At 47.2% G+C, this 57,671-nt stretch carries 35 protein-coding genes and 1 tRNA gene (2 of these 36 cut by a window edge); 15 read left to right on the top strand and 21 right to left on the bottom strand.

The features are described from left to right. From flgE to AWH61_RS02285, 6 genes are all read right to left on the bottom strand, one after another. Positions 1-985: the 5' portion of a flagellar hook protein FlgE gene (gene flgE, locus AWH61_RS02310; protein WP_075176126.1), read on the bottom strand. Its footprint begins 395 nt before the window's first position; 985 of the gene's 1,380 nt are visible here — the first part of the coding sequence; it begins with the start codon at positions 983-985; the stop codon falls past the left edge of the window. A gap of 14 nt (positions 986-999) precedes the next feature. After that, positions 1,000-1,686, bottom strand: a complete 687-nt coding sequence (flgD, locus tag AWH61_RS02305) for a flagellar hook assembly protein FlgD (RefSeq protein WP_012517628.1) — start codon at positions 1,684-1,686, stop codon at positions 1,000-1,002. A 31-nt stretch (positions 1,687-1,717) separates the two neighbouring features. Then, entirely contained in the window at positions 1,718-2,140 is a 423-nt protein-coding gene (gene flgC, locus AWH61_RS02300; protein ID WP_012517627.1) for a flagellar basal body rod protein FlgC, read from the bottom strand. A gap of 2 nt (positions 2,141-2,142) precedes the next feature. Then, positions 2,143-2,577, bottom strand: a complete 435-nt coding sequence (flgB, locus tag AWH61_RS02295; protein ID WP_014948594.1) for a flagellar basal body rod protein FlgB — start codon at positions 2,575-2,577, stop codon at positions 2,143-2,145. 201 nt (positions 2,578-2,778) lie between these two features. After that, positions 2,779-3,609, bottom strand: coding sequence for a CheR family methyltransferase (locus AWH61_RS02290; RefSeq protein ID WP_014975874.1), 831 nt, complete (start codon positions 3,607-3,609; stop codon positions 2,779-2,781). Between the two features lie 15 nt (positions 3,610-3,624). Further along, positions 3,625-4,554: a chemotaxis protein CheV gene (locus AWH61_RS02285; protein ID WP_014948591.1), complete on the bottom strand. Its 930-nt coding sequence runs from the start codon at positions 4,552-4,554 to the stop codon at positions 3,625-3,627. A 278-nt stretch (positions 4,555-4,832) separates the two neighbouring features. Here AWH61_RS02285 and flgA point away from each other — a divergent pair, with 278 nt between their 5' ends. The 3 genes from flgA to flgN all read left to right on the top strand — a co-directional run bounded on the left by flgA (position 4,833) and on the right by flgN (position 6,452). Continuing rightward, positions 4,833-5,549 carry a flagellar basal body P-ring formation chaperone FlgA gene (gene flgA / locus AWH61_RS02280; protein WP_014948590.1) on the top strand — a complete coding sequence of 239 codons (717 nt, stop codon included), beginning with the start codon at positions 4,833-4,835 and terminating at the stop codon, positions 5,547-5,549. A gap of 102 nt (positions 5,550-5,651) precedes the next feature. Further along, positions 5,652-5,981: a flagellar biosynthesis anti-sigma factor FlgM gene (gene flgM, locus AWH61_RS02275; RefSeq protein ID WP_014948589.1), complete on the top strand. Its 330-nt coding sequence runs from the start codon at positions 5,652-5,654 to the stop codon at positions 5,979-5,981. Positions 5,982-6,020: 39 nt separating this feature from the next. Further along, positions 6,021-6,452, top strand: coding sequence for a flagellar export chaperone FlgN (flgN, locus tag AWH61_RS02270; protein WP_039234146.1), 432 nt, complete (start codon positions 6,021-6,023; stop codon positions 6,450-6,452). A 146-nt stretch (positions 6,453-6,598) separates the two neighbouring features. On the opposite strand, the gene AWH61_RS02265 is transcribed toward flgN, so the two are convergent. Next, positions 6,599-7,084, bottom strand: coding sequence for an LPP20 family lipoprotein (locus AWH61_RS02265; protein WP_075176646.1), 486 nt, complete (start codon positions 7,082-7,084; stop codon positions 6,599-6,601). Positions 7,085-7,384: 300 nt separating this feature from the next. On the opposite strand from AWH61_RS02265, the gene AWH61_RS02260 reads away from it, so the two are divergent. The 3 genes from AWH61_RS02260 (at position 7,385) to AWH61_RS02250 (ending at position 11,342) form a co-directional block, all read left to right on the top strand. Beyond that, positions 7,385-8,566: a flagellar assembly protein T N-terminal domain-containing protein gene (locus tag AWH61_RS02260; protein WP_075176125.1), complete on the top strand. Its 1,182-nt coding sequence runs from the start codon at positions 7,385-7,387 to the stop codon at positions 8,564-8,566. A 220-nt stretch (positions 8,567-8,786) separates the two neighbouring features. Beyond that, complete coding sequence (locus AWH61_RS02255) at positions 8,787-9,401, top strand: transglutaminase-like cysteine peptidase (RefSeq protein WP_249922589.1); 615 nt, start codon at positions 8,787-8,789, stop codon at positions 9,399-9,401. Between the two features lie 6 nt (positions 9,402-9,407). Further along, positions 9,408-11,342: a bifunctional diguanylate cyclase/phosphodiesterase gene (locus AWH61_RS02250; protein ID WP_075176123.1), complete on the top strand. Its 1,935-nt coding sequence runs from the start codon at positions 9,408-9,410 to the stop codon at positions 11,340-11,342. Here the strand turns inward: AWH61_RS02250 and AWH61_RS02245 are convergent. The 4 genes from AWH61_RS02245 to AWH61_RS02230 form a co-directional block, all read right to left on the bottom strand. After that, on the bottom strand, positions 11,317-11,913 hold the full coding sequence (locus AWH61_RS02245) for a helix-turn-helix transcriptional regulator (RefSeq protein WP_014948583.1): 597 nt from the start codon (positions 11,911-11,913) through the stop codon (positions 11,317-11,319). The two genes, AWH61_RS02250 and AWH61_RS02245, sit on opposite strands and share 26 nt — an antisense overlap. Beyond that, positions 11,914-13,281, bottom strand: coding sequence for an HlyD family type I secretion periplasmic adaptor subunit (locus tag AWH61_RS02240; protein ID WP_039224798.1), 1,368 nt, complete (start codon positions 13,279-13,281; stop codon positions 11,914-11,916). After that, a complete protein-coding gene (locus AWH61_RS02235) occupies positions 13,278-15,377 on the bottom strand; it encodes a type I secretion system permease/ATPase (RefSeq protein WP_075176122.1) in 2,100 nt (699 codons plus the stop codon). The genes AWH61_RS02240 and AWH61_RS02235 overlap by 4 nt, the downstream gene beginning before the upstream one ends. Before the next feature lie 76 nt (positions 15,378-15,453). Beyond that, positions 15,454-17,400 carry a TolC family outer membrane protein gene (locus AWH61_RS02230; RefSeq protein ID WP_075176121.1) on the bottom strand — a complete coding sequence of 649 codons (1,947 nt, stop codon included), beginning with the start codon at positions 17,398-17,400 and terminating at the stop codon, positions 15,454-15,456. A gap of 247 nt (positions 17,401-17,647) precedes the next feature. Between AWH61_RS02230 and AWH61_RS02225 the strand changes: the two genes are divergently transcribed. From AWH61_RS02225 to smrA, 4 genes are all read left to right on the top strand, one after another. After that, the gene (locus AWH61_RS02225) at positions 17,648-36,814 is read left to right on the top strand and encodes a BapA/Bap/LapF family large adhesin (protein WP_075176120.1); all 19,167 of its coding nucleotides are present in this window, start codon (positions 17,648-17,650) and stop codon (positions 36,812-36,814) included. Positions 36,815-36,999: 185 nt separating this feature from the next. Next, a tRNA-Arg gene (locus tag AWH61_RS02220) sits at positions 37,000-37,074 on the top strand. Positions 37,075-37,206: 132 nt separating this feature from the next. After that, positions 37,207-37,332 carry a hypothetical protein gene (locus tag AWH61_RS20275; protein WP_014948577.1) on the top strand — a complete coding sequence of 42 codons (126 nt, stop codon included), beginning with the start codon at positions 37,207-37,209 and terminating at the stop codon, positions 37,330-37,332. Positions 37,333-37,493: 161 nt separating this feature from the next. Further along, positions 37,494-38,081: a DNA endonuclease SmrA gene (gene smrA / locus AWH61_RS02215; RefSeq protein ID WP_014948576.1), complete on the top strand. Its 588-nt coding sequence runs from the start codon at positions 37,494-37,496 to the stop codon at positions 38,079-38,081. Between the two features lie 170 nt (positions 38,082-38,251). Here the strand turns inward: smrA and AWH61_RS20075 are convergent, their stop codons facing one another. Both AWH61_RS20075 and purL read right to left on the bottom strand, forming a co-directional pair. Next, the gene (locus AWH61_RS20075) at positions 38,252-38,392 is read right to left on the bottom strand and encodes a hypothetical protein (RefSeq protein WP_162889815.1); all 141 of its coding nucleotides are present in this window, start codon (positions 38,390-38,392) and stop codon (positions 38,252-38,254) included. Positions 38,393-38,651: 259 nt separating this feature from the next. Continuing rightward, positions 38,652-42,539 (bottom strand): phosphoribosylformylglycinamidine synthase, encoded by a 3,888-nt coding sequence (gene purL, locus AWH61_RS02210; RefSeq protein ID WP_075176119.1) that lies wholly within the window; start codon positions 42,537-42,539, stop codon positions 38,652-38,654. A gap of 176 nt (positions 42,540-42,715) precedes the next feature. On the opposite strand from purL, the gene mltF reads away from it, so the two are divergent. Continuing rightward, entirely contained in the window at positions 42,716-44,119 is a 1,404-nt protein-coding gene (gene mltF / locus AWH61_RS02205; RefSeq protein WP_069943872.1) for a membrane-bound lytic murein transglycosylase MltF, read from the top strand. A gap of 267 nt (positions 44,120-44,386) precedes the next feature. Next, positions 44,387-44,542 carry a hypothetical protein gene (locus AWH61_RS20070; RefSeq protein ID WP_014975860.1) on the top strand — a complete coding sequence of 52 codons (156 nt, stop codon included), beginning with the start codon at positions 44,387-44,389 and terminating at the stop codon, positions 44,540-44,542. Positions 44,543-44,643: 101 nt separating this feature from the next. On the opposite strand, the gene tadA is transcribed toward AWH61_RS20070, so the two are convergent. Beyond that, positions 44,644-45,267, bottom strand: a complete 624-nt coding sequence (gene tadA, locus AWH61_RS02195) for a tRNA adenosine(34) deaminase TadA (protein WP_014948572.1) — start codon at positions 45,265-45,267, stop codon at positions 44,644-44,646. Positions 45,268-45,590: 323 nt separating this feature from the next. Between tadA and AWH61_RS02190 the strand changes: the two genes are divergently transcribed. Further along, positions 45,591-45,818, top strand: coding sequence for a hypothetical protein (locus AWH61_RS02190; protein ID WP_014975858.1), 228 nt, complete (start codon positions 45,591-45,593; stop codon positions 45,816-45,818). A 75-nt stretch (positions 45,819-45,893) separates the two neighbouring features. On the opposite strand, the gene AWH61_RS02185 is transcribed toward AWH61_RS02190, so the two are convergent. Further along, positions 45,894-47,861: a monovalent cation:proton antiporter family protein gene (locus tag AWH61_RS02185; protein ID WP_083605845.1), complete on the bottom strand. Its 1,968-nt coding sequence runs from the start codon at positions 47,859-47,861 to the stop codon at positions 45,894-45,896. A 263-nt stretch (positions 47,862-48,124) separates the two neighbouring features. Here AWH61_RS02185 and AWH61_RS02180 point away from each other — a divergent pair, with 263 nt between their 5' ends. Further along, the gene (locus tag AWH61_RS02180; protein ID WP_075176116.1) at positions 48,125-49,024 is read left to right on the top strand and encodes a GGDEF domain-containing protein; all 900 of its coding nucleotides are present in this window, start codon (positions 48,125-48,127) and stop codon (positions 49,022-49,024) included. Between the two features lie 125 nt (positions 49,025-49,149). Here the strand turns inward: AWH61_RS02180 and tilS are convergent, their stop codons facing one another. Next, positions 49,150-50,475 carry a tRNA lysidine(34) synthetase TilS gene (gene tilS / locus AWH61_RS02175; RefSeq protein WP_075176115.1) on the bottom strand — a complete coding sequence of 442 codons (1,326 nt, stop codon included), beginning with the start codon at positions 50,473-50,475 and terminating at the stop codon, positions 49,150-49,152. Between the two features lie 51 nt (positions 50,476-50,526). On the opposite strand from tilS, the gene AWH61_RS20345 reads away from it, so the two are divergent. Further along, positions 50,527-50,697 carry a hypothetical protein gene (locus AWH61_RS20345; protein WP_139308971.1) on the top strand — a complete coding sequence of 57 codons (171 nt, stop codon included), beginning with the start codon at positions 50,527-50,529 and terminating at the stop codon, positions 50,695-50,697. Positions 50,698-50,772: 75 nt separating this feature from the next. Here AWH61_RS20345 and accA read toward each other — a convergent pair whose 3' ends face one another. The 5 genes from accA to lpxA all read right to left on the bottom strand — a co-directional run. Beyond that, entirely contained in the window at positions 50,773-51,729 is a 957-nt protein-coding gene (accA, locus tag AWH61_RS02170) for an acetyl-CoA carboxylase carboxyl transferase subunit alpha (RefSeq protein ID WP_014948567.1), read from the bottom strand. A 68-nt stretch (positions 51,730-51,797) separates the two neighbouring features. Beyond that, on the bottom strand, positions 51,798-55,262 hold the full coding sequence (gene dnaE, locus AWH61_RS02165; protein WP_075176114.1) for a DNA polymerase III subunit alpha: 3,465 nt from the start codon (positions 55,260-55,262) through the stop codon (positions 51,798-51,800). A gap of 4 nt (positions 55,263-55,266) precedes the next feature. Beyond that, complete coding sequence (gene rnhB / locus AWH61_RS02160) at positions 55,267-55,839, bottom strand: ribonuclease HII (protein ID WP_014948565.1); 573 nt, start codon at positions 55,837-55,839, stop codon at positions 55,267-55,269. Then, entirely contained in the window at positions 55,832-56,980 is a 1,149-nt protein-coding gene (gene lpxB, locus AWH61_RS02155; protein WP_075176112.1) for a lipid-A-disaccharide synthase, read from the bottom strand. Before lpxB ends, rnhB begins: the two co-directional genes overlap by 8 nt. Before the next feature lie 2 nt (positions 56,981-56,982). Continuing rightward, a protein-coding gene (gene lpxA / locus AWH61_RS02150) for an acyl-ACP--UDP-N-acetylglucosamine O-acyltransferase (RefSeq protein ID WP_075176111.1) crosses the window boundary here: on the bottom strand, positions 56,983-57,671 show its 3' portion. The gene runs 82 nt beyond the window's last position; the window shows 689 of its 771 coding nt (coding positions 83-771); its start codon lies off the right edge, out of view; its stop codon occupies positions 56,983-56,985.

Here is a 57,671-nt window from a genome sequence, read left to right as displayed (position 1 = left end):
CAGAGGCGAACTGCGACGGTTCATTCGGTGTTGCGCTGGTAGGGTCTAAATTAAAATCGATGCTGATCTGCTGAGATGCGTCTGACCCATTAGCCAAAATCCCCGCACCCAGTGCCTCGGTCTGCATTTTAAAGTCTAAGGTAGGGTTACCGCTTGGCGTTTCCATACCAACGAAATCACCACCAGAAGAAAAGATAAGTTTCGATGCCGTTACCGTGTTCCCCGTGTTTCCACCGACCGAATTTACAGGCGTTCCAGGTACGGTACCGGTTTCGTCAACCATGTCCACCAATTGGTCATCTACTGCAGTAGCAACATACCACTCATTATCAACACCCGGTGTCGCATCCTTTATGAAGTAATAGGTCATTACGTGACTATCACCTAACGAATCGTAAACGGTTACCGATGTTGCTGCGTTGTAGGTAAGCGGATCTTCAGGGTCAAAATCTTGTGGATCTAGGGCTGCATCACCAGCAGGCAAGTTCATTCGAATGTCAACTTCTGTGGTTTGTGCGGGAGAACCCGAAGAATCTGGGATACGTACTGGCTCTGTAGTACTAAGTGCTACCGAGGCACTTGTACCATCAGAGTTAACGGGGAAACCCAATAAGTTATCGCCGTTACTGTTAACCACGAAATTGTCGCTATCTAACTTGAACTGACCCGCACGTGTGAACGAGAAGTCGCGAGACGTAATTTCAGGTACTGTCGCAAAGAAACCATTACCTGTGATCGCCAAATCAAGCGAGGTATTGGTAAACTGAAGGCTACCTTGAGAAAATTGCTGAGCAACTTCTTGAGTGAGTACACCGTCACCTACTTTAGTTTTGCCACCTGAAAGCAGTGATGCCGCATAAACATCGCCAAATTCAGCGCGAGATTCTTTAAAGCCAACTGTATTTACGTTTGCGATGTTGTTGGCGGTTACATCCAAATCTTTTTGTGCGGCTGATACGCCACTCAGTGCAATATTAAAAGACATTATTGATTCTCCTACTAACTGCCGATTTGAATGACGTCATCAAGATTGATACTGACATCACCATCCAAATTCAAAATTACGCCTTGACCACTACCAGCCAAGCTTACACTTCCAACATGGCGATTAACGGCGGTATTCAGCTGAACACCTTCTCCATTCAACTCGCCAGTGGCACTGATAACATATTCACCCGGTGCCATCTGGTTGCCATGCTTATCTTTGCCATCCCATTCAAACTCAATGTTGCCAGCGCTTTGTGTGCCTGCATCAATGGTTTTTATGACTTCACCAAACTGATTCTCAATAGTGATCGTCATATTCTGAACTGTTTTTTCATTCACGATGACACCCGAAATGCCATCGCCTTCATTGGCCATATAACCCACGTTACCTTGAACCAGCACGTTTTGCCCGATAAGACTAGAAGCTTGTAACGCTTGATTCGATGTCATTGAAGCTGCAAACGACTCAAACTTTTCGTTAAGCTGGGAAATACCGTCGGCCATCGTAAATGATGTCATCTGCGCTACCATTTGATCGTTATCAACGGGTGCAGTGGGATCCTGATTGGCTAACTGCTCAGTTAACATTGAGAAGAAATCTTCCTGGGTTAACTGCTGCTCGGTGCCGTCAGCTATTTTGACGGTTTCCTCTTGCCAATACAGATCAGTATTTAAGCCAGTATTGTTTATGGTATTCACTGAGTAATCCTCACATTATTCAAGCGGCAAGTTACTGCCCTTGACCTAGCTGCAGTACGCGACGGAAAATACGCTTTGTGGTGTCCGCAACCTGCACGTTAGTTTCATACGCTTTGGACGCTGACATCATATTCGCCATCTCTTCCACAATGTTCACGTTGGGTTTATAGATGTAGCCATTTTCATCTGCCATCGGGTTGTTAGGTGAATACTCCACTTGCAAAGGAGCATCACTTTCTACAATACCCTTTACTTGAACACCTGCACCTTTCGACTGGTCGCGCATTGCATCTTGCAACGCCGTAGCGAAAACTGGATGGCGAGCTCGGTATGTTTCGTCATAGCTGCTGCTAACCGAGTTAGCGTTGGCAATATTACTTGCCGTAGTATTAAGACGTACATTCTCCGCCTCCATACCCGTACTCGAAATTTGCATTACATTAAATAAACTCATGACTACTGACCTCCTGAGCTAAGCGCTTTTTTCATGCCTTTAATTTTTCCGTTCAAAAATTCTAGGCTGGCTTGGTAGCGCAATCCATTGTCTAAAAACCGATTTCTTTCCGCTTGAACTTCAACCGTGTTACCGTCGCCAGTGTCTGGTTGTGTTGGGATGCGGTATTGCATGTCAAAGTTTGCCGCTACTGACGTAGAATTGCCGCTTAAGTGGCGATCATTTGTCCGCACCATTCCTGAAGAAGCGTGATTGGCTGTACCACCAGATGCTTCTCGCATAGCCGACTGCATTGCTTTATTAAAATCAATGTCCCGCGCTTTATAACCAGGCGTGTTTGCGTTCGCTAGATTTCCAGAAATCACTTCCATACGCTCTGTGCGTATAGTGAGTGCTGACTCATGAAAGCCAACCAGCTTATCTAGGTTAATAGCCATAACATGACCTCTGACATACTAAAAATTTGTTCGTGGTGACAATGTAAGCGGACAATTAAATATCGAATCTTGCCGTTTTACTGTCGTTTGTAGAAATAGTTAGCAAGGCAAATGCCATAATGAGATTTTGACGGAGGGTGTAAGTCAAAAGTGTCGACCTGATCGTAAAAAAAGTATTATTTATCAGGCCGATAAGTTAGATCATTTTTTTTGATAGTAAAGGCCAGGGTGGCACTTAACCATACTGTAGGTATCACTTGCAGCGCTGATTGATTCTGAGGCGCCAAGGAAAAGCACACCCTGAGGCTGCAGCTGTCCGGCAATTTGTTGCAGGATGCGTTGTTTTACTTCGGCCGAGAAATAAATCAAAACATTACGGCAAAAAACGATATCAAAGCGGCCAAGTGCTGCATAGCTCGAAAGTAAATTTAGACTTCTAAAGCTTACCATCCGACGAACGTCGGGTTTTACCTGCATAAGCCCGCTATCATTTTGCTGGAAAAAGGCCTGTCTCCTTTGCGGGGACAATCCCCTTGCAAGGGACAGTTCGTCATAAATACCTAACTCACACTTTTGCAGCATTTCTGACGATAAATCTGTAGCAACAATTTCAACACCCGCTCTTAATGCACCTGGCCTTTGGCGCTGATATTCAAGTACAGACATCGCAATAGAATAAGGCTCTTGTCCAGACGAACAAGCGGCACTCCATATGCGAAGCTTCTGATTTTTTGCCGATAGTGTTGGTAGTAACTCTTTTACAAGTAAATCGAAGGGATAGTTGTCTCGAAACCACAACGTTTCGTTTGTGGTCATTGCGTCAATAACGTTCTGTAGTAAAGTTCTGTCGAACCCTTTCACAACCACGTCAATCAGTTCGTCAGCAGACTCATACTTATGCTTATAGAGTAATGAAGCTAAACGGCTGCGCACCAGGTATTGTTTATTATCACCTAATACTATGCCGCATTGCTTTTCCAAAAACTCTCTAAATTTGAGGTAACTTGCTGGCGAAACGTCTTTATTAGCCAATCCAATCTTGCTCCGTTATTCGCACTCAGTCATTAGCCACTTTTGTACCGCGGTAGCAAGTTCATCGGGGTGGAATTTCGCGATAAAGTCATCAGCCCCTACCTTCTGCACCATAGCTTGGTTGAAGACACCACTGAGCGACGTATGCAATACAACATGAAGCTTTTGAAGTTCAGGCGTATTCTTAATTTCGGCGGTTAGTGTATAGCCGTCCATTTCTGGCATCTCGATATCTGAGACCAGCACGCCTACACGGTTCGTTACATCGCCATACTCTTCCGCAATTTCTTTAAGCCTGTTTAATGCTTCAAGACCGTTTTTAGCTAGCTCAATTTCTAAGCCTAGTGAAGTTAGGGCCTTTTTAACTTGGTTTCTCGCTACCGCAGAGTCATCTGCAATAAAGATAATTTTGTTTTCTTGGCCTTCGGTTGTCAGACCTTCTGCCACCTCTGAACTTACTTCGGCATTCAACGGAGAAATTTCATTTAAAATTTTCTCAACGTCTAGAATTTCAATAAGTTCATTTTCAACTTCAGTCACCGCCGTTAAATAGCTTGCTCTGCCGGTACCTTGAGGTGGCGGCATGATCGCATCCCAATTGGTGTTGATAATACGCTCTACGGCACCCACCAAAAAGCCCTGAACTGAACGGTTATATTCCGCAATGACAATAAAGGCATTAGAGAGATCTTCAATTTTACGGCCGCGTGTTGCCATACTTAAATCAATGACCGATATGGTTTGACCACGGATGTGCGCCACACCACGAACCAACGGGTTTAATTTCGGCATTGCTGTTAGCGGAGGACACTGAAGCACTTCCCGCACTTTAAAAACGTTAATTCCAAAGCGTTGGCGGCCGTTCAGTCTAAACAGCAGCAACTCTAAGCGATTCTGCCCAACAAGCTGCGTGCGCTGGTTTACTGAATCTAAAATCCCCGACATAGGTCACCTCTAAGTAATACTGGGCATGATCATTGCCTCTTATGATAAAGATAGACAATATCACTAAATTTTTGCAGGTCAAACGACAGAAAAATGACACTAAATAGCATTTTTCAGTCTTTAGTAAGGGTTTATACCTTAACTTAATCAATGATCCTGCGTTGACGCTCGTGCTTGTAAACCTTATGGATTTACTTTGGCTGTTATTTATTTGCACTAAGCAAACCGGCCGTATTAAGCATAGTCAATAACTTGTAAACTGAACACGAAAAGTCATGATGAAAAATATGAACGCTAAAACGCGCCTTACATTCACACGATTACTGTCATTGACCGTTTTCAGTGTGCTTTCTATGAACTGCTTGGCGACACAAACCAATCACAAACAGGTTGAAGAAGGCGCAAAACAATACCTAATAACTCAACTTGCTGATAATACGCAGGATACTAGCATTGATGTGTCTATTGTGAAGATAGACGATAGGATAAATATTCCTGACTGCCCAACTGGGTTCGAATACAATGCGTCGCAAGAAGCGCTGAGCCAATCGTATATATCAGTTAGAGTGAGCTGTAGAAATAATGAATGGTACCTTTTTACCAGCGGGCAAGTAACGCGTACCAAAGAAATTGTTGTCACCCAAGGCGCAATAAGTCCAGGAACCGTACTAACATCATCGAATCTCTCTCTGGCAAAAGTTGATGTAAGACGATTGCGCCATACCGCATTTACTGAGCTAGAAGCGCTTATTGGGGCTAGAATAAAACGCCGAGTGACTGACGGACAAGCTATACAGTCAAATATGCTATGCTTTGTGTGCAAAGGCGACAGAATTACCATAACTGCTGAGGTAGCAGGTATGGAAGTGAAAACAGCCGGAATCGCTCAGCAAGACGGTGTTGTTGGTGACAATATTAAGGTAATTAATGCCAGTAGCCAAAAGGCGGTGATAGCAAGAGTCGCAAGCCCTGAAGAAGTCGTGATACACTTATAAACGAGGCAGCGAATATCTACTTTTTTGTTCACAATTTAGCTAAAGAAATTAGCCAAAAGGCCGATACACTTTACAGAGGCGAAAAAGTAGTGAGGACTAATTATGGCAATTAACAATATAAACAATGGGTTACCGAAAACACCCGTTGATAATGGAAAGGTTGCGCAGCAAAACCAAACGCAGCAATCTCCACAGCAGGCATCAACACAGGCTGCGCAAACCGCATCAGTTCCGCGTCAGGATTCTGTATCGTTGACGCAATCTGCTCAGCAGCTCAACCAGGTTCAGAAGAAAGGTTCGGAAGCGCCTGTGAACCAAGATAAAGTCGATCGCCTTAAGCGAGCGATTCAAAGTGGCGAGTATAAAGTTAATCCTGAAGTGCTTGCCAACAAGATTGCAAAACTAGAAGGTGAGATTTTTGGCGCTAAATAGTGAGCGACAAAACTCGTAACTAACCAGAAGAGAGCTAACGTGACTGAACAAGCAAGCCAATTGACACAAGCACTAATAAAGCAAGTGGAGCAACTGTCTTCACTTGCCGTATTGCTTGAAAAAGAATTGCAACTTATCAGTTCGCGAGACGCAGAATCTTTAATGAACTTATTAGACGAAAAGACAGCACTGTTAACGTCTATCCAGGCTCTCGATGGAAGCATTGAGCGCACAATTAGCGATCAAGGCTCAATGTCAGAAGAAGATGAAGCATTAATGGCTAATGCAAAGAAACTTCTGGACGATTGCAAATACCGCACGCAGGTCAATCAAAAAGCCGTAGAGCAAGGACAGCTACGCCTCACACACTTACGTAACTTGATGATGGAAGTTCGTGCCAAAGAATCGCTCACCTATGACAAAAAAGGAAAGCCGAAAGGCGGGACTTTAGGGTCGGGAGTGAGCGCCTAATTTTTTTGCGATTTCAGTAAACCCCACTCAGCGAGCTTTAACCATTAAGCCTTAACCGGTAAAAGTAAATTATATCTCTGTGAATTTGCGCATGTTTTAAGACTTCACGATACAGCCACTTGCGCAAACTCCCCTTTAGCTAACGTTTAATAATACTTAACATCCTTTACTCGGCGCGGTTTTGCGGTCGACAGATATATATCGTAAACCTGCTGCATATCTAAAGCGAGTTCGGTGACGTATGTATCTTCACCTACTGGATAGGCTTTTACGACTTCAGCGCCTCTAATGACCCCCTCTACAGATGCTCGCAATGTTTCGCTATCTATAACTAAGTGAGACAGAGACTGATTGCCTTCAATTTTTTGACCATAGACTTGTTCAGTTAGCTCTCGGTATGCATCTAATTTTGACGCTTTCATCGCCATTATAAGCTTCATGCTGTCGCTTTCGCCATGCTGAGAAGAAATTGGCGCATAGCCTACCGCCTTGAGCACGGGATAGCTTTCTGGTTCTATTGTTTCCCACTCAACGTGTTTATCAATAATGCCGCATCCACCAGTGCCTATTGCTAAACCAAGAAAGCAAGACAGCAGCAGCGATTTTGATTTATGTATTTTTTTCAAGCACATAGTTTCATTTCCAAATTGCATTATTAATAAAATAAAATGTGTAGTTACGCTGCTCTCGTCGGTGGCAGCCTTGTAACTACGAGATACTGCCATACTCGCGGTAGCAGATTTTGACGTATTTAAACTGACGCTTTTTACAAACCTTTTGCAAGATACGCGTTGCAAGATATGTGCAAGATATGCGCCCGATTGATTTAATGGCGACGAAACCACATCAACTGGCACTCTTTTCGCATACTTCGCTTTATAAACCGGGCGCTTTGCATAGCGCAGTTAGACAAAAACCTCCAGAGGTGTGCGGTGCGACATATTAGCAAAACAACGCTGGTAACTATTTTAAATGCTGTCGTGGCGGTAATTTGCCTGTTTGCATTTTTCGTTGGGCAAGCAAATGCCGTGTGGTACGAGGCTACAGGACAGGCTGTGGTGCGAAATGGTGATAAGGAAACTGCCAGACATGCGGCTACCCAAGAGGCACTTAAGCAAGCCATGCTTTTTGCAGGCGCATCAGTTCATAGTGTCGCCAAGCTTACAAATGGTCTTCTTAAAAATGAAGAGATGACCATTCGCTCTACCGGCGAAGTTGAACAACTGGAACTGGTTGATGAAGTTTATAGCGGCGATGTGATTACGGTAAGTATTCGCGCTGACATTTTTCCAAGAGGAAAAGTGTGTGCCGCACAAAATGACCAAAAACATTTCGCTACCACACATTTCAGGGTACGTAACAGAGCGCAGCTAACACAGGGTAATATTCCCAACTTCGATGCTTCATTCACCCAGCAGTTAGCGCAGGCCATGCGAAATAAAACTGAAAACCTAGATATTATCTATATCGCGCCACATACTGCAAAATTTGACAGTCGATATACTGACCAAAATGTACGCACGCTTTCAGCGCAAAGTAATACTCAATTTGTGCTGGTGGGCATGATAGATGATTTAAGCGTGACACGGGAAGAGGCTTCGGTTTTTACACCGTGGCGTGAGGGTACTTCTCGACGCTCCTTTGCTATGACCATTCAGGTCTATGACGGCATTAATGGAGGCCTGTTGTTGACTAAGTCTTATCAGAATCAAGGAGAATGGACATTCGACAGATTCGAAGATGTTGATGAGTTTTCGACAAAATTTTGGCAGTCGCTTTATGGGCAAACTGTCAACGCGACAATAGCAGAAGCGATTGAAGACATAAAGGAAGCCACTGCATGCCAGCCAATGACAGGTAGAGTGATTAATGTTGCCGGCGATAAAATTTCTGTATCTTTAGGCAGAGACAATGGCATTTCTGAAAAAGATGAACTATACCTTTATCAAGCTAAAGAGATTGTCGATAACCGTGGCCGTAAATACTTACAGTACTCGCTATATCCTGGCAAATTTGTAGTGAGTAGTGCCTACGGTAATTCGTCTCTAGTAGTAAACGAAGGTGCAGGAATTATCGCAAACATTCAAGAACACGATTTTGTAGTAAAAAAATAGTCTTTCTCGATTTCCACTTTAGCATTCGAAATCATGGTTGGTTTATCAGCACAGCCATGTTATACCTATAACTACGTATAGCAAATTATACTTAAACTTTAGGTGAAGACGGTTACGCTCACCTATACTTTAGTATAACTAAAATAATGAAGTTATGACCCTTTCTCTATTTGCGTCGCACTGCTTAGCATTAGTGGCCCTGCTACTGGCTGGACAGCAAATGAAGGATCAGTATGTAATCGAGTTTCCAAAGCTTGAACAGGAAGTAAAAAATAAATTTGGAGCTGATAAAGCATCACACGTTGCAGCGCTAGAAGCTGCCCTACACGCTCTTGAAAGTAAGGGTGTCAAAGATCAATTGCTTGGTGTAAACGCTTTCTTTGATGAGCATATTCAGTATGCTACTGACGATATTGTGTTTAAAGAAAAAGACTACTGGGCAACCCCTTCTGAACTTTTTGGCCATTCTCGCGGAGATTGTGAGGATTATGCCATTGCAAAATACGTAGCTCTGCTACACTTAGGTATCGATAGTTCTAAAGTTCGCCTAATTTATGTAAAAGCGAAGATTGGTAGAAGTCGAGTAACACAAGCACATATGGTTTTAGGATACTATGACTCCCCTTCATCGGATCCCCTTGTGCTAGACAGCTTAGTGTCTAATGTATTACCCGGCTCACAGCGCACAGACCTAATACCTGTTTTTAGTTTTAACGACTCAGGTATTTGGCAACCAGGCAAAACGGCACAGGTTTCTTCGTCTACCAGTAGACTATCTAGGTGGCGTGACGTTATTGAGCGCATGAAGCAAGAGGGGATTAGCAGAAGGTCCTAGGAGTTTATGTCAATAACAAGAGAATTATGGCTAGCCATTGTAGTCGTTGTCCTTGTTGCAATTGCAGGTAGCGTGACAATTCATGGAATTACTACGAAGCAATACGTAGAAGAACAGCTTTACTCAAAAAACTTAGATAACGCAAGTATGATGGCGTTAACGCTAAGTGGATTAGAAAAAGACCCCGTATCTTTAGACCTTTTCATCATGTCCCAATTCGATATAGGACACTACGCAACAATTGTACTTCAAAAAGCGGACGGCGAAATTGTGTCTGCCCACACCCACGAAGTGCAATTAGATGAAGACACGCCCAGATGGTTTGCAAACAATTTCTCACCGAATGTCAATCCAGGTATTGCTCAGGTTAGCGAGGGGTGGGGTCAGTACGGTACGATATATGTTGAAACCGACACCAGCTTCGCCGTCGCATCTATGTGGCGCGCTACTCAACGGCTCATTTTTGGCCTGTCCCTTGTAGGTATCTTCTCAGGAATAATAGGCGCGTGGGCACTTCGTTTTATTATTCGACCTCTGGATGGCGTTGTTAATCAAGCCGAGTCTTTTGGTGAAATGAAATTTGTTCAACTGCCCGAACCTCGCACGCTAGAACTCAAACGTGTGGTTCGCGCGATGAATTTCTTAGCGAGAACGTCCAAGAAGATCATGGAGGAAGAGAATACCCGCCTTGATCTCATGCGCTATAAAACCCAATTCGACGACGAATCAGGTGTCGCCAACAGGGACTATTTTATATCGATTTTAAAAGGCCAACTTGCCTTTCGCGATACAGAAGGCGTCAACTGCGTCTTTTTTGTGAGATTTACTGAGGGCGAAGGTTTCTTGCGCTCCCCGGCTAATATACGTAAAAATCGTATTCGCGACTTCGTTGAAGAAATTAATGATTGCCTTTCTATGCATCATCACCTTTTCACCGATAGTCGTATTGCTAGAATGCAAAAGAATGAATTTGCTATTCTCCTCACCGAAACCCACGATGCCGTTACTATATCTGAAGCATTACACGGTGCGTGTTTAAGTACATTTAGTCGCGATGGCGACCCTCAAGTCTTTCAGTCGGTTGTGAAATTACGACCGGATGACAGCTTTTCAAACGCACTTATGCGCGCTGATGCAATGATAGATGAAGCCGAATCGGATGAAATGGACGAACCGTTTGTCGAGGCCCCGCTAAGAGAATTCATTTCACTTGTGGAAGAGAAGCGATGGGAGCAAGAGCTCAAACGTGCTATCGATGAGCGCGATGTAGAAACATTTAATTTCCCAGTGCTCGATATAGACAGAAATTTGGTTCATTACCAAAGCTGGGCTGGGGTGAACATAGACGGCGAGCTTAGAAAGAGCGGCTTCTATACCCACTGGGCACGTTACTTAGGTTTGTTGCCACAGTTAGAACTGACAACCATTATTCACCTTATTGATTACATTAACCGTTCTGGCACAGAATCAAAGTTTGCTTTTCTTTGCTCTGAACAGTTCATGCTAGACCCTGAAACCCTTGCACAGCTTTATTATCAAATAGGTACCAACTCAAAAGCAGCTAAACAGCTGTGCTTCGAAGTAAGGGAATCTACAGCAACACGTTTCCCTGACGAATTTAGCGACTTTTGCACTACGCTTAAAGCTAAAGAATGCGAAATAGGCCTTAAACGTGTAGGCGAATCGTTCTCGCAACTGTTAGATGTGCAAGAGATGGGGCTAGACTATGTGAAAATTGATTCCGCATTTATGGCCGACATAGACTTCAACCCTGCTAATCACGCTTTCCTTCGAGGCTTCTGCTCACTGGCGCATACTTTCGGTATTAAAGTATACGCCGACGGCGTTAAACGCTCTGACCATCAAGCGCTCTTTATAGAACTTGGTATTGACGGCGTTGTATCACACATGGAAGTTATAGAGCATCTTTTAGATGACTAAATTCACCAAGTCGAAGTAATAGACTGATTCGGTCCTTTGCCTCAAATTTGTGTAAGAGCGTACCCACATATTCTTTAACGGTACGCTCAGTAATACCGTGCTCTCTTGCAATTTCTTTATTGCTTAACCCATCTAAAATGCCGCTCAATACGTCCTTTTCGCGGTTCGTTAAGCCACTTAAAGCAGGTAACACGCGTTTAGACTGCAGATTGACCGCCACATTAGATGTTGTCACTAAAAGTAACTCATTAGGTAACCACATGCCTCCGGCTTCTATCACCCTCGCTACCGAAGATAAAAGAGACTGGGTTCCTAATGCGTGACAATACGCCCTAGCGCCTAGCATCAGCGCTGTTTGCATCTCTAAACGGTCATATTTGTAGGTCAGTAATACCACTTGCGTTACTTTTTGCTTGGCTTCAATTAGCTGTTGCCGCCAGTTCTCATCGCTTGCCAATATCCATATACAATCAGTTTGATCACATGTTAGTTGATCAACCCGACTATAGCTGGTCCACGAATACTGGGTTAGCGCCCCTTGCAAATCTTTCTCGGCAATGAAATGTCTCATTTAACGCTCCCGCAGCGCAGAGGCTGTAACATTGAACAGAGGGGATAATATATAGTTAAGGACAGTTTTCTTTCCCGTCAATATGTCTACCTGTACGATCATTCCAGGTAAAATATCTAACGCTTCATCAGCAATGCTTTTCTTCGTTTCAAGCCTGACTAAATAGTAGGTTTCATCTTTCTCGTTGGTAATGGCGTCTGCACTGATATGTCGGACTTCAGCGGACATACCGCCATAAATAGTGAAGTCATAAGCACTGAATTTTAAGATGGCCTGCTGCCCTTCTCGAATAAACGCAATGTCTTTAGGCGAGACCTTTGCCTCAACAATAAGTTGATCATCTTGAGGAACGAGTTCCACTACCGCGCTGCCTGGAGTAATGACCCCACCAATGGTATTGATGAGCAAGCGCTGCACCGTACCATTGATTGGCGATCTCAGCGCTGCTTGTGACACCACATCTTCTAAACTGGTTTGAGACTGCTGCAATGTCGCCATTTCGGCGGTGGCTTCGGTCAATTCTTGGTTCCATCGATTAACCAGTTTAAGACGCGCTTCTTCCTTCTTTATGATTTCTTCTTCGATGGCGTTTAACCCACGCTCAATCGCTACCTTGGACTTGGTGATGTTTCCTTCTAGCTCTACTATCTGACGTTCCAATCGAAGGATTTCAATCTCCGACACAGCACCTGATGCAAGTAATGGCTTGGTCACAGAGAGCTCTTTCTTTGAGAGGGACAAAACGTTTTGATACTGGGAAAGATTCGCTCGCTCTTCTTCCACGTCTTGACGGCGTTGCATAATACGAGAATCCGATCCTGCTGCAACTTCATCAAGCTCCGCCAAGTTGGAATTGTAGAGCTTGCGTTCGTTATCAACGATCGTTGGAGCCTGTTCGCGAAGTTCTCGATTAAACCGCAACACGTCACCTTGGGTAAGCGCAGATAAGCGCTGCACTTTCGCCGCCAGCGCCGCAAACTGGGTTGTATTTTCTTCAAGGCTTGACAAAAAGCGGGTAGGATCAACCTTTAATAACACTTGCCCAGCTTCAACCGTTTGCCCTTCTCGTACTAATATATCCTGTACAATTCCTCCGTCGTAGGATTGGAGAACCTGTAGTTGCTGTGACGGTATGACTTTACCATCGCCTTTGGCAACTTCATCAATCTCTGCAAAATACGACCACACAACCAAAAGAAATAAAACTAGTGATACCAAATACAAAAGCCCACGGGCTTTCACCGGCGTTTGCATTATACGTGACCACTCGGCTTCCAATACCCAGTCCTGACCTGGAGGTGGCGCTAACCAACCTCGCATTAACCGCTGCAACCAGTCTTTTTTCTCACCACCACTGTTTAAAATCATGGCGCCCTCTTAAGTATTTGACTTGGCTGTTTAAACTGAACAAGTACATCTTCCTTCTTACCGTCAGCAATAACTTTTCCGTTCTCGACAACAATCACGCGCTCAACAAGGTCAAGCAGCGTAGTACGATGAGTATTGATGATGAGTGTTTTGCCGAATGTCGCTGCTTTTATGGTTTCCTTCATCTGCGCTTCGTTTGTTGAGTCCATGGCTGAGGTAGGCTCATCCATGATATATATCGCAGGGTTTCGCACTATGGCTCTAGCCATCGCTACTGCTTGTCGCTGACCACCAGAAAGTAAGCTACCTCGCTCACCTACATTTTGCTCTATCCCGTTGGCATTACCATTAACAAGTTTAGCCAAACCACACTGAGTCAGTACCTCCCAAAAGTCACTTTCATCGATATGTAAATCTTCAGACATAATATTGTCTTTCAATGAACCGTAGAAAAGGCTGACGTCTTGTGGCACGTAACCTATCTGTTTGCGAAGTAGTGTCGGGTCGTATTGCTGAAGGTCTATACCATCCATGAGCAACTGACCCGATTCGGGGCGGTAAAAGGCCATAAGCAGTTTGTTCAAGGTAGATTTTCCGCATCCGTTTTTGCCCAAAATCGCTACGTGCTCACCTTGTTTAATTGAGAAGTTTATGTCTTTGAGTGCAAGTACGGTTTCATCCGGATACTTAAAGCAAAGCTGGCTTGCATCAATATTCCCCTTAAGCACAATATTACTTTTTATCTGCTTATTACTGCCTGACTCACTCGGTAAAGACATAATATCGTCAAGGGCATTCTTCGCCGTCTCAGCGTGATGGTATTGCGCCAATAAAGCCGCAGCCTGGGAGACCGGCCCCATAGCTCGGCTAGACAATAAATAGGCAGCAATCAATCCACCTTGGGTGATTACACCTTCAATGATCAGATATACACCAGTTAAAATGATTACAACGCCGACTGACTGCTGAACCCAAAGTGCAGCATTATTTACCGACATCGAAACCAAACGCAGCTTGGCGTTAACTTTGGCTAGAAATATCGTCTGTTTTTCCCACGCACTTTGGTTTCGGCTCTGGTAACCAAAAGCCTTAATGTCCTCTAAAGAAGTCACGCTTTCGGTAACGAGGGAGCTTTTTCGAGAGCTAATCTCCATCGACTCTTCTGAAAGAGAACGCATTACGCGCTGCGCTTTCATGGCGTATAGGAAAAGCGCGGTGGCGCCAATAAGAATAGGAATGATCAAGTAAAAATCGATCATGGCTATGATAACGACAAACAGAAGCCCGAATGGCAAATCAACCAATGCCACCAGCGTTACAGAACCAAAAAACTGCCGAATACTCTCAAAAGATTGCAAGCTGTTTATAAAGGAACCGCTTTTTGCTGGTCTACTGGCCAAATTTATAGACAGTACTTTTTCCATAATTTTTGCAGAAAGCGTGACATCTAGCCGACTTGCCGCCAGTTCTACAAAGTACTGCCGAAGCATGCGTAACAAAAAATCTGCCGCGAGAACTAAAAGCACGCCGATTGCCAGCGCCCACAAGGTTTCCAGTGCCGCATTTGGCACCACCCTATCGTATACATTCATTACAAAAAGAGGCAGGGCAATGGAAAGCAGGCTAATAAAAACAGAGGCTAGGAGTACATCCCGATATAACCCTTTCGCAGATCTAATAGATGACCACAACCAATGCCCTACTGAGGATTTGTCAATTTGCGCATTAGTTTCTTGCGCATGCATCTCTGGACGAGCAAATATGATGTACCCAGTATAACGGGCAGCAAGTTCATCTCTGGGAACTTCAACCACGGCGTCATCTAGTTCTGGATACGAAACTCTTGCATGGGTAGGCTCTAAGCCATGTAGTACACAGGCTTGCTTTTCATTTAAGACTAATACAGCGGGCAAAAGCGCAGTATTAATGTGGTCTAAATCGCGCTTAACCGTTCTGCTGGCGAGTCCCGCCCGTTTAGCTGCACGCTCAAATCCTGTGGGCGATAATTCGCCGCTATCTAAGGGAAGCCCACTGAGCAGGCTGACTCGAGATACATCCAGATGGTGCGCATGACAGATCGTAATCAAACAATCCATCAATACGCCTCCTTGCTGTTCCAAATAGGATATGTCGTCTACGACCTTCTTTTCCTTCATATAGGCCTACACATTGCTATTCGTTAGAAGGAAGCTGGATAATAGCCGCTTCAATTCTGCGATTACGGGCGTTCGCCGCGTCTGATTCTTCATCAACCAGCGGACGACTCTCTCCGTAACCAACCGCAGTAATTCTTCTAGCTTCTATGTTCGCTTTATTCATAAGCAGCGACGCAACCGCCTTAGCTCTGCGCTCAGACAACCGCTGGTTGTAGGCTGCATCCCCATCTAGAGAGGCGTGACCATGAATAATCACCCCTGAATTTGGGTCATTGTTTAAGGCTTCAATGACATCCTGAAGCGAGTTCTCATATTCAGGCAAAACCTCGGTAGAATTAGACGCAAATTCGATATTGACGTTGAAAGAATTGATTATCTTCGCATTATCTAACGTAAAATCTGCAGCACTTGGTTCTGGCGCCATATCAGGCTCTTTGGCTTCACAACCAAAGTCATCGACCATGGCACCTGGTGTAGAATCGACGCAGTCGTCCCACAAATCCACAATGCCGTCGCCATCTGTGTCGCGCTTAAGAATATTAAGTTCATCTTCGAAGTTTGTACGAACGGCCGGACAAACGTAGTTAGGGTCGTAGCTTATTCTCTCTTCAGCTTTGTTCAGTACATCAGGCACGCCATCTTTTGTAATTCCTAACGTTTGTGCCAAGCTACCCGAGGCCGCAAGCAGTCTTACACGCGCCTTTTCTAAGGTGTATTGTGCTTCTAAATATGCGCGACTAGATTCGTAGTACTCGTTTTCGGAATCGAGTAAGTCTAATAGGGAACGTTCACCAATGGTAAACTGATCCATGTATGCAGACTTTACTCTGTCTGAAGACAGGCGGTGGGCATTCAGTGAGGGTAGCTGCTCAGTAATATTGATAATATCGTTATAAGCAATTTGTACCGTTTGTCTCATATCGATACAGGCTTTATCCCGCAAGTCTTTTGCTAAATCTACCTGTGATAATGCTTGTCGAATCGCTGCGCGGTCCGAACCACCGTTATACAAGTTATAAGAAAAGTTAACGCCAACACTGGCTTCAGTAATGGTGTTATTTAGCGCAGCTTGGTCTCGCGTTTGTGCGCCGTAACTTGCGGTTAAATTAACTTGTGGATGATAAAGACTTTTTGCACTGTCCACGGCGTAACGCTGGGCATCAATGTTGTAAATAGCAGCATTGAATTGGGGGTTGGTGCCGTAGGCGTTAGTGAGTAAGGTTTGAATATCAGTAACACTAGCATCAACATACGCAGAGTTTAACGTTACCGGCTGCAAGTTATTCGCTGGCTTCTCGCCCACCAACCGTAAAAACCGCGCGGTAACATCGTGCAAATTAGACAGCTCGGTAAGCACATTAGACTCAGCCAGAGACAAACGGCCGCTAATTTGTTCCAAATCGGCACGACGACCTACACCTGCTTCTACACTTTCTTCAATTTGTTTAAACACGTCCACATGAGTAATTAAGTTTTCTTCAGCGAGTTTTAAGAGCTCACGAAACATCTTTACATCCATGTAGGCGAGAGCCGTATCCAGAGATTTCTGCTCTACTTCACCCATTAGTTCGAAAAAGCGTACCACTTGCGCTTGTTTAAAACGTTTAACTTCACTGCTTGTTAAGAAACCGTCGTACAGCATCTGAGTTAAGGCGATTTGCGCAGTATGTCCCATGTACTCCCGATCTAGCCCGTAATTTCTATCGGTATAAGCACTTGATGCCAACACATCGACCTGAGGGCGAAAGCCGCCACGAGCAATATCAACGTCTGACATAGCCACTTGAAGTTGACGCCAGCTGGCTTGCACTTCTGGGTTTTCGTTGACTACCTTGCGAACATAGTCTTCCAAACTGACTGGAGAGTTACCAACACCACTACTTTGAGCAATGGCAGCATGAGCTAGCACAGCGCCAGTTGCTCCAATAACAACCTTGGAAAGCACTGAATTTATCAACTTCATATATGCATCTCACTATATAAATACTAAGCGACATTTGTGTCGTTTCTTACTTTTAAAAAGTAGACGCTAATAAATTTTCTGCAAACTGCTGCCACACTTTTTAATCTAAAAATGAATAAATTAGGGGGAATTCCCTACAACTTATACCAAAGGATATGAGCCCCCCGTACCACGGTCCGGTAACGAGATAAAAAAGCTCTGCTACGCTTTTTGTATAGCGTAAAAATTTATCGATTGAGAGGGAATTATGGCTGAAGTAATCATTGCAGAAGTAAACGGCGAGGCTTCTTTAGTACGTGGTGAAACAGGTGAGCAGGTCAATGTTACTGTCGGTATGACGGTGGCGGAAGGCGATGTATTAAACATATCACCTGATGGATTTGTTACCGTAAGTGTAGATGGAGAACTTCGCACACTCCCAGCCGGACAAAGTGTTACTTTCCCGCTGCAATTAGATTTCACCGAAAACAATTCTGACGATGAATTTGCTGTTTTTGATGAAAGTGTCGATGAGCTAACAGCATTACTTGACGGTGTTGACGGCGTTGATGGTAACAACCAAGAAGGTGACGCTGACTTTCTTGATGTGCTTGCAGGTGATGGAGACATTTTAGAATCGTTAGAAGCAACCGCGGCGGGTCTAGATGGCGGTGCTGGTACTGACGGCGGTAGTAATTTTGTGCGCGTTGATCGCATAAATGAAGAAGTCGATCCAGTGGGTTTCCAGTTCGATCAAAGTGCAAATGGCAACGACGATGTTACGCCAGTTGAGTTTTCTGGAACAGGCGAGCAAGCACAAGACATTTCACTTACCCTAGATGCGATTGGCTTAACAAGCGACACCACGCCAACACTATCGGGCATTACTTCAGCAATTCCAGGCAGTACAGTAACACTAACCGTTACCGATAGTGAGGGAAACACTCAGGTTGTTACCGCCACAGTACAAGACGACGGTACGTTCAGTGTAGACGTACCAAATGCACTGGCTGATGGTGAATTCACGGTAGATGCTACCGTATTAGAACCTACAGGTAATACTGCAGATGGTTCTACCACCGGTGAAATTGACGCTACCGCGCCAACCATTACCATTAATGCGCCAGGTTCTGATAACGACACCACGCCTACCCTTTCAGGTACTACTGATGCCACTCCTGGCAGCACAGTTACGCTAACCATTACCGACAGTGCAGGCAATACTCAAACCGTGACTGCCATTGTGCAAGCCGACGGCACCTACAGCGTTGATGTACCTGCTGAATTAGCTGAAGGCGAATTTACCGTTAACGCCAGTGTTACTGATGAGGCAGGCAATACAGCAGCTGCTGATACCACAGGGGAAATTGATACCACCGCCCCAACCATTACCATCAATGCGCCAGGTTCTGATAACGACACCACACCTACCCTTTCAGGTACAACCGATGCCACTCCTGGCAGCACAGTTACGCTAACCATTACCGACAGCGCAGGTAACACGCAAACCGTGACCGCTATTGTGCAAGCGGACGGCACGTACAGCGTTGATGTACCGGCTGAACTAGCTGAAGGTGAATTTACCGTTAACGCCAGTGTGACCGATGAGGCTGGCAATACAGCAACCGCTGATACTACAGGGGAAATTGATACCACCGCCCCAACCATTACCATTAATGCGCCTGGTTCTGATAACGACACCACGCCTACCCTTTCAGGTACCACTGATGCCACTCCTGGCAGCACAGTTACGCTAACCATTACCGATAGTGCGGGCAATACGCAAACCGTGACTACCATTGTGCAAGCAGACGGCACGTATAGCGTTGATGTGCCGGCTGAATTGACCGAAGGTGAATTTACGGTTAACGCCAGCGTGACGGATGAGGCTGGCAATACAGCAACCACAGACACCACGGGTGTAATTGATACCACTGCACCGTCGATCACAATCGACACCATAGCGACAGGTAACGACACTACGCCAACCTTGTCAGGTACCACTGATGCTACACCGGGTAGCACAGTTACATTAACTATCACCGATAGCGCGGGCAACACGCAAACTGTAACTGCCACTGTGCAAGCAGACGGCACGTATAGCGTTGCTGTACCTGCTGAATTGGCCGAGGGTGAATTTACCGTTAACGCCAGCGTGACGGATGAGGCTGGCAATACAGCAACCACAGACACCACGGGCGTGATTGATACCACTGCACCGTCGATCACTATCGACACCATAACGACAGGTAACGACACCACGCCTACTCTTTCAGGTACCACTGATGCTACACCGGGTAATACAGTTACATTAACTATCACCGATAGCGCGGGCAACACGCAAACTGTAACCGCCATTGTGCAAGCAGACGGCACCTATAGCGTTGACGTACCTGCAGAGTTGGCCGAAGGTGAATTTACGGTTAACGCCAGCGTGACTGATGAGGCTGGCAATACAGCGACCACAGATACTACCGGCGAGATTGATACTACGGCACCGTCGATAACTATCGACACCATAGCGACTGGTAACGACACTACGCCAACCTTGTCAGGTACCACTGATGCCGCGCCTGGTAGCACAGTAACATTAACCATTACCGATAGCGCGGGCGTTACTCAAACCGTGACCGCCATTGTGCAGGCTGACGGCACTTACAGCGCTGACGTACCGGCTGAACTAGCTGAAGGTGAATTTACCGTTAACGCCAGCGTGACTGATGAAGCAGGCAATACGGCCAATGCTGACGCTCAGGGTGCTATCGACGTGACGGCGCCAACCATCTCATTAAACGACCCAGGAATAAATGGCGATGCTACCCCCACACTTTCGGGATTAACAGATGCCGTGCCCGGAAGCACGATAACCCTTACCGTTACCGATAGTGCTGGCGTTACTCAAACCTTTACCACCACTGTGCTTGCCGATGGTACCTTCACCGTTGAAGTTCCAAATGCGGTGGCTGAGGGTACATACAGCGTAACTGCCGAGGTGACAGATGGTGCGGGCAACACCGCACAAGCAACAGCAAGCGGCGATTACGATTCTACGAGTCCTTCGACGACTGTAAATCAACCTGCTCCAACGAACGATACTACGCCAAACGTTTCGGGTGAAACTGATGCCCCTCCTGGCAGTGAAGTCGTGATTGTTGTTACAGATAGCGAGGGTAACGAACAAACAATCGTCACAACAGTGGGCGCTGACGGCACATTCAACGAAGATGTACCAGCGGAGCTTAGCGAAGGTGAGTACACGGTAGATGTTACTGTAACAACACCAGCAGGCAACAGTTCTACAACCACAGTGACGGGCGAAATTGACACCACGGCGCCGATAATCAGCCTTGATCCTATTGGCTCAACCAATGATGACACGCCAGTGATAAATGGCGACACCGACGCAGAACCGGGTGCAATTGTAACGCTAGAAATCGTACATTCAGATGGCACTACGCAAACCCTTACTGCAACAGTGCAAGAAGACGGTAGCTTCAGTGCCGAAGTGCCGCAAGCACTCGCAAACGGCGACTTCACGGTAACCGCTACTGTGTCTGATGTGGCGGGCAATACCGCTTCAACCTCCATCGATGCGGTTATTAATACCCAAGGCCCTAATGTTGTCATTGAAACCGGCTCTCCTACCAACGGTAGTGAAGGCATAGGGGGGTCGTCAGACGCCCCTAATTCAGAGGTTGTGGTTGTTATCACCGATAGCGACGGCAACAGCCAGACAATAACGGGGACAACCGATGAGAATGGCAACTTCAATGTAGCATTCCCTCCTGGCTCTGAAGAGGGCGAATACGAGATTGAAGTGACGGTGACAGACGAAAATGGCAATAGCTCTACCGCCACGGCCACTACTGTACTTGATACCACCCCGCCGATTGTGAACATCGACCCGCAAACGGATACTAACGACACAACACCGACTATCTCAGGTAATACAGATTTACCCGCAGGTAGCGAGGTCGCTATTACCGTCACCGATAGTCAGGGTAATACGCAAACTGTTACCGCCGTTGTTGATGAAAATGGTAATTTCAGCGCCGATGTCGAAGAAGCGCTAGCAGAAGGCAACTATGAGGTTTCTGTCGAAGCAACTGATGCAGCGGGTAATACAACTACCGCTGTCGACAACAGTGGCAACATAGACACTACCGCACCAGCGCTTTCTTTAGACCCGCAAACTGACGGTAGCGACACCACGCCAACAATTTCTGGCTCTACCGATTTACCACCTGGTTCAACAGTAACCATTGTGGTGACCGACAGCGCGGGCAACACACAAACTATCGATGCCGTCGTTGATGAGAACGGTGATTTTAGCGTCGACGTGCAAACGCCGCTTACTGAGGGTGAATATACTGTAGAGGCCAGTGCAACAGACGAGGCAGGCAACACAACGACTGTTACTGAAAATGGCGGCAACATTGATACGCAAGCCCCCACCATTTCACTAGAGCCACTTGGCACAGGTAACGACACGACACCGTCAATTAGCGGTTCTACAAACTTGGAAGCGGGCAGCACGGTTACACTTACCGTTACCGATAGTGCTGGAAACAGCCAAACCTTTACTGCCACAGTAGACGCGAACGGCGAATTTAGCGCAGACGTGCCTGCTGAACTCGCTGACGGCGACTACACTGTTGAAGCGACAGCCACCGATGCTGCGGGAAATAGTGCTTCAACGTCACAAACTGGTACCGTGGACAGCAATGCGCCAAGCTTAACCCTTGACCCACTGGGTGATGATAACGACACCACGCCTACTATCTCAGGTACTACCGATTTACCCGCTGGCAGCACTGTTACACTGTCTATTACCGATGCGCTTGGCAATACGCAAACATTTACGGCAACGGTAGACGGTTCTGGTAATTTCAGTGCCGATGTTCCCAATCCGCTAGCGGAAGGTGAATATAGCGTAACGGCTACAGCGACCGACGCCAACGGCAATACTGCAACGGCAACGGAAACTGGCGGTAATATCGATATTACATCGCCGCTGGTTAATCTAGATGCTCAAGGCAGTACCAATGATACTACGCCAACCATCTCAGGTAACACAGACCAGGCACCGGGTAGCAGTGTATCAATCACTGTTACAGACAGTGCAGGAAATACACAAACCTTTGATGCTCTAGTCGAAAATGACGGTACCTTCTCTGTTGACGTGCCGGCAGAGCTTGCCGACGGCAACTTTACCGTTACCGCCACTGTCACAGACGATGCGGGCAATCAAGATTCTGCAACAACACAGGGCAATATTGATACCGCAGCTCCAACGCTATCGCTTGACCCACAAGACATTGGCAACGACACCACGCCGCTAATTAGTGGCACGACAGATTTGCCACAAGGTAGCACGGTAACACTGGTCGTCACCGATAGCTTAGGTAATCAGCAAACTATTGAAGCCGTTGTTGATGAAAACGGAGGCTTTAGTGCTGAAGTACCTAGCGCATTAGCAGAAGGTAACTACTCCGTTACAGCAACCGCTGTCGATGAAAATGGCAATACCGCTAGCGTGACAGAAAACGGCGGCATTATAGATACGACTGCGCCATTGCTAACTTTAAATCCAGTGGGTTCTGGCAACGATTCCACACCAACCTTATCGGGCAGCACCGACCTGCCTGAAGGAAGTGTTGTCTCGCTAACCGTCGTTGATAGCGCTGGTAACACCCAAACTATCAACACCTTGGTCGATGCTAATGGCAACTTCTCTGTCGACGTCCCTCAAGAACTGGCTGATGGAGACTTTACTGTTACTGCCACGGCAGAAGACGAAGCTGGCAATGAAGTTACAGACAACGCAACGGGTAACATCAATACTAATGCACCCACGTTAGTGCTAGATGGGCAAGGCGAGACGAATGACAGCACGCCCCTTATTTCAGGTACCACCAGCTTACCTGAAGGAAGTACGGTTACCTTAACCGTAACGGATAGCGCAGGGAACACGCAAACGATTACCGCGACAGTAGGCACTGACGGAACGTTTAGTGCAGAAGTAACCACTCCACTCGCTGATGGCGCTTACACCGTTACCGCCAGCGCAACTGACGGCGATGGCAATACGACAACAGTAACCGACAATGGCGGCCTTGTAGATACCACCGCGCCTACGCTTACCCTAGAAAATCCTGGCAGCACGGGTGACACCACACCAACACTTTCAGGCACGACAGACCTTCCTGAAGGAAGCACGGTTACGCTTGTCGTTACAGATAGCGCTGGAAACACGCAAACTATTAATGCCTTGGTCGATGCAAATGGTAGCTTCAGTGTAGATGTGCCAAACGCACTAGCTGACGGCGACTTTACTGTGACTGCCACTGCAACCGACAGTGCAGGCAATACCGCGAATGCCAATACAACAGGTAGTGTAGATAGCGAAGCGCCGCTATTAACCCTTGATACACAAGGCGCTACTAGCGATGTTACCCCTACTATCACAGGTACTACCGACGTGGCACCTGGCACACTGGTTACCATTACTGTGGTAGATGCCAATGGTAACTCGCAAAGTTTCCAAGCAGCCGTGCAAGCAGACGGCACATTCAGTGCCGATGTGCCTAGCGCCCTGGCTGAAGGCGACTTTACCGTTACGGCAACAGTAAGCGATGCACAAGGCAACACCGCGACGGCAAACGAAACAAATGGAAGTATTGATACACAAGCGCCTATTGTTACCGTTAACCCGTTAGATTCAGGTAATGACACTACGCCGATTATTTCAGGTAATACAGATTTACCTGAAGGTGCTGTCGTTGTGATCACCGTAACTGACAGCAATGGTGACACGCAAACCATTAACGCATTGGTTGATGCTGACGGCAACTTTGCAACAGAGGTATTGTCTCCACTGCCTGAAGGAGATTACAGCGTCGAAGTTACTGCAACAGATGATGCAGGTAATTCAACAACCGCAACTGAGGACGGTGGCAATATTGACACCACCGCCCCTGTACTTACGCTAAATCCGCAGGGCACAGGCAACGATGAAACGCCTAACATATCGGGCAGCACTGATTTAGCACCGGGAAGCACGGTAACGTTAACCGTCACAGATAGCGCAGGCAATACACAAACTTTTGACGCCATTGTGGACGCAAACGGTGACTTCAGCGCAGATGTTCCAAACGCTATACCAGACGGCAGCTACACGGTAACAGCAAGTGCCTCAGACGATGCAGGAAATACAACCACCACCTCTGATACCGGTACGTTAGATACCAGTGCCCCTGCGCTGACACTAGATGCGCAAGTTACGGTTAGCGATACTACACCAACCATTTCGGGTACGACTGACCTACCCGCGGGTTCAACAGTGACGCTTTTTGTCACTGACAGTGCAGGCAACACCCAAACCTTTACTGCACTTGTTGATGCGAGCGGTAACTTTAGTGCTGATGTCCCCGCGCCTCTTGCCGAAGGTGATTACTCAGTAACCGCTACCGCTACAGACAGCAACGGAAATAGTGCCTCTGTCACCGACAATAACGGTATCGTCGATACTGTCGCCCCCGTTATTTCACTAGATGCGCTGGGTTCAAATAACGATACTACGCCTACCATTTCAGGCAATACGGACTTAGCAGCAGGTGAGAGCGTAACGCTGTCGATCACCGATAACGCTGGTAATACGCAAACTGTGACCGCAACGGTTGACGCAAACGGCAACTTTACTGTTGATGTGCCAGCTGCACTGGACGAAGGTGACTATACGGTTACTGCAACGGCCACCGACGATGCTGGCAACAGTGCGTCAGCCAATGCAACAGGTACCATAGACACCACAGCGCCTACCCTAACCTTAGACCCTCAAGGATTAGGCAACGACACGACGCCAACCATTTCGGGAAGTACAGATCTAGCCGAAGGTAGCGTGGTCTCCTTGGTTATCACAGATAGTGCTGGCAACATTCAAACGGTTACAGCAACAGTTGATGCTGCAGGAAACTTTACGGTTGATGTGCCCGCGGCACTTGCTGAAGGCTCGTACAGTGTTGAAGCTACTGCCACTGATGAAGCAGGCAACAGCACGTCGGTTCTTGATAATTCAGGCGTTATCGACATCACGCCACCTGAGCTAAATCTTGACGAATTAACGCCAGAGAATAACCTTACGCCAACTATTTCCGGCACCACAAACCTTCCAGCTGGCGCCATTGTCACACTAACGGTGGTCGATAGTGCGGGTAACTCTCAAACCTTTGCCGCTACGGTACAAACCAACGGCAGTTTTTCAGCCAACGTACCTTCACCACTAGCTGAAGGTGACTATACGGTTACCGCAACGGCTCAAGACGCGGCTGGCAACCAAGGTTCTGATTCTGAAACGGGTGGCAGCGTAGATACCACAGCACCTATTATCACTCTGGATCCGCTTGGCACAGGTAACGATAACACGCCTACCATTAGCGGAAATACCGACCTGGCTGCAGGAAGCACAGTAACGATTACAGTAACTGACAGTGTTGGCACTGTGCAGACGTTTACTGCAACTGTTGATGCTAACGGCGACTTCAGTGCAGATGTGCCTAATCCTATGGCTGACGGAAACTTCGACGTTACTGCAACGGCCACTGATGCTGCAGGCAATACTGCTACAGATACAGTGAGCGGCGACATAAACTCTGCCGCGCCTACCCTATCCCTTGATCCTCTTGGTTCGGGCAACGACACGACGCCGACCATTTCAGGTAATACCGACTTAGCGCCAGGTAGTACTGTAACGCTAACTGTGACTGACAGTGCTGGAAACACACAGACATTCAGTGCCATAGTGCAAGGTGATGGAAGCTTTACGGCTGATGTTCCTGCAAGCTTACCTGAAGGTGACTATTCTGTTACTGCCACCGCCACAGACGGCGCTGGCAACAGTGCATCGGTAACCGAAAATGGCGGTAACATCGATACCACAGCCCCATCGATAACCATCGATACACAAGGGCTTGGCAATGATGCCACGCCGTCTATCTCTGGCACCACAGACCTCAATGCTGGCGACACAGTTAGCATAAGCGTGACAGACAACGCTGGAAATACCCAAACATTCACAGCAACCGTTCAAAACGATGGCACTTACAGTGCTGATGTTCCTGCCGATTTAGCTGAGGGCAGTTTCAGTGTGACTGTCACTGCGACTGACGATGCGGGTAATTCAGCAACGGCAATAGATAATAACGGTGTCATAGACACAGCAGCCCCCACCATAACGTTAGACGCACAAGGTCTAACCAACGACGCTACACCGACTATATCGGGAACCACCGACTTGGCTGCGGGCAACACTGTAAGCATTAGCGTGACTGACAGCCTGGGCAATACGCAAACTTTCACTGCCACCGTTCAAGCGAACGGTAGCTTTAGCGCTGATGTGCCGGTTGACCTTGCAGAAGGCGATTACACCGTAGAAGTGACGGCGACTGATGATGCGGGTAATCAAAACACAGCGGTTGATAACAACGGTACAGTTGACACCACTCCACCTGTTATCAACTTAGATCCAGTGGCCAGCGGCAATGACGCAACGCCAGTATTAAGCGGTACTACCGACTTGCCAGAGGGAGCAACAATTACACTGGTTGTCACCGATGCAGGCGGTAATGTACAGAACCTTACCGCTACGGTAAACGCGGACGGCACTTTCTCAGTTGAAGTACCCAGCGCGCTTGTTGATGGCGATTACGATGTAACAGCCAGTGCGAGCGATGCTGCGGGCAATAGCACGACTGTGTCGGATAGCGGCAATATTAATGCAAGCGCCCCGGACATTACCCTAGATGCCCTTGGCCAGACAAACGACGCTACGCCTCTTATTTCAGGTACAACTAACGCGCCAGTTGGTGCCACTGTCACCTTAACAGTGACAGATAATGCTGGAGCAGTTCAAACCTTTACTACAACCGTACAAGGAGATGGCACCTTCAGCGCAAGCGTACCGTCAGACCTGGCCGAAGGTAGCTACACAGTTGTCGCAGAAGTAACTGACGGCGCCGGAAATACAGGCTCTGACTCTGAAACTGGCGGTGTGGTAGATACCACATCACCGGCTATTGATGTGGCAGAGCAAGGCATTGGCAATGATGCAACACCAACCATTAGCGGAACGACAGACCAGCCAGCCGGAAGCACGGTTTCAATTACTGTTACCGATAACGCTGGCAATATACAAACCTTATCAGCAACCGTGCAAAGCGACGGCTCTTTTAGCGTAGACGTACCCACCACTTTGGCTGAGGGTAACTACACAGTTCAGGCAACGGTCGTTGATGAAGCAGGCAATACAGCGTCCGACGCTGAAACCGGCCTAATCGACACAATTTCACCCGTTATTACGCTGGACGAGCCAGGTACAGTTAGCGACTCAACCCCAACCATAAGCGGTACTGTAGATTTACCGCAAGGTTCTACAGTGCAAATAACGGTTGTTGATAGTGCGGGCAATACCCAGGTGTTCTCTGCATTGGTTGCCGCGGGCGGCGTATTCTCTGCCGATGTACCAGCGGCGATGGCTGAAGGAAACTTCACTGTTTCAGCAACCGCCACCGATGAAGCAAACAACAGTACAACCGATAACGAAGCAGGCGTAGTTGATACACTAGTACCTACACTCACTATAGATGTTGCCGATACCACTAACGACGCGACGCCACTCATTACCGGTACAACCGATGAACCTGCGGGCGCTGTGGTCACTATTTTGGTAACGGATAGCGCTGGTGCGACCCAGACCTTAAGTGCAGTGGTACAGGCCGATGGTTCTTTCTCTATCTCCCCAGGTACGGATTTAGCTGAAGGCGACTTCACGGTAAGCGCTACCATCAGTGATGAGGCAGGTAATACAGCAACAGCCAGTGATGCTGGAAGTATAGATACTACAGCACCATCACTAACCTTAACGCCACTTGAGGAAGGCAATGACACAACGCCTACCTTATCTGGTAGCACAAACCTTGCGCAGGGTAGTGAAGTTACGCTTGTGGTAACTGACAGCGCCGGAAATGTTCAAACCATCACAGCTACAGTTGATGTAAATGGAAACTTTACAGTGGATGTGCCTGCGCCTTTGGCAGAAGGTGCATACAGTGTTGAAGCCACGGCAAGTGATGAAGCGGGTAATAGCACTACCGTCGTAGACAACACAGGTATTATTGATACGACAGCCCCTACTCTATCGTTAGATACACTAGCCCCAGACAGTGACACTACACCTGCAATATCAGGGAGTACTGACCTGCCTGCAGGCGCTACGGTAACGATTACTGTGACGGATAACGCAGGTGTAAGCCAAACCTTCGATGCAACCGTTCAGGGAGACGGCAGTTTCTCGGCCGATGTGCCAAGCCCCATGGCTGAAGGAGGGTATACCGTTACCGCCGTGGCCCAGGACCCAGCAGGTAATGAGACAACTGCCACTGAAACAAACGGTAGCGTAGACACTACCGCGCCGACTATCAACTTAGATGCACAAGGCACAGGTAACGATACCACGCCAACGATCACGGGTAGCACCGATTTAAGCCCAGGTAGTTCAGTGACCATAACCGTCACCGACAGCGCGGGAGCTGAACAGACATTTACGGCTATTGTCGATAGCCTTGGTAATTTCAGCGCCGACGTGCCCAATGCAATGGCAGACGGAAACTTCAATGTTACTGCTACCGCCACTGATGCTGCTGGAAATTCAGCGTCTGATACTACCAGCGGCAATATCAATACAGCCGTGCCAAACCTAACCTTGGACGCGCTTGGTACAGGAAACGACACCACACCGACCATTTCCGGTACTACAGATATTGCGCCAGGCAGCACCGTATCCATCAGCGTTACCGATAGTGCAGGAAACACCCAAACATTTGGCGCCATTGTTCAAGCTAATGGCACCTTCTCTGTAGATGTGCCAGCGGCCTTATCTGAAGGTAATTATTCGGTCACCGCAAGTGCAACAGATGGCGCGGGTAATACGGCAACCGCAAACGAAAATGGCGGTGTTATCGATACTACTGCGCCAGCTGCGCCTACTGTTGATGCAGGCAACGGTACCGAAATTACCGGCACAGCCGAAGCAGGCGCTGTCGTAAACGTAGACGTTGACGGTGATGGCACACCTGATTTCACAGTGTTTGCTGATGGCGATGGTAACTGGTCAGTAACACCCACAACACCGCTAGCGGATGGCGTGGTTGTTACGGCAACCGCAACCGATGAAGCTGGCAATACAAGTAGCCCGGCGTCTGATACGGTAGACGCTGTCGCGCCAGTCGTTGCCTTTGACGACCTAACGACTAACGACACCACGCCTGCACTTACCGGTTCGGTGGACGACCCAACCGCCATTGTGGTCATTACCATTAACGGTACGGACTATACCGCGACAAACAATGGTGATGGCAGCTGGACACTGGCTGACGATATCGTTGCCGCGCTGGCTGAAGGTAGCTATACCGCTACGGTTACTGCCACTGATGCCGATGGTAACACCGGAACTAACTCTGGTACTGTTGTGATTGATACCACTGCTCCAGCAGCGCCTACCGTCGATGCAGGCAACGGCACTGAAATTACGGGTACTGCGGAAGCAGGCGCAACCGTAAATGTGGACGTGGATGGCGACGGCACGCCAGACTTCACCGTCATCGCTGACGGCGATGGAAACTGGTCAGTAACACCCACTACACCGCTAGCCGATGGCGTGGTCGTTACGGCAACAGCGGTTGATGAAGCTGGCAATGTCAGTGCACCAGCGTCAGATACAGTAGATGCTGTTGCGCCAGTCGTTGCAATCAATGACTTAACCACTAATGACGCTACACCAGAGCTAACCGGAACGGTTGACGATCCAAGCGCTATCGTAGTAGTGACCATTGATGGCGTGGACTACACCGCAACTAACAATGGCGATGGAAGTTGGACCCTGGCTGACGATGCAGTGGCTACACTTGCAGATGGTAGCTATACCGCTACCGTTACTGCAACGGATGCCGATGGCAATGTGGGTTCAAATTCAGGAACGGTAGTGATTGATACTACACCACCAGCTATACCTACTGTGGATGCGGGCAACGGTACCGAAATTACCGGTGCCGCTGAAGCAGGTGCAACCGTAAATGTGGACGTGGATGGCGACGGCACGCCCGACTTCACCGTCATCGCTGATGGCGACGGTAATTGGAGCATTACGCCTGATACACCGCTTGCCGATGGCGTAATTGTGACCGTAACGGCTACCGATGAAGCGGGTAACATTAGCAACCCAGCCTCAGACACGGTTGACGCGGCTGCGCCAGTGGTTGCCTTTAACGATTTAACAACAAACGATACAACGCCGGCACTTACTGGTTCGGTTGACGACCCAACGGCCACTGTGATTGTGAACATCAATGGAGCCGACTATACCGCCACCAATAACGGTGATGGCACGTGGACACTGGCTGACGATGCGGTGGCGGCACTTGCCGAAGGTAGCTATACCGCGACGGTGACTGCAACCGACCCAGAAGGTAATGTGGGTACGAATACTGGTACAGTAGTTATTGATACCACTGCACCAGCAGCGCCTACCGTTGAAGCGGGCAACGGCACTGAAATTACCGGCACAGCCGAAGCGGCCGCAACGGTAAATGTGGATGTAGACGGAGACGGCACGCCAGATTTCACCGTCATCGCTGATGGCGACGGCAATTGGAGCGTAACGCCAGATACACCATTGGCAGATGGTGTTGTAGTAACGGCAACAGCAACCGATGAAGCGGGCAATACCAGTGGGCCTGCATCTGACACAGTAGACGCCGTGGCACCTGTCGTAACCATCAATGATGTAACGACCAACGACACTACGCCTGCGCTAACGGGGACGGTTGATGACCCAACAGCTACTGTAGTAGTCACCATTGACGGCAACGACTATACCGCTACCAATAACGGTGACGGTACGTGGACGTTAGCTGATGACGTAGTGGCTACACTCGCTGAAGGTAGTTACCCAACATCTGTTACTGCAACTGACAATGCGGGTAATACCGATACCGACACTGGTAATGTAGTAATTGATACCACCGCGCCTACGGTTGCAATTAACGATCTAACCACCAACGACACCACGCCTGAGCTAACTGGTACGGTGAACGACCCCAATGCGGTTGTGGTAGTAACGATTGACGGCAATGACTACACCGCTACCAACAATGGTGATGGCACCTGGACACTGGCTGACAACGCAGTCGCTGTGCTAGCAGAAGGCAGTTACCCAACATCTGTTACTGCAACAGACGCCGCGGGCAACACTGTCACCAATACAGGAACAGTGGTAATTGATACTACCGCACCTACCGTTGCAATAAACGATCTGACCACCAACGACACAACGCCTGAGCTTACCGGTACGGTGAACGACCCCAATGCGGTTGTGGTGGTGACTATTGACGGTAATGATTACACCGCTACCAACAATGGTGATGGCACATGGACACTGGCTGACAACGCAGTCGCCACGCTTGCAGAAGGCAGCTACCCAACATCGGTAAGTGCAACAGACGCCGCGGGCAACACGGTAACCAATACGGGTACAGTGGTTATTGATACAACCGCACCTACCGTTGCGATAAACGATCTAACCACCAACGACACCACGCCTGAGCTTACCGGTACGGTGAACGACCCCAATGCGGTTGTGGTGGTGACCATTGACGGCAACGATTACACCGCTACCAACAATGGTGACGGCACTTGGACGTTAGCTGATAACGTAGTTGCTACGCTAGCAGAAGGCAGCTACCCAACATCGGTAAGCGCAACAGACGCCGCGGGTAATACTGTTACCAATACAGGTACGGTAATAATTGATGTCACCGCGCCTACGGTTGCGATTAACGATCTAACCACCAACGACACCACGCCAGAGCTTACCGGTACGGTGAACGACCCGAATGCGGTTGTGGTGGTGACCATAAACGGCAACGACTATACCGCTACCAATAACGGTGACGGCACATGGACACTGGCTGACAACGCAGTCGCCACGCTTGCAGAAGGCAGTTACCCAACATCGGTAAGCGCGACAGACGCTGCGGGCAACACGGTGACCAACACAGGTACAGTGGTTATTGATACCACCGCGCCTACGGTTGCAATAAACGATCTAACCACCAACGACACCACGCCTGAGCTTACCGGTACGGTGAACGACCCCAATGCGGTTGTGGTGGTGACCATTGACGGCAACGATTACACCGCTACCAACAATGGTGACGGCACGTGGACGCTAGCTGACAATATCGTCGCACTGCTTGCGGAAGGCAATTACACGGCTGTGGTTACCGCCACAGATGCGGTAGGCAATCTTGCTACTGACACAGGTACCGTTGTTATCGATACCAGTATTGATGAAAACAACAATGGTCAGACAGTAACGTTCGACAGTATCTCAAACGACTCAGGGGTGGCTGGAGACTTTATTACTAGCGATAGCACGCTAATCTTTAATGGAACGGTTGACCTTGGTGACAATACTACCCTAACCGTTACCGTTGATGGCACGTCCTATACCTTTGGCACTGACCCTGAACTTACCATTGATGGCAGCGGTAATTGGAGCCTTGATTTAACAGGCACAGCGCTACCAGCAGGTACCTACGCGGTGGTGGCAACAGTCACCGACGAAGCAGGTAACTCGGCAAGCACAGCAAGTCAGAATGTTGTCGTACAGGCTCTCGATGCGATAAACGACGGTAACACCGTTGATATGGGCGAACCTGTGGTTACTGTAAATCCACCGGAAACCACCAGCGACGTGCAGGTGATTGGCTTAGCAGAATCTACAGGTGGCGTGGATGCAAGCGCCTCATTTACGGTATCACCTGATAATGTGGGTGAAGTGCTCATAGAAGTCGAACAAGTTGCACTTGTTGCTGTTGCCGATGCCTACATAGTCGAGGTATACGACGAAAGTGGCCAGCTGGTCTATCAAGGAGTCAGCGCTGCCTCGCAACTTACGGACGTTGGCGGACTTGAGATATTCAATGTCTCAGGGGATGAAACCATCTCCTTCTCGCTAGCAGGTCTAGCTGCAGGCACTTATAGCGTGGTTGTTCGAAACGATGAAAACTTACTCGAAGACTTGTTAGACAACGACAACAACAACGATATTGACCTTGATGAACTAGGCACAGCGGGTGTGGTCCTCGGGCCTGAAAACCAGGATGTAGTGCTTAATACGGTCGAAACAACGTTGAACGGCGGTATTCTAGGCATTCCGCTAGGCACTGTAGGCACACAAGTAAGAGGCATTTTAGAAACAGTTCTAGACACCACTACTGTAATCGGTGCAGGAGACCTCGTAGGAGCGCTCACGGGTCCACTCACAGCTCTTGGATTGTTAGGTTTCTTAGACGATATCGCTGCTGTTCTTGCCGACGTGTTACTCAGCAATACGTTAACCGTTTTGCAAGACACTGATATCACCACCACATTGACGGAATACACCTACACAGGTGATTTAGTGGCGCAAGGTAACCTAATTGACGGTGATTTAAGTGGCGTGGGTGCGGATACCATTTTAGACGGCGCTCAAGTGACGCTGGTTACTAACGCATCAGGTGACAGTGTTGTGGTTCCTGCCACAGGAACGGTTACTATCCAAGGTAACTATGGCGTGCTTGAAATTGCCGCAGATGGTACTTACACCTATACCGCCGATGGTGACCGCAGTGCTATTGGACAAGATGAAGTATTTAACTACACCTTGTCAGATGGTGAAACCTCTGATATTGCGGCGCTCACCATTACTATTTCGGGAAGTGACTTCCCGCCAGTTGTCGCACAAAACGACAGTAATGATATGGAGCTCGGTGCGCAAACTGCTATCGTTAATGCCCCTGTCACCGACAGTGATTTACAGGTCATTGGTTTAGCAGAAGGATCGCCTGCTGCGGGCTCCCCAACTGCAAGTACCACGCTTACGGTTGACCCTGGGTTCTTCGGTGAAATAGTGGTTGAAGTTAGCCAAGAGGCTCTCGTTGCCGTTGCCGATGCCTACATTATTGAAATTGTGGATTCTAGTGGCAATGTAGTCGCTACAGCTATGACTCCTGATAACCCGTTAATTGGAGATGTCGCAGGCGTTAATCTTCTGGGGTTAACAGGTGACAATACGCTGGTTGCTAAATTCTCGGGACTACCCGCTGGAGACTATACTGTTGTTGTGCGCAATGACGAGAGCGCTTTAGAAACCTTGTTTGACCAAAACAGCGACGGCTCAATTACGTTGACGGAGTTAGGTAGCGGTGGCGTTGCTCTTGGTGAAGAGAATCAGGATGCAGTCTTAACTGCTGTAGAAGACGCATTGAACGGTACTAATGCCAGTGTTCTGAACAGTCTTGGACTAGGAACTATAGTACGGGCACTCATACTTGAACCTGCTCTTAGCACAGCTGATTCGATTGGCGCAGCGGATTTAGTTAGCAGAATCACTACGGGTCTTAACGAGTTAGGTCTAAGTTTGCTGGTCGACGTAGCGCTCGATGCCGTCGCCGAGGCACTACTTAGCAACACGCTCACCTTACTGCAACAAACTGATGTGACTTCAACGTTAACCGAGTATGCATTTGCGGGCAGCATTACAACATCAGGTAATGTTATCGATGCCGCTAGCTCAGGCGACGTTAGTGACAGTATTGCCGAAGGAGGCGTTGTTACTCAAGTTACTCATACCAATGGAGAGTCAGTGACTGTATTGGGTACTGGTTTATCTGGCATAACCATTGAGGGTGACTATGGTAACTTAACTATTTTCGAAGACGGCAGCTACACCTATGTAGCCAACGGCGTTCGCGACGGCTTAGGCAATACAGATAGCTTTAGCTACACCATTTCAGATGGCGCCAATACGTCTACTGCAAACTTGAACTTCAATCTATCAGGGCAAGGCGTATCCGCAGACTCGGCACGTGCTGAATTGACCTACGACTTTGTTTCGGAAGCGGGCCCTAGTGACCTAGATGCACTTTCTCATGGCTATTTATTGGGGCTAGGGGGCAGCTTTAGCGATACCAGCAGTACATTTGCCGTTGCAACAAATACAACTCAAGATATTACGTTAAACGTTGATAACGGCAGCCTACTGTCACTGGTTTCAAGCCTTACTGTTACCGTAGAAAAGTTTGAAAACGGCGCGTGGGAAGCGTACAGGGTTTTCCCTAATGGCGAGTTGATTAGCTTATTAGGCATTGATGGCGATACCGTGCTTACCGTCAACGGATTAACTGAAGGCTTGTACCGTCTGTCGATGAACGGTACAACTGGCGTTGGCGTAGCCGGAAGTATTAGTGTAGACCTGTCTTCTACCATCAACTATCTTGACCAGTTTGAAGTTAGCGGCGTACAAACCGCCACCGGCAATCTGTTCGAAAACGATATACTGTTTGGCCCAACATACGACGTAACCGTTTCTACTGATGGAACAACCTTCCAAGATGCGACTGGCGGCATTACGTTAGTGGGTGATTACGGTACGCTGCAAATTGATGAAACTGGCGCCTACACTTATACCCCGGACAACACGCAAGCCGTGTTTGGTGGAACCTTAACGGATACTTTTACTTACCGTATCGAATATCCAGACGGTACTATCGAACAGGCAGAATTTAACGTGTTTGTAACGGCATCTGGTGAAGGTGTACCAGAAGTGGTAATGAGCAGTTCATCTGAGTCTGTAAGTGCATCAGATAGCAACGGCACCGTGGTTACTGACGAGCCTACAGCACCTGACGTCATTGACCTAACAGGGCAAACGCTTCAAACAGTCGATCTAAACGCTGAAACTAGACTGATAACACCAGAAAACGAGCCTACTGCACCGCTTATGAGCGAGCCTTCAGCGATAACGGAGCCAGTAGAGAGTACACCAGATATCATTACGCTACCTGAAGACGAGGTGAGCACACTTGGTACCACTGTAGGCGATGGTTTTGGTGGAGGAGATACTATCGACCTGTCTGGCACTAAGCTTGATACGGTTGATATTGGCGGTCCTGTGCCCACCGCGCCGGACGAGGGTACAAGCCCGCTTTCGCCTGAGCTTTCTACACCAGAAAGTACAGCGCCAGAACCTATCACTTCCGGTACAGTACCAGAAGACACAATCACCCTTCCTGAAGAAGGCGATATTGTTACTACTGGGCCTGTCACTGAAGTGACGGTTGATGTTGTGGACATTGACCTTCCTCCGGAAGATTTGATTCTTCCCTCAACAGAGCCTACTTCGACTGACTCAGGTTCTGAGAGCGTTTCAACGACGAGTTCAAGCGACTCAGCAGTTGACACAACTAAAGAAAGCGGAAGTGACGTGGGCGCGACATCTCCTACCGAGTCAGAGGTACTGAAAACGGCGATTGATAAACTTCCACCTACGGATATTTAAAATACGCTGACCATAGCCAAAGCCCTCGTATCTACGAGGGCTTTTTATATGCATTAGAAAACCAGGCCATGGGCTCATTACTTTCACGTCAATGACAGAGACATTCTGCTCATAGCGCTGCACCTTGTTGACAAAGGGTTTCGTATTTTCCCGAACTACGTATAATAAAACTCCCTACGCATTAGGTCCCCATAGTTTAATGGATAAAACAAGGCCCTCCTAAGGCTTAGATGTTGGTTCGATTCCAGCTGGGGACGCCATTAATTGCGCAACGTTTCTGCTTTTTAGTAAAGATGCTTATACACACCGTCGCCTGTAATATTGAAGAATTTATTATACTTTGGTTGTAATTTAGCCAATTTAAGTAATACTCTTCAAAACAGGAGAGCATTATGACTTTCGATTTCCCCCCACCTGATAACGCTGATAGTTGTGCCGAAACAGCTGAGCAGTGCCCATTTTCTGAAGAAGAGTGGGATGCTATTGAAGCTTTAGCGGAACCCGGTGCCATTTACTAAACGATGATTTTTAGAATTTAATCCCCACTTTATAATTACACTGTAATCGACGGTGCTGCTGTTCGTTGCGCCCGGTGATATATCGAGCGGTTATGCTCCATAGACCAACGGGGCAGAAATAGCGTATAAAAGATAGAGAAGTAGCTTATACGGGGATTAATATGAGCCAATTTGAAAACGACGATATCGATTCGTTTTTTGCAGAAATGCAAGATGTAAAACCAATCGCTTCAGATGATAAGGCTTTATTACACGATCCTGAAAAGGCGCTCGCTGAAAAACAAAAACGAGCGGCTAGGCAGTTAAGCGTCCGCGAAAAACTCGCTAATCCACTGAGCATGGAAGGTGTAAAGCCGGTACCCCCTGATGATTTCATACACTTCCAGCAGCCCGGTATTCAAGACGGCGTTTTTAAAAAACTTCGCCTTGGTAAATACCCTCTAGAGGCCAACGTAACACTTTCAGGGAAAACCTTAGAACAAAGCCGAGACCTGGTTTATAGCACCATTAAATCTAGTCACGAACGCGGGGTTCGTGCACTGCTCATAAAACATGGAACAGGTGAAAATAGCAAACCCTTTCCCGCTTTGAAAAAAAGTTATGTTAACCATTGGCTAAGAGAACTAGACGAAGTCATTGCCTACCATACGGCTCAACCGATGCACGGAGGCTTTGGTGCTACATATGTGCTTTTGAAAAAGCATCCGCAGCAGAAATTAATTAACAGAGAAAAAAATAAGAAAGGATAAAATGAGAGGCAAGAACTCGTTGAGTCAGCTTTGCTTTTTTGGGCTTGTCTTTAGGTGTAGCTTTTAGGCTTTTCTCATGAAGCGCTATATGCTGAACGTTTTTATTGTCCCCTAATGATTAACGCCCGTATCAAGCAACTTGATACGGGCGTTAGAATTTTTCTTTCAGACTACTTAACTGAAGACTGCACACTTAGCGTTGTTGGAGCTTCGGCAGACTTCGCAGATGTGCTAAAAACAGCAGTTACGAACATCAGCACTACAGCTACAGCCACTCCGGTTAAGCCAAACCCTTTAGAAGAACGATTCATCGGTCGTCTCTTATTATTTAAACCAGCTGGCGCATGCCTTTCACTGGTACAACCCTAACTCAACTCCTGTAACCTAATCGCATTCCTTGCTTGCACTACAATAGATCAGTGACAAACTGATGACAAGGGCAAAAATCAGATTTTTGACACTTTGCCAAAGCTTTGACACCTATTTATGGTATGAACGTTTATTAAACAGTATTTTTTCGAAAGATAAACAGGGGTTTCCCCCTGTTTTTATCGAACTAACAGTGCTTTGTTACCCAACAAATTTACGGGCATTTCTGAAGATACGCATCCACGCACCATCTTCTTGCCAATCGTCTGGACGCCACGAGTTTGCCACGGCTCTGAATACACGTTCAGGGTGCGGCATCATAATTGTGCTTCGCCCGTCCTGTGAAGTTAAGCCTGTGATCCCCTGCGGTGAACCATTCGGATTTGCCGGATATTGCATGGTTGGCTTGCCGTAGTTGTCTACGTAACGCATCGCCACCTGCGCGCTTACTTGTGACAGCGCGTTGTCATTGGCAAATTCAGCTTGGCCTTCACCGTGCGACACAGCAATAGGCATACGCGAACCTGCCATGCCATCAAGCAGCACAGACTTAGACTCCATCACTTCGACCATTGCAACACGAGCTTCAAATCGCGCCGATTGATTGGTCACGAAATGTGGCCAATGCTCAGTACCCGGAATCAGTGATTTAAGGTTCGATAGCATCTGACAGCCGTTACACACACCTAAGCTGAACGTATCGTTACGGTTGAAGAAGCCTTCAAACTGGTCGCGAGCCATGCTGTTGAACAATATAGATTTCGCCCAACCTTCACCTGCACCTAATACATCGCCGTAAGAGAAACCGCCACAAGCCGCAAGGCCCGCAAACTGTTCAAGAGTAATGCGACCAGCCAACACGTCACTCATGTGCACATCGATAGCATCAAAGCCTGCACGAGTAAATGCAGCCGCCATTTCTAGATGCGAGTTTACGCCTTGCTCTCTTAATATCGCCACTTTTGGCTTAACGCCTTTGGCAATATAGGGCGCTGCTACGTCTTCGTTTAAATCATAAGACAACGCAGCATGCAAACCTGGGTCGGCAGCATCTTGCTTTGCCGCGTGTTCTTGTTCAGCACACTCAGGGTTATCACGCAGTTTCTGCATTTCAAACGTGGTTTGTGCCCACGTTGTACGCATTGATACGCGGCTATCTGCAAGTACCGCAACGCCACCGCGACTAAACTCAATCATGTCGGTACTATTAAGCGTACCGATATCGTGAGTCAATTCAGTTAAACCAAATTCAGTCAGTACTGCGTTAACGGCATCCATATCGCTTTCAAGCACTTGGATTACGCCACCTAGTTCTTCATTGAACAATACGGCAATGTCGTTTCCAACTAGGCTATCAAGGTTAATGCTTACACCTGTTTTACCAGCAAAGGCCATTTCAGCAACGGTGGTAAACAGGCCACCGTCTGAACGGTCGTGATAAGCACACACCAAGCCTTTCTCGATAAGCGCCTGCATAGCGTCAAAGAAGGCTTTAAGGCGAGTTGCAGAAACCACATCTGCGGGGCTATCGCCAAGCTGAGTATAGACTTGTGCCAGGCAGCTCGCGCCCAAGCGATTTTTCCCTTCGCCCAAATCGAGTAGTAACAAGCGGCTTGCGCCTTTGTCTGTACGTAGCTGAGGCGTTAGGGTTTTGCGAATATCTTTTACTGCGCCAAAGGCAGAGATAACGAGTGATAGCGGAGAAGTCACCGCTTTATCTTCACCGTTTTCATTCCATGCGGTTTTCATCGACATAGAGTCTTTACCCACAGGAATGGTTAGGCCTAGCTCTGGGCAAAGCTCCTCACCCACTGCTTTAACCGCTTCATAAAGACCCGCATCTTCACCTGGGTGTCCAGCTGCTGCCATCCAGTTTGCTGACAGTTTAATGCGCTTAATATCGCCGATGTTTGCTGCGGCAATATTGGTTAACGCTTCACCCACAGCAAGACGTGCAGACGCGCCGTGCGATAGTAACGCAACAGGCGTACGCTCACCCATCGACATCGCTTCACCGTGGTAGGTGTCAAACGCTGTTGCAGTAACCGCCACATCTGCCACTGGCACCTGCCATGGGCCTACCATTTGATCGCGACTTACAAGGCCGGTAACCGAGCGGTCGCCAATGGTGATAAGGAAGGTTTTCTCTGCCACGGTAGGCAAAGATAAAATGCGATTTGCTGCATCACTTAAGGTAATGCCTGCCTCGTCTAGTGCTGGCGAGCTAACCTTGGTCGAGCTTACGTCGCGGTGCATTTTAGGCGGCTTGCCTAAAAGTACATCAAGAGGCATATCGATAGGTTTGTTGTCAAACTGGCTGTCGTTCAGGTTGAGGTGCTGCTCGGCAGTGGCTTCACCAACCACAGCAAACGGCGCGCGTTCGCGGGCACAAATTGCTTCGAACACTGGCATATTTTCAGGCGCGACAGATAAAACATAGCGCTCTTGAGATTCGTTACACCATAGCTCCAGAGGTGTCATACCTGGCTCATCTGACAATACTTTTCTAAGTTCAAAGTTACCGCCGCGGCCACCGTCATTAACCAGCTCAGGCAGTGCATTTGAAAGACCACCTGCGCCCACATCGTGGATAAACTGAATAGGGTTGTTATCCCCTAGCTGCCAACATGCATCAATCACTTCCTGACAGCGACGCTCCATTTCAGGGTTGTCTCGCTGTACTGAAGCGAAGTCTAAGTCTTCGTTTGACTGGCCAGATGCCATTGATGAGGCTGCACCGCCGCCAAGACCAATGTTCATTGCAGGGCCGCCAAGCACAATAAGCTTAGCGCCTACCGTAATTTCGCCTTTTTCAATATGCTCGCGACGAATATTACCTAAACCACCAGCTAACATAATAGGTTTGTGATAGCCGCGCACTTCAACACCGTTGAAGCTATTGACTTCTTGTTCAAAGGTACGGAAATAACCCAGTAGCGCAGGACGACCAAATTCGTTGTTAAACGCTGCGCCACCTAGTGGGCCTTCAAGCATAATATCAAGGGCGCTTACAATGCGCTGTGGCTTGCCGTATTCGAATTCCCACGGCTGTTCAGCACCAGGAATACGTAAGTTAGATACGGTAAAACCAACCAAACCCGCTTTAGGTTTTGAACCACGACCAGTAGCACCTTCATCACGGATTTCACCACCAGAGCCTGTTGCCGCACCTGGGAAAGGTGAAATTGCCGTTGGGTGATTATGGGTTTCTACCTTCATCAAAATATCAATGTTTTCATGATGGTATTCGTATTGGTGTGACTGCGGGTTCGGGAAGAAACGACCTGCTTGCCACCCTTCCATTACCGCTGCGTTGTCTTTGTAAGCTGAATACACGTGATCAGGTAACAACTCGTAGGTGTTTTTGATCATTTTAAACAGCGACTTCTCTTGGTCCTCGCCATCAATGGTCCAGCTAGCGTTAAAAATTTTGTGGCGACAGTGTTCAGAGTTTGCTTGCGCAAACATATAAAGTTCAACGTCAGTCGGGTTTCTGCCTAGCTTAGTAAAGCTATCAAACAGGTAGTCAATCTCATCATCAGCTAAAGCAAGGCCTAACGACACATTTGCATTAACTAGCGCGTCTTTGCCTTCGCCTAATACATTTACACTGGTAAAAGTATTGGCTTCGGTATGTGAAAAGAGTACCGCAGCTTCATCAGTATTGGTGAACACTGATTCGGTCATTCTGTCGTGTAAGAAACTAGCGATAAGCGCAAAATCATCTTCACTCACACCGTTTTCTGTTTCTATATAAAACGCACAACCACGTTCTATGCGGTTGATATTTTTTAGACTGCAGTTGTGAGCGATGTCGGTGGCTTTAGAAGACCAGGGAGAGATAGTGCCGGGGCGAGGAGTAATGAGGAAGAAGGTTCCAGAAGGGGTTTGTGCTTGCCTCGCGGGGCCGTAAGTGAGCAGCTTCTCGAGTATCTCTATTTGCTGCTTAGACAAGTCACCTTGGGAATCGACTAGGTGAACATATTCGCTATATAGGTTTTTAACCCTAACGCCGGATTGACCCAGCTTTGCAATCAGTTTAGTTTGGTTAAACTCTGATAGTGCAGGAGCGCCTCGAAGGACCAACATATTGATTTACCTGGTTTGTTAGAAACAACGACCACCAATGCGACGCGTTGCCTCTTGGATTGATGAGTATTTCGGCGCGGATTATAGAGTAATTATGCGCAGTAAGTAACCTCATAACGCGCTTACATGAACTTTTTTTTAAACTTAGATGGTTTAATGACAACAAGTAAAGGTCTATGCAGTCACAAGACTATAAAAAACGATTAAAACTACAATTAATAATCATATTATCTATTGCTGTTATGAGTTGTGGCGTTCCTTCTGTTCCCACTGCCCTTTCTTCATTGTTGGAACGAGAGTCGATCCGCGTGGGAACTGTTTATGGTGCAGGAACATTTTATAACGGCGCAGAGGGGCCGCAGGGTTTTGAATATGAACTGCTGGCAGGATTTGCCGATTACCTTGGCGTGACGCTCGACCTTTACCCCTTCTACAGCTATGAAGTCATGTTAGAACAGTTAGAAGAAGGTAATCTGGACATTGTCGCGACAGGCGATGCGGTAACGCCTTCACTTAAAAGTCGTTTTGCTTACGGTCCAGCTTATCAACACGTTCAACAAGAGCTCGTCTTCCAAGCAGGGACATCGAGACCTAGAGACTTATTAGAACTTGATGCCCCTATTGTTACTGTGGCAGGTAGCAGCCAAGCTCACTTGCTGTCTAGTTTATTAGGCCAGGTAACCGACCAAGCAAGTGATAGTGAAAGCCCAATAATAAAAACCCAACTTGTTACCACCGAAGATTCTGACTCTGAAGAACTGTTACAACAAGTTGCCAATGGCGACATTGCTTATACGGTAGCAGACAGCAACCGTCTAGCTCTTCAGCGCAGGCGATATCCTAACTTAGCCGTGGCAAAAACCCTTAATGAAGATATGCCGATGGCGTGGGCACTCCCATTACATCAAGATGACTCCGTGAAAGCTGCGCTGATTGAATATTTTGGTACTGTACATCAGTCAGGCTGGTTTACGGTGTTAGAAGACAAGTACTTTGGCCATATTCGCCAGTTCGATTACGTCGACAGTCGCGCGTTTAATTATGCCGCCGAGACAGCACTTGCCCAATACAAACCCTTATTTCAACAGTATGCAGGTGAATTAGACTGGCGACTGCTTGCGGCCATGAGTTATCAAGAAAGTCACTGGGACAGTGACGCTATTTCAAGAACTGGCGTTCGCGGTCTAATGATGCTCACCATGGATACGGCAAGTGACTGGAACGTAGATGACAGAACCGATCCTGAACAAAGCATTCGCGGAGGCTCTCGTTATTTTGCCAGTTTGCTCAATCGCATACCTGCGCGAATTAGCGAGCCAGATAGAACCTGGATGGCTATGGCGTCGTATAATATTGGTATGGGCCATTTGGAGGACGCACGCATTCTTACCGAGCAACAAGGTGGCAATCCAGACCTTTGGGTAGATGTAAAGCGTCGCTTGCCACAGCTTAGGCAAAAGAAATATTACCGTACTACTCGCTATGGCTATGCAAGAGGCGATGAAGCGTTACAGTATGTGGAAAATATTCGTCGTTATTATGACAGCTTAGTATGGTTGGACGAACAAGGAAAAATTTGACGCAGTTCACCTTACTTCTCTCTTGAAAACTGTCATTTCGATGTCATCTTTGTACTGTATCCTAAAAAGAAGTTAGTCAGACACTGACTTACTTTCTCAGTAATAATTATTTTCTCAACGATGACAAGCTCTAGAAGAGCTGCAGCTCTTAAATGACAACATCTCTCGAATAAAGTGAGACTTGTTCAAATAAAGAGAGCTGCGCACGAAGGAAGAAAAGTGGTCACGAAAAACATAAAGTGGCCACAACGCGAGAAAGGAGAACAAATGAAAAAAAATCGATTTATGAAAAAAGGAATAAAATTGAAAAACAACAACAGACGCAGACTTATGCTCAAGCGTTGTCACCAAAAAGTACTTCAGCGCCGCAAGCTATTTGTTACCAGCGATATGTTCACTCAGTTAACCCGTACGCCTGGCTAAGCCACCTCTATGCCATCTGGTTCACAATGATTGACCATGTAACCGGTATATACCAAATGGGCGAAAACACGAATAAGCACAACTTCAGGCAACGCTATAAATTAGCTTGAAGCATCACCCTCTAGCAGTCTTTTCGCCTTTTTGGCAGCCTTTATCTCTTTCCTGCGCTTGCGAAAAAAATCTGACAATTTGTTAGCACATTCGTCAGCTAATACGCCAGATACAACCTCAAGTTGATGATTAAGCGCAGGATGTTGCAATAAGTTCATGACCGAGCCCGCAGCGCCTGTCTTCGCATCCTTTGCGCCAAACACCACCCGCTTTACCCGTGCATGTACCAGCATACCTGCGCACATAGAGCAGGGCTCTAATGTCACATACAACGTAGCATCAATAAGTCGGTAGTTTTGCACCGCAGCTGCTGCTTCTTTAACAGCGCGTAGCTCTGCATGCGCAGATGGGTCATTATCCGTTATCGGCGTATTGAAGCCTTCACCGATAAGCTCACCGTTTAATACTACGCAGGCGCCGACTGGCACCTCACCAATCGACTCAGCCTTATCGGCAAGCGTTAACGCATGCCTCATCCACATTATGTCTTCTTCTGTCGCGATGTCTTCCATTGCGATTTCAGTCAACGGCTCCTGCACAGCCTCTTTTTCTTGCGTTTGCTTGTTTGCAAGGTCGAAGTTTGGTGTTGGACGGTTGCTATTTTGGTCACTCATTCGTCAATTTTGCTACTTTACTTGGTGAAATTCATTAACATTTATTTTGTATTAGCTTAGGTAAACATTCTAACTTCTTAGAAAGTAATGACTTTTGTCACTTGGCAACCTACTTGCAATCTCTCATTATAACACTGCTAGTGTGATGGACTTAACAGGTTACATTTTTTACTAAAAAGTATGTTAGATAACCGCTATAGTACCTGAAGCGAAGCAGTAATTTTACCGATAAGTATTTAACTAAATACGGGGTGAATTAGGCAACAGGCCAAATTTTCACCTACACTGTTTTAAAGCCATTTGTGAGGGATACCACCGTGAATATGACCGCGATTGCAATAGTAGCCATTTGTGCCTGGGCCTTAGTTACCATTGTCGAAAGTGCAAAAGACAAAAGTAAGAAGAAACTTAGCAGCAAAGAAACCGATGCTTATAAAGCCGAAATTGCAGAGCTTAAGGAACGAGTTTCTGTGCTTGAGAAGATAGTGACAGACGAGCGCTACGACCTAAAAAAGCAATTTGCAGACTTAGAAAGCGACCGCGTAGCGTAAGCTTGGACTCACGTAATTCAACACACGTTCCATGGCAAGCGCGCTAGATTAAACAACGCTAAGTTTAACTGCGTGCTAGCTCCCTTCTAATAGTTTTCGCTCTGCTCGCTCCACACGCCGGGGTTTACCCGCAATCACTAGCACGTCATGGGCTTGCAAAATAGCGCCTTGGTCTGGGTCTTTAACTTCATTTCCATCCCGTCTTAGGCCCTTAATCGCTACTCGCATTCTCGAGAAATCGATATCTTTTATGGCTTTGCCAATACAGGAAGCGTGTTCGGACAACACTACAGCATGGATAAATTCTAACTTGTCTTCTGTGCCATAGGTGATCTCTGTTGTTTCTCCCGGGTAAAAGCCGTGCATATGATCGTAGCGACCTTTTCTCTCAGCACGAACCCGTTTCAAAATGCGAGACATCGGCACGCCGGCGTAATGCAGCACCTGCGATACCAACATCAAGCTCCCCTCTTGCAGCTCTGGCACGACTTGATTGGCACCCGCGCTGTATAGGCTTTCAAGCTGGTAGTCTCGTTTGGTACGCACCATAACATCTGTAGTGCTCGTAATGCTTCGGGTCTGCGTTATCACCTGCTTGGCCTTATCGACTTGATCAAACGTAACAAGCACAAGCTTGGCACCTTCTACATTGGCAGTAATCAATATATCTTTTTGACTCGCATCACCGAAGATGACGGGCTCTCCCGCGTTTCGGCTCTCGTGTACTCTGACAGGATCCATATCTATGGCAACAAAATGAATGCCTTCCATTTTCAGCATACGTGCTACCGACTGTCCAACGCGGCCAAACCCACAAATAATGACGTGGTTGGTTAACGGCTCTGCATTACCAAAGCTCACATTGTCATCAAACGAGATATCCTTGTTAACAATACGCCTTGCTATAGTGACGCTGTTATTCATAAGCCACGGGGTTAACGCCATACTGATTACACCCATACACACAATCAGCGATGACTGCTCTGACGTTAACACGCCGTGTGTCGTAGCAAGCGCAGCAATTACAAAACTAAACTCGCCAATCTGACAAAGTTTAACCCCAGCAGACCAGCCATCTATTGCATCGGTTTTAACTAATAGAGATGCGCCTCTTACTAAAATGACTTTAACTATCATCAAGGCAAAAACGCCAAAAACAATCTCAAACAGGCTGTTCCACAGTACAGTGAGTTCTAACTGCATACCCACGGTAACAAAAAATAACCCCATTAAAATATCTCGAAATGGACGAATGTCGGCTTCAAGTTGATACTTGTATTGGCTTTCCCCCAACATCATACCCGCCAAGAAGGCGCCTAGCGCCATGGATAGCCCGAAGTAATAAGTTAGCCCTCCTGCCAATAGGGCAATCAATATAGTGGTCAGAACAAACAGCTCGTCAGTCCTTGTTCTTGCTACCTCTCTAAACACCCAAGGTAGTAACCACTTACCCACTGACATTAGAAACGCAATTACAAACACACCTTTAAGCAACGCCTCGCCTAAAGCTAGCGCAATACTTACTTCACCAGTCTGGGCTAAAAGAGGAATAGCAATTAGGAACGGAACCACCGCTAAGTCTTGAAAGAGTAAGATACTCACCGCTAATTGTGTACGCCTGTTATTAAGAATGCCCATTTCGGTAGCTTGCTTAATTACAATAGCGGTTGAGCTTAACGCCAGCGTACCACCAATAATGATGGACGCACTCATTGGAATGCCGAGAAACAGAGGAACACAGGTAAACACTGCCGTGGTAAACACCATTTGCCCTAATCCTACACCGAATACTAAAGAGCGCATTGCCAACAATTTAGGTAACGAGAACTCAAGACCAAGTGAAAAGAGCAAAAACACTATGCCCACTTCAGCGAGCAGGTGCATTTCTTCTGGGTGGGCAAATACAGATAATAGTTGTGGACCCGCGAGTACGCCGGCAAACAGATAAGCAAGAATAGGAGGGAGATGAATGCGTTTAAATAATGCGACCGCACATACCGATATAAACATCAATATCACGATATTTAAAAAGCTCGTCCCCACACTACCTCCTAAAGCTACATAAACTTCCATTTGTAAAACAAGCGCGATAAATCACGCGATTTTACGTTTTAAACTAAAGACTAGTGCCTGAAACACTTTGTTGGCATCTAGTTTGCAAAATCCCCTGTGTAAATGCAGATCCGGCAAGTTTTGCCGCTGTGATCGCCATAAATTCCGCGAAAATGCAGATGTGGCCACAGAAACGTCAGGGCTTTGACACTTGTTTCTTTGCATATCAACGCATTTTGTATAGGGGCACTACTGTGGATTTTTCAACGTCAGTCTACGATAGCACACAACATAACAATTTTTACCCTGCTGAGAGCACAGGTAAATCACTCTCTTTTAGTGAATTATCAGGCTTTATCACGCAGCTACTTTCTACTCTTGAACTACAAGAGTTAGGTGGCGTGTATTTTCAGCAGCTAAACACGTTGTTACCTATTGTCGGGTTTAGCTTGTCTGACTTTGACTCGCGTTGGGTGTATGGTAATGCAAAGATATCGTCAACACTCATTGATTTACCACTACAAGGTGCCAATGCCCTTAATGGCGATCAAGCTCATGTCTATTACTACATTAGTTCACCCTTGTCGTTATCGCAACGGGAGAGTCTATTCCAACTGCATGATTTATTTGGAAAACAAGTAAAGCACGCTCTTTCATTGATGCGTGTGCAACAGATGGCGACTAAAGATGTGTTAACTGGCTTAGGTAACCGAGCGGGCTTTGAGCAGTCAATGACAAGACAACTCGGCTGGGCGCAAAGACACGATGATCCTTTCGCACTTTTGGTGATCGACTTAGACAACTTTAAGTATGTGAATGATAATTTTGGTCATGGCGAAGGTGACAAAGTACTTGTCCATGTTGCATCACATTTATCTAATGTTCTGCGGGATGAAGACGAAGCATTTCGCTATGGCGGCGATGAGTTTTGTTGTTTGCTAGACTGTCAGTCGCAACAGCAGCTAGCTTGTGCAGCCCAGCGTATTCAAATGAGTATCAATAGCTCTAGCTACTTATCTCGCTTAGGTGTATCAACCAGCCTTGGCGGCGCGATTTATCGCGACGGCGATACGATGAGTAGCCTATTTGACCGTGCTGACAACGCCCTGTATCGCGTTAAAAACTCTGGCAAAAATAGCTATCACGCAGCGTAACGTCGCGATTTGAATTTATCAGGATGGCGGCAAAGCAATGCCGCTTCTGCACATTATTGCCATGGATACTATAAACAAGAGTATTTAGCCCTTTTAAAAAAAGGCACTTTTAGCGCTACATAGATTCAGTCGAGACTAAAGGTTATTTCTATATCTGGCGCTTTGGGCTGCAGATAAACACAACGTCCTTCAACAATCAGTGCGATAGGCTCGTCGTTAATCAAGATTGCCGGCACGCCGTTTCGCTCCCACCTTGGCACGCGCCATACCTTAAACCATTCTTTCAGCAACTTAGATACGTTCGCATTTTCTGGCTTTACTTTAAGGTTGCGAGCATTGGTTTGCAGAGAAACGGTATCTTCTTCTCGCGCCTTTGGTACTGCAATTCGAATATGGCCTCTAAGCCAAGGAAGCGCGATATTTTGGTTGGGCACTAATTTTAGGTTTTGCGGTACTTCATGAGTAGCGTTCACCACCCAATAAAGGTCTTGGTCAAACCGTATAACCCTGCCCCATTTAAAGTTCACTTCAGGGGTTGCATCATGCTTTGCTTTTAACATAGCAAGTACTTGGTCTGTCTGCGCTTTTGAGGGCGACAGCTCGCCTTGAGCTCGAAACCACGCGCGAATGACCATAGCCTGCCACGGTAACGACAATGCAGCGAGTTGTTGCCCGTCGAGCCTGAGATCTGTGCATTTACAATCTTCAAAATATTTTTGGGCAGAATCGCTGACTAGTGCACTTTGCTCAGCACAAAGCTCGGCGCTGCGCCCCACGGTTTTTGTTAACTTAGGCCATCGCGCCAGCAAGTGAGGTATAATTTCGTTCCTTAAGAAGTTCCTATCAAAGCCATTTTGCTGATTAGATTCATCCTCAACCCACTGCAACATTTCCTCTTCGGCATAAGCCACAATCTCGGCTTTCTCTAGTGCTAGCATAGGGCGCATTATCAAGGTGTCACCTCGGTACTGAACTTCTCCCATACCCGCTAAGCCCTGAGGACCAGCACCGCGTTTGAGCTGGAGCAATACGGTTTCAAGCTGATCTTCGGCATGTTGTCCTAATAACAGTACACCGCCTATTTGGTCACACACTTCTAACAATGCGTTGTATCGAACCTTACGCGCTTCTGCTTCCAGGCTTTTTCTCGACCCCGTATCAACATCAACTCGATACAAATGAAATGCTACGTCTTCAAGACGACACTGTAATTCGCAGTGCTTTGCCCACTGTTCGGCATTATCACTTAAACCGTGATGTACATGTACAGCATGAATTGGGCTATCAAACTGCTCCCTATACGCAATAACGGCTTGGAGCAGAACGGTCGAATCCACACCACCGCTGTAAGCAACGACGAGTGGCGTTTGAAGTGGTAGCTCTACATCAGTGAGAGATGTCGCTATGCGGTTGACGATATGTTCGATTGTTGGGGATTGTAGAGGGGTCACAGACCGGTAATACCTTATTCTTTCAACGCTATATTTTACTGAGGTTTAACTTTGTATTTGGCTAAGCACTGGCTTTCTAATAACACACTTTCTAATAACACACTTTCTAATAACAGAAGGGGGTTGGTTACCTTTGGTAAACAACCCCCTTGTTCGTATACGACATTACATGACCGACATGAATTAAGCCGCCGCTCGCTAGTTTTTATAGCAAGCGTTTAAACTGATAGAACGCAGCTGTACATAACGGCTAAATGCACCTTTCATGCTAGTTTTCTTAATGAACTTATAATGAGCTTAGCAATAACCGAACGACATCAAACGCTGGTAACGCTCTTCCATCAATTTAGTCTTATCTAGCTCTTTAAGCTGGTTAAGCTGCTGCTTAATGACCGCCTTCAAATTAGCCGCCATGCCATTATGATCGCGATGCGCACCACCTAAAGGCTCTTCAACAATACTGTTAATCAGGCCTAGCTCTTTAATTTGTGGCGCACTTACGCCCATCGCTTCTGCAGCGAGTGGTGCTTTTTCTGCGCTTTTCCACAGAATAGACGCACAACCTTCTGGTGAAATCACCGAGTACGTAGAATATTGAAGCATATTAACACGATCGCCAACACCAATTGCTAGTGCGCCACCTGAACCACCTTCACCGATAACGGTACACACGATTGGAACGGTAAGCTCAGCCATCTCGAATAGGTTCTTCGCGATTGCCTCACTCTGGCCACGCTCTTCAGCGCCAACACCAGGATACGCTCCTGGCGTATCGATAAAGGTGATGATAGGCATATTGAAGCGCTCGGCCATCTTCATAAGACGCAAGGCTTTACGGTAGCCTTCTGGTTTAGGCATACCGAAGTTACGCTTGATTTTTTCGTTGGTGTCACGCCCTTTCTGATGACCAATAATCATCACCGGCTGATCATCCAGCATTGCTGGGCCACCAACAATCGCTTTATCGTCAGCAAACGCGCGGTCGCCAGCAAGCTCGTCGAATTCGGTAAAAATACGAGGAATGTAATCTAACGTGTATGGACGCATTGGGTGACGAGCAAGTTGAGAAACTTGCCATGCGCCAAGATCAGAAAAGATCTTTTTAGTCAGCTCTGCGCTTTTACCGCGAAGCTTATTGATTTCTTCTTCAATACCAACGTCAAACTCGCCACCTTGATTCACCAACCTAAGCTCTTCAATTTTTGCTTCTAGTTCGGCTATTGGCTGTTCAAAGTCCAAAAACTGTATACTCATTTCATGTCCTATTCGTACTACGCTCGTCTATGCAAACGCGAGATGTCCAATCTATCGAACTCTTACCCTTAATGGTAGAGAATTGAAACGGCTTTGTCTCCCAAACATTGTTTGAGATCGTGCAAAAGTTGGTCTTCAGGGGTAACGTACCATCTTGCACCACACGCTAAGATTACTTCAGCGTCTGGATGGGTTACCGCTAACTGAACAGGACAACTTCCGCCGTTAAATGCCTGCAGGATAGATTGCATCTGACTCATTTTCTTCGGTTCAAGCAGCTGGGTATCAATATTAAGTGCCAGCGCTCTCGCGTTTTTCTCTCGTGCCTGAACAATGTCCATTACATCACGGGCGGTGATTGTATTGCCCCCAGAGAAATCATCAAAGCTGACCTGTCCCTTTATAAGCAATATTCTGTCAGTTTCTAACACACTTTCGAACTGTTCGTACATATCGGGGAAGAAACGTACGTCTATTCTGGCACTCTTATCATCCAGTGTCACTATGGCCCAGCGACGACCCCGCTTGTTCGTCATAACACGCACGCCAAGCACCAGTCCTACTGCACTGGCCATTTGGTCTTTGTTGGTTGGTTTTAAATCAACTAATCGACCGTCAGTGTAGTAACGCAGTTCTTCCGCGTACTGATTGATGGGGTGGCCGGTTAAGTACAAGCCTAGCGTGTCTTTTTCACCTTCTAGCCATACTTTTTCAGGCCACTCAGGGACATCGGCAAACGCTTGCTTCACGTCTTCTGGCTCGGTAGTCAGTAGGCCAAACATGTCTGACTGACCAAAAGACTCGGCTTTTGCATGCTGTCCAGCGGCGGCAAGGGCTTCGGGTAAACTCGCCATAAGGCTAGCGCGATGGGGACCTAAGTTGTCCATTGCCCCCGCTAATACTAGCTTTTCTAGCACTCGCTTGTTTACCCGTTTAATGTCTATCTTGGCGCAGAAATCAAAAAGATCTTTAAATGCCCCTTGGGTCTCCCGCGCTTCAATAATCGCTTCAATCGGGCCTTCACCTACCCCTTTAATCGCACCGATACCGTAAACAATGCGGCCTTCGCTATCGACGGTAAATTTGTATTTACCTGCATTTAAATCTGGCGGCAGTATTTCAATGCCCATGCGCTCACATTCATCGACAAGCGTCACGATTTTATCGGTGTTATCCATATCCGCCGACATTACCGCAGCCATGAATTCCGCAGGATAATGCACTTTCAGCCACAAGGTTTGGTAAGACACCAAGGCATAAGCGGCAGAGTGAGATTTGTTAAACCCGTAACCCGCAAACTTTTCTACCAAGTCGAAGATTTTCATCGCAAGGTCCGGGTCAATATTATTGCCCTTCGCACCTTCGGCGAACGTGCCGCGCTGCTTGGCCATCTCTTCAGGCTTTTTCTTACCCATCGCACGACGAAGCAAGTCAGCGCCGCCCAGCGAGTAGCCCGCCATTTCCTGGGCTATCTGCATTACCTGTTCCTGATACAAGATAATGCCATAGGTAGGCTCTAGAATTTCTTTCAAGCACTCGTGCTGATATTCAGCATCGGGGTAGGAAATTTCTTCACGTCCGTGCTTACGGTCAATAAAGTTATCTACCATGCCTGATTGCAGCGGGCCCGGACGGAACAGGGCCACCAGTGCGATAATATCTTCGAAGCAGTCAGGTTTAAGGCGCTTAATTAGCTCTTTCATACCGCGAGATTCCAGCTGGAATACCGCAGTTGTCTCAGCGTTTTGAAGGGTTCTGAAACTCTTAGGATCTTCAAGCGGAATAGCGCTGATATCTACATCAACGTTCTTCCCTTCTTTGATCATATCTATTGCCCACTGAATAATAGTCAGCGTACGAAGACCTAAGAAGTCGAATTTTACCAAGCCCGCCGTTTCAACGTCGTTTTTGTCGAACTGGGTTACGGGGTTTTTACCTTCGTCATCACAATACAAAGGCGAGAAATCTGTGATTGTGGTTGGCGCAATAACAACACCACCGGCGTGTTTACCAGCGTTTCGGGTAACCCCTTCAAGTATTCGCGCCATATCGATAAGGTCTTTCACTTCCTCATCGCTTTCATAAACTTCTGGTAGCTGTGGCTCTGCTTTAAACGCCTTTTCAAGCGTCATGCCTGGATCTGGTGGAATCAGCTTTGAGATTCTGTCTACAAAGCCGTATGGGTGACCAAGTACGCGGCCTACGTCGCGCACTACCGCTTTTGCCGCCATAGTACCAAACGTAATGATTTGCGATACCGCCTGACGTCCGTAAAGCTCAGCAACGTGGTCGATTACCTCGTCTCGTCTATCCATACAGAAGTCGACGTCGAAGTCGGGCATGGATACACGCTCTGGGTTCAAGAAACGTTCGAATAGCAAGTCGAATTCAAGCGGGTCTAGGTCGGTAATTTTTAGGGCATAAGCCACTAATGAACCCGCACCAGACCCCCGCCCTGGTCCTACCGGAATTCCGTTATCCTTACTCCACTGAATGAACTCCATTACGATAAGGAAGTAGCCTGGGAAACCCATTTGGTTGATAACTTCGAGCTCAATGCGAAGTCGGTCATCGTACTCTGGACGTTTCGCTTTGCGCACTTCTTCATCGGGAAATAGAAATTCTAGACGTTCTTCCAACCCCTCTTCAGACACCTTAACCAAGAAGTCTTCGGTGGTCATGCCGCCGGTTGGAAATTGCGGTAAGAAGTACTCGTTTAACCGTACGGTAACGTTACAGCGCTTGGCAATTTCAACCGTATTTTCTATGGCTTCAGGAATGTCGCTAAATAACTCAACCATTTCCTCAGCAGTGCGCAGATATTGCTGGTCACTGTATCGTTTAGGGCGGCGGTTATCATCAAGCGTGTAGCCATCGTGAATACATACACGAATTTCGTGAGCATCAAAGCCTTCACGGTCAATAAAGCACACTTCATTGGTGGCAACCACGGGTAAGCCGCGCTGCTCAGCAAGCTCCACGGCAAGGTGCAAGTAATCTTCCTCACCTTGCCTACCGGTTCTGATAAGCTCTAAATAAAAGCGGTCGGGAAAATGCGTTTGATAAAACTCAAGGGCACTATCCAGAATTTTGGCGTTGTTTTTCATTAAACCCACACCAACATCACCATGCTGTGCACCCGATAACGCAATCACACCTTCACTGTGCTCTGCCAACCATTCTTGATCAATGACTGCTCGGTGTGAGAGGTGCCCGCGAAGATAGGCCTTGGAGATAAGAATAGTAATGTTCTTATATCCCTCATTATTCATCGCAATAAGGGTTAGTCTGAAAGGTTCATCGCCAAAGACTTCATTAGTAACCCAAAAATCAGTGCCGATGATGGGCTTAATACCTAAGTTATGTGCCTCGGAATAAAACTTTACCAAGCCACACATATTCATTTGGTCGGTGATCGCCACGGCAGGCATGCCAAGCGCGGCCACTTTACCTAGAATAGGTTTAACCTTATTCAGGCCGTCCATCATCGAAAAGTCGCTGTGAACACGTAAATGAATAAATGGCGATGACATGATGTTATTTCTCTTCGAGTAGCGCTTTTACAGGTTTAAAACTTTTTCGATAGCAATCTAAGATGCCATATTCAGCGATGGCTTCAAAGTGTGCTTTTGTGGGGTAACCTTTGTGCCCGGCAAAGTTATATTGCGGGTAGGCCTCGTGAAGCGAAATCATATCGTTATCTCGCTCTACTTTGGCAATAATGGAAGCCGCTGAAATTTCTGCGTGCAGGCTATCGCCTTTCACTACCGCTTCAGACTCAAAATTCCACGCAGGAACCCGGTTACCATCTACGCGCACAAAGTCAGGCCTTACTGGCAGGCCTTCCACTGCGCGGATCATAGCGAGCATGGTAGCGTGCAGTATATTAAGCTTATCTATTTCTTCAGGGCTAGCTCTACCTATATTCCAGTAGAGTGCTTTTTCACGAATTTCTTGGGCAAGCGCTACGCGCTTTTTTTCACTCAGTTTTTTAGAGTCGGTTAGCCCTTCAATGGGATTTTCAGGGTCGAGAATGACCGCGGCGGTGACCACATCACCGACTAACGGGCCACGACCTACTTCATCAACGCCGGCAATTAACTTATGCAAACAATTCCTCCACGACAGCTTTTGCTGCTGTTCTATCAGCGTTGCATTTTAGCGTATGGTGGAGGTCGGTGAAACGGGAAATAAGGGCTGAATTATCACTTTCGAAGAAGTTGAGTAGCTGATTGCTCATATTCTCTGCATTTACTTCTTCTTGTAGTAATTCAGGAATAATAGCTTCATTAGCCAATAGATTTGGCAACGTGAAGAAAGGCGCTTTATACAAGCGCTGCATAATTTTATACGTGAGTGGTGCGAGTAAATAAGCGGCCACCATGGGGCGCTTACATAACATGGCCTCTAAGGTAGCCGTGCCTGATGCAAGCAAGATAACATCGCTAGCTATCATCGCATCTCGCGATGTGCCTTGCGTTACCTGAATGGGTAAACGTTCCTCTGCATTATTGGCTTCCAGCAAGAGTGCCTTTATTTGCGTAAGACGATGTTCGTTAGCAGCAGGGATAAGAAATTGAATGTCGCTGCGTTTAGCATGAATAGCTTCTATGGTCTCCAGAAATACTGGAAGTAGCGTTTCTACTTCGCCTCTGCGTGAGCCTGGAAGTACAGCCAATACGGAAGCATTACCATCTACACCTAATTCTTGGCGCGCCGCATTTTGGTCGGGCTCAATTGCTATAGCGTCAGCCATTGTGTGCCCCACAAAGGTATAGGGAACGTGGTATTTATCGTAAACCTGCTGCTCGAAAGGAAATAAACCCAACACACGATTAGTCGCTTTCGCTATTTTATGGATGCGCTTTTCACGCCACGCCCACACAGTAGGACTCACATAGTGCATGGTTTTGATACCGCGTGCTTTAAGCGCTTTTTCTACTCTTAGATTAAAATCAGGCGCATCAATACCCACAAAAATATCAGGCGGATTTTGCTCGAAGTGAGCAAGAAGCTGCTTTTTAACTTTCAAGATGGCAGGTAGATGGGAGAGAACTTCAACAAGCCCCATAACCGACAAGGTTTCCATATCGAACAGACTATGAAAACCCGCGTTTATCATATTTGGACCGCCAATACCTTCGATAACAGCATCAGGGTATTGGCGTTTTAACTCTGCAACCATTCCGGCGGCAAGCACGTCACCAGAGGGCTCTCCGGCAACCATGCCGATACGGATAGGCGTAGACATAATTAGCGAATAATGCCTCGCTCAGAGTCTTGTAAGAACTTCACCATAAGGGCCACACCAGGGAACTCCTGTGCGGATTCGGCAAGTTTTTCAATGGCTTCGTCTACGGTATTGCCTTCACGGTATATTGCTTTGTAAGCGCGTTTAATGGCCATAACTTCTTCTTTGCTGAAGCCACGACGCTTAAGTCCTTCAGAATTAATACCCTGAGGAATATTTTTCTGGCCGCTGACCATAACAAAGGGAGGCACGTCGCGCAGAATAATGCCGCCAGCCCCCAAAAACGAATGAGCTCCAATCTTACAGAACTGGTGAATACCTGCGGCACCGCCAACAATGACGTGGTCGTCCATGTGAACATGGCCAGCAATCGCAACACTGTTTGCAATAATAATGTCGTTGCCAAGAACACAATCATGGGCAACATGAGAGTTGGCCATAAATAAACAGCGAGAACCGATTATGGTAATGCTGTTGTCTTGAATAGTGCCTCGGTGAACGGTTACCCCTTCCCTAAACTCGTTATCGTCACCGATGACAAGTTCAGTAGGCTCGCCCGCATACTTCTTATCTTGGCAGTCTTCACCAATTGAAGAAAACTGATAAAATTTATTGTTTTTACCGATACGCGTTGGGCCGCGTACCACCACATGTGATTTCAGAATACAGCCATCGCCTATGGTGACGTTGT

Source organism: Alteromonas sp. W12 (assembly GCF_001924945.1).
Classification (GTDB): Bacteria; Pseudomonadota; Gammaproteobacteria; order Enterobacterales; family Alteromonadaceae; genus Alteromonas; species Alteromonas macleodii.
Note: the sequence above shows the minus strand (reverse complement) of the source record. Positions and strands in the feature narration are given on the sequence as shown.

What these genes read in the sequence shown, in the direction of transcription:
- flgC (WP_012517627.1), bottom strand. Translation starts at nt 2,140, where the DNA reads ATGAGTTTATTTAATGTAATGCAAATTTCGAGTACGGGTATGGAGGCG.
- flgB (WP_014948594.1), bottom strand. Translation starts at nt 2,577, where the DNA reads ATGGCTATTAACCTAGATAAGCTGGTTGGCTTTCATGAGTCAGCACTC.
- AWH61_RS02285 (WP_014948591.1), bottom strand. Translation starts at nt 4,554, where the DNA reads ATGTCGGGGATTTTAGATTCAGTAAACCAGCGCACGCAGCTTGTTGGG.
- flgA (WP_014948590.1), top strand. Translation starts at nt 4,833, where the DNA reads ATGAAAAATATGAACGCTAAAACGCGCCTTACATTCACACGATTACTG.
- flgM (WP_014948589.1), top strand. Translation starts at nt 5,652, where the DNA reads ATGGCAATTAACAATATAAACAATGGGTTACCGAAAACACCCGTTGAT.
- AWH61_RS02265 (WP_075176646.1), bottom strand. Translation starts at nt 7,084, where the DNA reads ATGTGCTTGAAAAAAATACATAAATCAAAATCGCTGCTGCTGTCTTGC.
- AWH61_RS02255 (WP_249922589.1), top strand. Translation starts at nt 8,787, where the DNA reads ATGAAGGATCAGTATGTAATCGAGTTTCCAAAGCTTGAACAGGAAGTA.
- AWH61_RS02250 (WP_075176123.1), top strand. Translation starts at nt 9,408, where the DNA reads ATGTCAATAACAAGAGAATTATGGCTAGCCATTGTAGTCGTTGTCCTT.
- AWH61_RS02245 (WP_014948583.1), bottom strand. Translation starts at nt 11,913, where the DNA reads ATGAGACATTTCATTGCCGAGAAAGATTTGCAAGGGGCGCTAACCCAG.
- AWH61_RS02240 (WP_039224798.1), bottom strand. Translation starts at nt 13,281, where the DNA reads ATGATTTTAAACAGTGGTGGTGAGAAAAAAGACTGGTTGCAGCGGTTA.
- AWH61_RS02235 (WP_075176122.1), bottom strand. Translation starts at nt 15,377, where the DNA reads ATGGATTGTTTGATTACGATCTGTCATGCGCACCATCTGGATGTATCT.
- AWH61_RS02230 (WP_075176121.1), bottom strand. Translation starts at nt 17,400, where the DNA reads ATGAAGTTGATAAATTCAGTGCTTTCCAAGGTTGTTATTGGAGCAACT.
- AWH61_RS02225 (WP_075176120.1), top strand. Translation starts at nt 17,648, where the DNA reads ATGGCTGAAGTAATCATTGCAGAAGTAAACGGCGAGGCTTCTTTAGTA.
- AWH61_RS20275 (WP_014948577.1), top strand. Translation starts at nt 37,207, where the DNA reads ATGACTTTCGATTTCCCCCCACCTGATAACGCTGATAGTTGTGCCGAA.
- smrA (WP_014948576.1), top strand. Translation starts at nt 37,494, where the DNA reads ATGAGCCAATTTGAAAACGACGATATCGATTCGTTTTTTGCAGAAATG.
- AWH61_RS20075 (WP_162889815.1), bottom strand. Translation starts at nt 38,392, where the DNA reads ATGAATCGTTCTTCTAAAGGGTTTGGCTTAACCGGAGTGGCTGTAGCT.
- purL (WP_075176119.1), bottom strand. Translation starts at nt 42,539, where the DNA reads ATGTTGGTCCTTCGAGGCGCTCCTGCACTATCAGAGTTTAACCAAACT.
- mltF (WP_069943872.1), top strand. Translation starts at nt 42,716, where the DNA reads ATGCAGTCACAAGACTATAAAAAACGATTAAAACTACAATTAATAATC.
- AWH61_RS20070 (WP_014975860.1), top strand. Translation starts at nt 44,387, where the DNA reads ATGAAAAAAAATCGATTTATGAAAAAAGGAATAAAATTGAAAAACAAC.
- tadA (WP_014948572.1), bottom strand. Translation starts at nt 45,267, where the DNA reads ATGAGTGACCAAAATAGCAACCGTCCAACACCAAACTTCGACCTTGCA.
- AWH61_RS02190 (WP_014975858.1), top strand. Translation starts at nt 45,591, where the DNA reads ATGACCGCGATTGCAATAGTAGCCATTTGTGCCTGGGCCTTAGTTACC.
- accA (WP_014948567.1), bottom strand. Translation starts at nt 51,729, where the DNA reads ATGAGTATACAGTTTTTGGACTTTGAACAGCCAATAGCCGAACTAGAA.
- dnaE (WP_075176114.1), bottom strand. Translation starts at nt 55,262, where the DNA reads ATGTCATCGCCATTTATTCATTTACGTGTTCACAGCGACTTTTCGATG.
- lpxB (WP_075176112.1), bottom strand. Translation starts at nt 56,980, where the DNA reads ATGTCTACGCCTATCCGTATCGGCATGGTTGCCGGAGAGCCCTCTGGT.